The following is a 57,006-nucleotide window of genomic DNA, read 5'->3' on the forward strand; positions in this document are numbered from 1 at the left end:
GAGAAGTTCATATCTGAACTCATGATTTAAAAGCTGACTTACTTTTATAATGTTACCGCGATGACTCGCAGCAACAGCGTATGCACTCGTTGTTCAGTTTTCAAGGAGCAAGCTTGTCTTACTCGTCTCCCGCCACCTTTTCAGCGACAGGAATTTCAGTTTATCACGTTTCAACGAACCGCGCAACCTTTATTTTTTACCATATCGGTTCGCTTTATTCATGAGCTTCGTGATTGCCGTCGCTCAATCGCGGCCACAAGAATAGAGTTTACCACCCTGGAAGCCGATAATCAACAGGTAATAAATTACAGCGAGAATACGCCGTACCTCGGCAAAAACAACTGAGCCCTTCCCGCGCCGGGAAGGACTCCGTAATAGAGCAGCCTTACTCACGACTGCCGTCGAATATCTTCGGGACGAAGCGTCATCAGCTCCTGCTTCGAAGGGACGGTCGGATATTGGTGCAGCAGCCGGACCGACTGATTGCGAATCGCCTTATCCAGCATATTGCGCACAAATCTCGCATTGCTGAACGACCGCCAAAACACCGCCTTCTCCTCCATAAGCAGCTGCTTCATCTTCTGCGTTGTGCTCGGCAGCAGCACGTAATCCCGCTCCTTCGACATAAGCTCGCCGATCATTAAAAGCTCGTCAATGGTGTAGTCGCCAAAATCGATCTGAATCGGAAACCGCGAAGGAAGCCCGGGATTCAGCTCCAAAAACTGCTCCATTTCGTCCGAATAGCCGGCCAAAATGAGGACAAAATCTTCTCTGTGATCCTCCATCGCTTTCACTAAGGCATCGATCGCTTCTTTTCCGAAATCCTTCTCGCCCCCGCGGGCCAAGCTGTATGCTTCATCAATGAACAAAATGCCGCCTAGCGCCTTTTTGACCAATTCCCTTGTCTTCAATGCCGTATGTCCGATGTACTCGCCGACAAGGTCGGCGCGCTCCACCTCAATAAAATGCCCCTTGGTCAATACGCCCATACGATGAAACAGCTTTGCAATGATTCGGGCGACGGTCGTTTTTCCCGTTCCCGGGTTCCCTTTAAAAATCATATGGTATACGTGCGCTTTCGTTTGCAGTCCGGCATCGGCCCGATATTGGGAAACCTGCAGCAAGGCATAAATTTCGTAAACAAGCTCCTTCACGTTATCCAAACCGATCATGTTGTCAAGTTCTCGGAAAATATCGCCGAAGGGGCTTTGCAGCAACAATGTTTTCGGATGAACCGCAGGGGTGGGTTGCGGCGCATGGACAGGGGCCGTCTCTTGATTCCGGAGTACGACTTGAATTTTTCGGGAACGTTCGATATTGCTCGTTTCTTTCAAGCTTACGCGGTTCGTCATGGGCTCACCTCATTCAGTAAGGTGCTAGCATTATACGCAAAAGCCCAGAAATCTGTGAACGGTGTGGGCGTTTAACTATATAAATATGACGACCCCGCCCATTTTTATGTTGAACAAGGTAACAAAATAAATAGTTCAAACATTACAGGCAGCCCGGGTATTGCCGTCCCCTTACGAGCAAATGCGGATTTTTCGGCGAACCGCCGATTCCTTTCGATTTGGCGTCGGCATAGTGCAGGACGTACGCCCTCCGGTGCCGGTCGGACGTATGATTGTTGCCGGAACGGTGCAGCAGACGGCCCGGGAAAAAGACCGCATCCCCCTTCTTCAACTCGCAGGCGACCTCCGCTTTCCCCCGCGCGCTCATTACCTCTAAAAAATGAACTCTCTGCTTCGGATCGAGAGGCGTTTCATGCGGGTGAATCTCATCCTTCTGGCTGCCCGGTACGACATGCAGGCAGCCGTTCGCAATGTCGACATCGTCGCAAGCGATCCATACGGCTGTCAACGTATCCGGTTCCGTCTTCAAATAATACGAATCCTGATGGTAAGGTTGTCCCACCCCTAAATTCGCAGGCTTATCGATATACATGCTTTGAACGCATTTAATATCGGGACCGATCAAGTCGGTCAACGCATCCGCAATTTTGTCGTGCATCGCATAATAACGAAATACGAGATCGGTCTGATGCATGGAATGGCCGATTTTAAACAAATAGTCGGGGTTGGGCCGCTCCGGGGATACGTAACCTTTCTCCACCGCCTCGGGCTCGTACCAAATTCCGTTGCCGTCGGCCAAATTGACTTTTCCGAGCACGACATCTTCGGCTCTGACGATAATTTCGTCGCATTCTTCATCGCTCAGCAAATTTCTTACGATCAAATACCCATGTTCCTTATAAAAGTCGATGTCCGCTTTGGACAATTTCGGCGAGTTCATCGGCAGCCCTTCTTTCATAAATCGAATGTTCGGATATCGAAACTGTAATCATTCTTCGGCTTGTTTACAATAGAGGCAACAGGATGTTTCATAGACAAATTTGATAAAATGTTCCCGCAAAAAGAAAGACAGCCGTCCGCCAAAGGTTCACCGCTAATTCCAGCGCCCTCCGGTACACAACTGTCCGTGTGATCCGTTACTTTTCCGTTATCGTAACCTTCTCGATCTTCACATGCTCCAGCGGCACGTCTCCGTTCACCGGCGTGTTTCCGATCGCCAGCACCGTATCCATACCGTCCTTGATTTTTCCGAAAATCGTGTAATCGGGTTTGTCGTTCAGCGTTATACTCGCTTCGCCCGTGCAAACAAAAAACTGGCTGCCGTTCGTATTTGGACCGCTGTTCGCCATAGCGACAATGCCCGGTTCGTACTTGTGCGGGCTGTTCAGCTCGTCTTCAAATGCGTAGCCCGGTCCGCCGTAGCCCGTGCCAGTCGGGTCACCGGTTTGGATGACGAATTCCGGAACGATACGGTGGAATACGATTCCCTCAAAATAGCGGTGACGCGCAAGAAAAACAAAGTTGTTGACCGTAACCGGGGCATCCTCGGCAAACAGTTCGATCGTAAAATCGCCTTTGGTCGTTTCGATTTTAGCCTCATACGTTTTGTTCGTGTCGATTTCCATTTCGGGCGGCTTCTCAAAGCTCGTTTGCCGCTCCGGCTCCTTCTGCCCGCATGCCGCCGCAAGCAGCGCCACCAGCACCAAACATAAAGTTAACCGCAACAATCTCTCCATCATAACTCCCCTTTTTTTGTCTGTTTTGTCCACCATCCACCATTGTAATCGGCAACCGCCGATTTCACAACGAGCAAAAAAAAGTGCGGCCGGGCATTCGCCCAAGCCGCACCTATCCCCTTATAATCCGGCCGGCGCATCGATAATTTCATCGACGATCGTTCCATCGCCTTGCGCGCCGCCATTATCGGTACCGCCGGCATTCGGCGTTCCCGGTGTTTGACTGCCGGTACCGCCGGTACTGCCGCCCGTACTCGTGCCGCCGCCATTCGTTCCGGTACCGGAACCGCTGCCCGTTCCGTTCCCGTTCGTAGCGCCGCCGCCGGTGCCTCCGTTATTGGTGCCTTGGCCGCCGTTTGGCAGCCCGTTATCGCCCGTGCCGCCCGGAGTCGTCCCGCCGCTACCGGTGCCCGTATTCGGATCTTCCCCGCCAGGCAGCACATCGTCTAGATCAGGCAGATCCAGTCCGCCGTCGGTTCCTTCGCCTTCCGCAGGAACGGTGATTTCAACCGTGTTCGAAGGCGCGCTCTCCAGCTTTCCGTCCTCCGTAACGACTGTTACATAGTACTGGTACGTCTTCCCCGGCTCGAGCGAAATATCGACGACCTGCGTCGAATCCGTAGGCACAATCATCTGGAACGCTTCCTCCGAAGCTTCTTTGCGATACAGCTTGTATTCCGCATTTTTTTCCGTCGATGCGGTCCAAGAAAGCGCCGCTTCCAAGCGCTCCGCATCGTACATGCCCTGCAAATCCTGAATCGCCGCCGGCGGCTTCTTCGCATCTTCAATGCCTTCCGGACGCGTAAAGGATGTTTCCTTATGACCTTTCAGCGCTTCGCTCATGACCTTCGCAAACATTTGCGCCGCCACGCCGCTTCCGGACTTCACAAAGTGCTCCTTATCCGTCTCGTCGAAGCCCATCCAAACGGCCGCCGCATATTCCGGGGTGTAGCCGACAAACCAAATGTCCCGGTTGCCGCTCGAATCCTTCACCCCTTTAATGCCGAGCTGCGTCGTACCGGTTTTGCCCGCGAGCGGACGGCCGAAATTCGCTTTCACGCCTGTGCCGCCCTTTTGGACGACGGATTGAAGAAGAACGGTCGTGTAGTAAGCCGTTTGTTCGCTCATCACTTTCTTAGCGGACGGCTTATAGCTGAACAGCTCGACCCCCGCCGAATCCTCGACCTTCGTAATAATATGCGTTTCGGCAAGCTTGCCGCCGTTGGCGAAAGCGCCGTATGCGCGGGCCATTTCGAGCGGCGACGCGCCATGCGTCAAGCCGCCCAGCGCAATTGCCAAATTTCGGTCCTCAGGCGCAAGGTCGATTCCAAGGCTCTCTACAAATTTCATTCCCGTTTTGACGCCGATTTCGTTCAGCAGCCAAACGGCAGGCGAGTTGATCGATTTTTTTACCGCTTCGAGCATCGTCACTTCGCCGGCGTATTTGCCGTTCAAGTTTCTCGGCTTATAGCTGCCGTAATCCGTCTTCTCATCCTTGAGCATAGAATACGGCGTATATTTTCCCGTCTCCAATGCAGGAGCGTATACGGCAACCGGCTTGAAGGAAGAGCCGGGCTGGCGGTTCGCAAGCGCGCGGTTCAACCCTTTGGCCACATAATCGCGGCCGCCGTTCATCGCCGCGATGCCGCCCGTCTTCACGTCGACGATGACCATTGCCCCTTGAGCTTTCTGTTTCGGCCCGTCCTCGGGGAACAGCTCCGGATTCGCAAATGCGTTGTCCATCGCTCTCTGCGCCTGACTGTCGACCGTCGTATAAATTTTATATCCGCCGATCCTCAGCTCTTGCTCGGAAAGGCCGGTTACTTGTTCGGCCTGCGACAAAATATAATCTCTAACCGCCGAAGCGGATTTATTCGTCGTCGCCGACGGTTTCCCAAGCTCGCTGTTCAGCGCCTCGCGGCGTTCCTGCTCGGTGATGTAGCCTTGATCCTCCATCAGCTGAAGGACGATTGCGGCCCGCTCCTTTGCCTTGACCGGGTTGTTCGTCGGAGAATACGTCTCCGGCGCTTTCGGGATGCCGGCCAGCACCGCGATCTCAAGCAGGTTCAATTGTTCCAAGTCGGATTTGCCGAAATGGTATTTCGCCGCCGCTTTCACTCCGTACGTACCGTTGCCGAAGTAAATACGGTTCAAGTACATTTCCAATATTTGTTCCTTGGTGAAATTGTTCTCCAGAGCCAGCGCCATCGACATTTCCGTCGCTTTCCGGAAAAACGTCTTGTCGGCAGTCAAGAACATATTTTTCGCTACCTGCTGGGTGATGGTGCTGCCGCCCTCCACCAGATCCCGATGAAGAATATCTTTATAAATTGCGCGTCCGATCGACCATAGATCGATCCCGCTATGTTCGCCGAACCGCTGGTCCTCCGTCGCGACGACCGCTTCCTCCAGCTTATCCGGAATTTGATCCAGCGTGACGAGCTCGCGGTTTTCCACCAGCAGCTTCGTCATTTCTTTCCCGTTCTTGTCGTACACGATCGTCGCTTCGGCCATATCGAGCTTGCCGAGGTTTTCCATCAGCAGCTTCTGACCGTTCAAATAAATAACCGCATACCCTACGATAAACAGCAACAGCCCTAACGTGACGATCGACATAAACCCGAACAGCCATTTACGCTTTTTCACGTTTGACCACCCCTCATCCCATGTTGCACCTTTTTTTCTCTGTTGAAATAAAAGAACAACCCGAACGGGTTGCTCCGGTGCACTTATTTAGACGTAACAGCCTGCAAAAAGTTTCAACTAACCATTACCCTTCACTGCTTGTCTCGTATGCGAGCGAAACGTTGCGCTGAGGCTGGAACGTGGAGATCGCATGCTTATAGACCATCTGCTGGCGGCCTTCGCTGTCGATGACAATCGTGAAATTATCAAAGGCGCGGATAACGCCGCGGATTTGGAAGCCGTTCGTCAAATAAACGGTTACCGGGATATTCTCTTTGCGCAGCGTATTCAAAAACGTGTCCTGAATATTAATGGTCTTGTTCATTAGTGTATCCCCCTATGCCCTGGCGGCAAGTTGATTTCTACGGCAACTGATACGTTGCGGATATTATATCATTAATTTCGTCCATATGTGTACCAAAATTTGCATCCGTCACATCGATCCAATGGATTTGCGGCATCGTTCGGAACCATGACAGCTGCCGCTTTGCAAATCTTCTCGTATTTCGTTTCAAAAGGGTAACCGCCTCGTCCAAGGACATGTCGCCCTCCACATATGCGGCGATTTCTTTATAGCCGATCGCTTGCATGGATACGAGGTCCCTGCCGTACCCTTTGCCGAGCAGATTTCGAACCTCTTCCACCAAACCTTCTTCCACCATGGCATCCACGCGTTGTTCGATTCGCTCATACAGCAGCGCCCGGTCCATCGTCAGTCCGATCATGATCAGATCGTAAGGTGACTGCTTTTCCCGTTTGGCGGTCTGTTCGGCAAGCGGCCCTCCGGTAAGCTCTATAATCTCGAGCGCCCGAATGAGCCGCTTCCGGTCATTGGCGTGAATGCGGGAGGCGGAGACCGGGTCCCGCTCGGACAGAGCCGCGTGCAGCGCGGCCGTTCCGCGCTCGTCCGCGAGTGCGCTCCAACGCGCTCGAACCTCCTCGTCACCGGGGGCGTCGGTAAACTGATACCCGTACACAACGGACTCGACATAAAGCCCGGTGCCTCCGACCAGGAGCGGGGTACGGCCGCGGCCGTTTATTTCGGCGATGAGCTCCCTTGTGCGGTCTTGGAAATCCGATACCGCGAACGGCTCGTCGGGATTGAGGATGTCGATCATATGGTGCACGGCGGCGGATCGTTCCTCGGGCGTCGCCTTGGCGGAGCCGATATCCATGCCGCGGTACACTTGCACGGAGTCGCCGGATATGATTTCCGACGGCAGCAGCTTCGCGACGGCTAAGCTGTATTTGGTTTTTCCCACGGCTGTTGGGCCGACAATTGCAATCAGACGCTGCTTCAAGTCAAAATCACTCCGTATGCGATCTTCGATTGGCTGCGCGAGTCGACCGAGAACCCCAAACGCTCGAACTCCCCGGAATCCCGCAATTCTTTAAGGACGACGCATTTGCGGGCAACCCGGCAAGCTTCGCGCACCGCTTCATGCGAGAGCGTCCGTTCGTCGGCCAGCGCCCGAAGCGGCGAAATGCCGGAGGACGCATGGACCGGATCACGAAACATCGGGTCGAAGTAAACGATGTCGGCGCTTCGGTCCGGAAGAGCGGCCAAGTAGGCCAGATGATCCGCATGAACGGCGCGAATTCGCCGCATCGCCTCCGTAATCGGCTCAAGCTCCGCCGTATACGACCGCAAGCCTGCGGATACGACATAATAAAGCGGAAATCGGCTCTCGAGCGCCGTTACTTCCGAACGCCCGGCCCCGGCGTACGAAAACACGATCGAATCGGAAGCGAGTCCCGCCGTGCAATCGAGCACCGCATCTCCCGGCTCGAAGCGGCATGCCGCAAGCATCGCGTCCTTCTGTCCGTCCATCATCCGCTTGATGCGGACGACGCTTAGTCCCGGATGAAAGAAGAACGGCTTTCCGCCGGCGCCGCCGGTGTGCCATTGGATTCCTTCCTGGCCGACGACGACCAGATGCTCCGGGGCATACCGGCTTTCGAGCTTGGACAGCGACATTCCCCGTCTTGCGACCCATTGGCCGCCAAGCTCGGCAGCCGCCTTGCGGGACCGTTCGATCAGCTCCGGCGGCGGGTCATATGGCGTTGTAACAACGATTTGCTGCAATTACATCACTCGCTTGAACATTTTCTCCAAATCCCGCATCGAGAAGTGTACGACGATCGGACGGCCGTGCGGGCACGTAAACGGATTTCGGCACTCCGCCAAACGATCCAGCAGCGCCTCCATGGCGGCGATCGTCTGCGCTTGATTCGCTTTAATCGACGCCTTGCACGAGCACATGATCGCCGAAGCTTCCCTTATTTTGGCCACGTCGGGGCTTTTTTCCGAGAGCACCCATTGGGACATTTCTTCGATGAGCTCTGTTTCTTCCCCTTGCGGGAACCAATCGGGATGGGCGCGTACCTTAAAGGTATTCCCGCCGAACGGCTCCAAATAAACCCCGACCGACTCAAGCAACGGCAATCTGGAGCGAATCGTCTGCGATTCCGACGGCGTAAACTCCAGCACGTGCGACAGCATCGTCAGCTGGCTGGCGCCGGCGCCTTTGCCGAATTTCTCGAAATAGTATTCGTAATTGATTCGCTCATGCGCGGCGTGCTGGTCCACTAAATATACGCCTGTTTCGTTCTGCGCGACGATATACGTGCCGAGCGCTTGCCCGATCGGATGCAGCTTCGGAAACCGCACGGCGCCTTCGTCCGACTCCGCTGCTCCCGGCGCCGCTTCGCGGACCGCTTCCCGCATCGGCTCCTGACGGGCAGCCCGTTCGCCGGCGGCAGTTTGCTCAGGCGAGTCGGCGGCCGCCGACGGAACGGCAGGCGCTGCCGGAGCCATCGCTTGGAGCAAGCGCGTCGCTTCGGACGGCGTCAGCTTGCGCTCCGTCTCGGCGGCCCGCAGCTCCCGCGTCCTTGTTTCGCCGCCGTAGGAGGGGCGCGAGGCCGTCTGCGGCGGGGGCGAGAACGGAGCCGTGTTCGATAGCGGAGCCGATGGTGCCGAGGGTGCCGACGCGGGCTTCCAACCGCCGGAGCCGGCAGGCTTGTTCCACACCTGCCCGCCGTCTCCCGGCTTCTTCGCGGGCGCTCCGTACAGCTTCAACTCTTCCTGTACGACCTGCGCCGCAGCCGGCTTCCGCTCGCGCGGCGCGGACAGTCCGCTCGGAATCAGCGTCTCGCGGCTAAGCGCGCCGCGCACCGCGGACGTAATCGATTCCGACAGCTCGAGCTCCTTGCTGAAGCGTACCTCCAGCTTCGCCGGATGCACGTTCACGTCCACGAGGCCGGGCTCCATCCGAATATGGAGCACCGCAAGCGGAAACCGGTGAACGGGCAGCAGCGTGTGATACCCGGCGACGATCGCCTGCGCGGTGCCGTAATTGCGGACGACGCGGCCGTTGACGACGACCGTAATGCCGCTCCGGTTCGAGCGCGTGACGTCGGGCCTGGCTATGTATCCGTCGATGGTGTAATCCGGCGTATCGAGCCGGACGGGAACCATGCGCTTTGCCGTCGACGTTCCGTACACCGCGGCGATCGCGTTGAGCAGCTCGCCGCCGCCGAGCGTATCGAGCAGCTGCGTCCCGTTATGATGAAGCCGGAACGCCACGTCCGGCCGGGATAATGCAAGCCGGTACATAAAATCGGTAATGTGGCCGAGCTCGGTCTGTACGGTTTTCATATATTTGAGCCGGGCCGGCGTATTGAAGAACAGGTCGTTCACGCGAAAATCGGTGCCTTTCAGCCCGGCGCACGGCTCGAACGCTTGCTCGGCCCCGCCGTCGATCGCGATTCGATAGGCGAGTCCGCCTTCTCCCGTAGAGCTGATGCATTCCACCCGGGAGACGGCGGCGATGCTGGGCAGCGCCTCGCCTCGAAAGCCCAGGCTGCGAATCGCGAACAAATCTTTGCCGGTTCGGATTTTGCTCGTCGCGTGGCGCTGAAACGCCGCCCGCAAATCGTCGGGCTCCATTCCGGAGCCGTTGTCGACGACGCGAATGAGCTTGATCCCGCCGTCCTCCACCGTGACGTCCACCGTCGTGCTGCCGGCGTCCACCGCGTTCTCCACCAATTCTTTCACGACGGAGGAAGGGCGCTCCACCACTTCTCCGGCTGCTATTTGGTTGGCCAAATGCTCATCCAGCACACGAATGATACCCATCTGTAGCGTCGACTCCTATGCGGTCATTTTCACGGTTTGCGGCCCTCCGTCGTTATAGACGGCGCCGCCGTTTATTCTTGGGCCTTTTTCTTTAATTCAAACAGCAGCTGCATCGCTTCCAGCGGCGTCATGTTGAGCAAGTCCGCCCCGATTAGCGTATCGATCATTTCCTTCGCCTTCTCGCTGCGCTTCTCCGCCTCCGGATCGCGCCACGATTGGAACAGGTCCAGCTGTTCCACCGAGGATGCGGCGGCGGATTGACGGGCGGCGGCACGAACCGTATCGCGCGCGGCTCCCCGGCCTTCAAACTCGGAAAGCAGCGAGTAAGCCCGGTTAATAATCTCATCGGGCAGTCCCGCCAGCTGAGCGCAGTAAATGCCGTAGGAGGAATCCGCCGCCCCTTTGATCAGCTTTCTTAAGAACGTCACTTGATTGCCGCTTTCCTTCACGGCCATGCAGGCGTTGGAAAGATGCTTCAGCGTCTCCTCCAGATGTGCGAGCTCATGGTAATGCGTCGACACCAGCGTCTTGCAGTGAACCTTCTCGTGCAGATGCTCGATGACCGCTTGCGCGATCGCCATCCCTTCGCCCGTCGACGTGCCTCTGCCCAGTTCGTCGATAATCACGAGGCTTTTGGGCGTCGCCTTCGCGATCATCGCTTGAATATCCCGCATCTCCACCATGAAGGTGCTTTGCCCGCCGGCCAAATCGTCCGCGGCGCCGATTCGGGTAAATACCCGGTCGATGATCGGCAGCTCCGCTTTCTTGGCCGGCACGAAGCTTCCGATTTGAGCCATGATGGAGATCAATGCGACTTGGCGCATATAGGTGCTCTTGCCCGCCATATTCGGGCCGGTAATCAGAAGCGCTCTCGTTCCTTCCCGTTCGAAGGTCGTCTCGTTCGAGATAAAGGTGTTGCTCGCGAGCACCGATTCAACGACCGGGTGTCTGCCCTCTTCGACGTGCATGTCGTACCCGTCATGCAGGCGGGGGCGGGTATACCGGTTTTCCGCGGCAACCGTCGCCAAAGACTGAAGCGCATCGATCGCCGCGATTTGCTCCGAAAGGCGCTGCAGCCTTGGAATTTCCGCCGCTATCCGCTCTCTGACCTCGACGAACAAATGGTATTCGAGCTCGACCGTCTTTTCCTCGGCTTCGAGAATGAGCGCTTCCTTCTCCTTCAGCTCCGGAGTAATGAAGCGTTCCGCCGCAGCCAGCGTCTGCTTCCGTTCGTACCTGCCCTCCGGCACCATGCCGAGGTTCGAGCGCGTTACTTCGATGTAGTAGCCGAATACCTTGTTGTAACCGATCTTGAGCGACTTGATGCCCGTCGCTTCGCGCTCGGCCTGCTCCAGCTCCGCGAGCCAGCGCTTCCCGTTCCCGCTCGCCTCGCGCAGCCGGTCGAGCCGTTCATGATAGCCGTCCTTGATGATGCCGCCCTCCCGGACGGATACGCCCGGTTCTTCATGAATCGCCTCTTCGATCAGCCCTCGCACATCTCCGCAATCGTCGGCGCCGCCGACAATATCGCCCAGAGCTTCCGTGCCGGAGCCGGCGCACAGCTCGATCAGCTGCGGCACGACCGTAAGCGTCGACCTTAGCGAGTTCAAATCCCGCGCATTCGCGGTTCCGTAAGCGATTCGCCCCGCCAACCGTTCCAGATCGTACACCTGCTTCAGCGCCTCTCGGACCTCATCGCGAAGCAGCACGTTGCGGTGGAACGCCTCGACGGCGTCGAGCCGCCGGTTGATCGCATCGACGCTGAGCAGCGGTTTGTCCATCCAGCGCCTCAGCATCCGTGCGCCCATCGCCGTAACGGTGCGGTCGAGCAGCCAAAAGAGCGAGCCCTTCTTCGACCGGTCGCGGACCGTCTCCGTCAGCTCCAAATTTTTTCGCGTGAACGGATCGAGCGTCATGTACGCGTTCGTCTCGTAAGCACGAATCGATCCAATGTGGGTTAGCGATCTTTTTTGCGTCTCGTGCAAATAAGACAGCATGAGGGAAACCGCCAGCCGCTGAACGGGGTTCAGCGCGGCGATCTCCGCGGGTGGAAACTGCTTGAGCAGCAGCGACTCGTCACCCGCCCCCGCTTCGCGCGGCGTAAACACGGCCGGCCGGGACCGTTCCGCCATCGCGTCGGACAGCAGTCCCAGCAGCGCCGCTTCGCCGACGACCTCGCTCACGTTGTACACGCTCAGCTCGTCCGCCAGCTCGGCCGGAGATCCCCCCGTTGCGGAAGTGTACAGCTCGCCGGTCGTAAGATCGCAGACGGCAAGCGCCATGCCGCCGGCGCCTCTAGCCGCCGTGGCGATGTAATTGTTCGACTTCTCGGGAAGCGCTTTGCCGTCCATGACCGTTCCCGGCGTAATGACGCGCACGATTTCCCGGCGCACGACGCCTTTCGCTTCGGCCGGATTTTCGACCTGCTCGCAGATTGCTACTTTGTAGCCCTTCTCTATTAATCTCGTTATGTATGCTTCCGCCGAATGATAAGGAATGCCGCACATCGGCACCCGCTCGTCCGCCCCGGCGTCGCGGCCTGTCAGCGTAATTTCCAGCTCTCGAGAAGCAAGCACCGCGTCTTCAAAAAACATTTCATAGAAATCTCCCAGACGAAAGAACAAGAAAGCGTCCTGCGCCTGCGCCTTGACGGACAAGTACTGCTCCATCATCGGAGTATATTTGGGTGTCATGAATGGTCAACGTCCTTTAATGCATAGATTGCCCCTATTATACCATGAAACGCCAGTTTCCCGCAGGATTAAACACGGTAAGGAGGCAATTTCCATGCAAGCCGGACGTCGCTCTGCTCGTTCCACCTCTCGCCGTTCTCCAGCTTTCGTTTCAGCTTGTTCAAATATTTCCCGTACCGCGCATAGCCGTTCGTCCGCTCCAGCTCCCGCCAAAGCCGCAAAGCGGCTTCCTTCAGAAGCTCCCGATCGCCCCGGTAGTACGCTTCCTGCAAATCCGCACGCTCAAGCGGACGCTGCCCGAGCTCGCGGTAATGATCGCAGACGGTTCGCGCAAGGGCAAGCACGCCCATAGCAAGAACCGGCGTAACGATCCACGAGGGGAGCGTCCGGTATTCGAAGCCGCCGTGAAATTGGCGGCGAAAATCTCCAAGTGCGCCGTACCGCGGACGACGGCGCTTCGTCGTTACGTCCTCCAGCAGGACGAGAGGCAGCGCAACGTAGTTGTCCATCGCCCGGAGGAGATCGCTATGCAGCCATAACCCGCTTACGTGGATATGGCCGCCCAAAGCTAGCCCGCCTGAGGGCATGCCGCCGGCAAGCCACTCGATGGTTGCGTCATCGATTTTCTCAGCGGCCAGCTTCATCGCCGCATACAAATTGCGGAACAGCTCGCTCGGCTCCGCTGCGGGCGCAGGCCTAAGCTCGGCCAGCGGATAAATAAGACGGTCGCCGATTCGTATGCTGTCGCAGCCTGCGGATCCTTTCCGCTCCAAAAAATGCGACGCCATCACAATTTTTCCGTCCGCGCCTTTCCTCCGAAGCACAAACTCCGGATCCGTACCAAGCAGGATCGGCGCGCTTTGCTGCCGCTCCCGGGCAAGACCTTCCTGAAGACGTCCGATCGCCGCGGCGAACCGGTCGACAAACTCCTCTTCGCTTGGAGGGTACGGGTTCACATCCGCTACGGCGGCAGCCCCCGTTTCGTCCGAAACGATCGTGACGATGCCGTAATCGAGTCCGAGCGAATAGACGGCTTTTATCGCTTCGCGTTCAGCCCGTGAACCGGATAAGGAACGGGACGTCTGTCCGCCGTTCCATTCGGAAAGCTCAGGATCCGACGCCGAGTGCAGTCGTTTGATCGCGCCAAGCGGGCCGCCTTGCGAGAACACTCCGAGCGACTCCAGCTGAAACACGGGAACAACGAACTGCCGCCGGATTCCGGATGAGCCTTGGACAGGTCGGAACAGGTTGACTCCGTTGCGCTTCAAGGCGGCTTCCCTGGCTTTCCTGTCGGAGGCCAATCGAACGGCCGATGCCGGCTGAAGCACGCGAACGCCATTCCAGGAAGGAGTTCCCCCCTCTTCCTCTTCCGCCGCCCCGGAGCCCTCCAGCCACCGGAGCACGTAAAGCGTCCGGCCGTCGCGCGCGCCCGGCGGCCGTCTTCCGTTCGCCACGCCGACCCGATCGAGCAGCCTGCGGACTCCCGGCTGACCCGCATGCAGCAAAAATACGTCCATTCCCGACCACTCCTACAATTCAAAAACAAAGAGGGCTACCGCCCTCTCACGATTCACCCGGCCGACATATCATGTGATAGAACCACCGGAGAACATCCGAAGGCATCCATCGTTAGGGGATCAGGGGTACCGCAGCGGTCCGTCACCTGATCTCCGTCAGTAAGTACGGAAAACTCCATGAATGCGGGTAGCGGTACCCTCTATTCAGTTTAAGTCCTCGTCGTCGAGATCGTCTTCCAGCAAATCGGCGTCAAGGTCGTCGAACTCGTCGTCTCCACCGACGAAATCGATCGATTTTTCGCCGAAGTCGTCGCAGCCGCCTGCGCATACGACCACGCATACCTTCGTCTCCGCAACCATCTCCACCTCGAACTCGCGCTCGACGCGGATCACAACGCTCTGCCCGGAGGAGGAAATATTCGCTTCCACACAGTTCGGCTCTTGCGTCGATTCGGCATACACTTCTTCCGTAGATACGCGATGCTTCGGATCCACATTGGAAAGCGGCACGAGCTCCACGTAGGAAACCGTTTCTTTGGCCACGTCCGTCTTGCGGTTGCGGTCATACGAATACCAGATGTCGATATCGTAGGAACCAACAACCTCAACGCCGTCGCCGGACCGAACCGCTTCGTACTGGTGGTTGATAATCCACGCCCCCAGGATGCTCGTAGGATGGTTTGGCGGAGTTACGGTATGAGTCACTTGAGAGAATTTACGACCTTTGCCGCAGACGGCTTTCGTAATAATCTCTCGGCATTGCAAATCTTTATCTTCTGCAATCATAATTGCAACCTCCTCCATACAATCATTCATTTCAATTGTATGCAGGACATTCGTCTATTGTGATACTTTCTTTTTCATGATTCGCTTCTTTTTCTTCCGAGCTTTCGCCGGACAAGCTTGAATACCGCCGAAACGCCAAAAACCGCCGAAGCTGTTCGGCGGCTATAGCTGCGAATCTCATTATAGATTATAGATGGTCTTGCATTTTTGCTCCAAATATTTCGTTAAATAGGAAGGATCCAACTCTTCGCCCGCTACGTTGCGGATTACCTCGGACGGCGTGAGCACCTTGCCGTGGCGGTAAATTTTGTCCGTCAGCCATTCCTTGATCGGCGAGAAATTGCCTTGCGCCACGTATTCGTCGAAAGCCGGCAGCGCGCGCTTCATCGCGTCCATCATCTGCGCGGCGTACATATTGCCCAGCGCATATGAAGGGAAGTAGCCGAAGCTGCCGCCTGCCCAATGAACGTCCTGCAGCACGCCGAGCGAATCGTTCGGCGGCGTAATGCCCAAATATTCCTTATACTTCTCGTTCCAGACGCTCGGCAAATCCTTCACTTCAAGCTCGCCGTTGATCAGCTGCTTTTCAAGCTCGTAACGAACCATAATATGCAGGTTATATGTAACTTCGTCGGCTTCGGTGCGAATCAGCGAAGGCTTCACTTCATTCACGGCGCGGTAGAAATCGTCAAGTGCGACATCCGCAAACTCGGGAACGATTGTTTGAAGCTCGCCGTATTGACGCTGCCAAAACTCATAGCTGCGGCCGATCATATTTTCCCACAAACGCGATTGAGATTCGTGGATGCCCATCGACGTTCCCGTGCACAGGTTCGTTCCGAGCAGCTCTTCGGAAATATTTTGTTCATAAAGCGCGTGCCCGCCTTCATGAATCGAGGAGAACAGCGAATTTTTCAAATCGTGCTCGTCGTAGCGCGTCGTTACCCGCACGTCGCCCGGATTAAGCCCCGTTGCGAACGGATGAGCCGTGGCGTCCAGCCGGCCCGCTTCGAAGTCGTAGCCCATTTGCTTCAAAATGTATTCGCTGAACTTTCGCTGCTTCTCAACCGGTACAAACCGGCTCATGAACGAGGTATCCGGCTGCTTCGCTTGCGCGACCGCCGCTACGAGCGGCACCATCCGGGTGCGCAGCTCCCCGAACACATCATTCAGCTTCTCCACCGTCATTCCCGGCTCGTACATATCCAGCAGCGTATTGTACTTGTCGCCCTCATAGCCCCAATAATCGATAAATTGCTTGGTAATCTCTACAACCCGCTCCAAATAAGGGCGGAACATCGCATAATCGTTCTTCGGCTTCGCTTCCTCCCAGACGGATTCCGCTTGCGACGTCAGTACGACATATTCTTGATAAAGCTGTGCGGGCAGCTTCTTGGAGCGCTCGTAATCCTTCTTGCTCTCTATGACGCTACGCTGATGCACTCTGGAAAGTCCGGCGAATGCCGACGGTTCGGACAGCGATTGGAGCAGGTCGCCCATCTCTTCCGACGTTCCCAGCCTGAAGAGCTCGGCGGACAACACGCCGATCGCTTCCGAACGCGACGCAGCGCCCTTCCGCGGCGCGCCCGTCCGCAGGTCCCAATACAAGACCCCAAGCGCCTCCTCGTAGCTTTTCATCTTCTTCATTAATTCCAAATACGATTTCAGCTTCGCTTCTACCGCTGCCATAATAGCACGTCACTCTCCTGTGTCAATGTGAATGAACCTACACTTTAAGTTGCTATTGACCCGGAAACTTCGGTTCCGGAGGTGAAAATCGGGAAAGTATCGTTATAATAAAAATGATACACCACAACTAAACGTTCAGCAACGAAAAAGGAGATGCGTTTGATGTTCATAGAACTAACCGATTCCGCTGTCAACCAATTGAAGCGACATATTCAACAGCCGACAGACCGCATCAAGCTTGTATACGACTCGGAAGGGTGCGGCTGCGCCGTCTCCGGTGTAGCTGCCGTCTGGATCACGGATCAGGAAGACGGCGACGACGTTCGGGCCGAGACGAATGCCGCCGGCCTTCCGCTTTATTATTTGGGCAGGCAGGAAGTTTTTTTCGAGGATAAGCTCCGCCTTGACTACCGGGAGGACCGGCGCGCATTCGCGCTGTCCAGCGACAACCAAATCTACGGCACGAACGTGCAGGCGGTTAACCGCCGAGCCTCGTCTCAAGCGCCTTCCTCCGCTTCTCGATAACGTCCGACCGGTCGCGCAGCATATGGCGGTGGATGAGCTCGCGGCGCTGCATATCGCTCGGGCTTCCCCAGTGGAGCCCGAGCTCGTCCGCGCGACTCCGGCATCGTTCGAAGAGAGCCTCTTCCTGTAGCGGAATATCCAAATCTTCATATAATACGCACGAATCGGTAAGCAGCAAGGCACGGCGCTCCGCGAGACGCTTCAGCCAATCGTCCGCATCGATCCCAAGCTCGCGAAGCAAAGCCGGATCGCTGTTGCGGATGCTGCCGGCAAAGCTTTTGACGGCGCCGCGGAAGTTTCCTCTCCGCTGGTGATATAAGCCGACAGCCGCTTGAATGAGCCCGACCCAAACTTGCCGGAACGGACATTCGGGATGCTCCTTCCAATAGTCCTCCAGCAGTTCGTGGCATTCAAAAAAATCCCGATCGCCGTGAAAACGGACGAGAAAATCGATATAGGCTTGGGGGTAGCGCGAGGTCAACGCATTGCCCTCCTTTTTTTGCCCATTGTACCACCTTAGGATAGAATCGGAAACCGGAGCCTACATTATTCGTATATAGTATTTGTACAAAAAAAGGAGGACATCGCAGATGTGGAAAAAGATTTTGGCGGCAATCGCAGCAATCGGCTTACTGTTCTCGGCAGCGGCTCCTTTGCTCGATACTGTCGATGCGAAGCCCAGATACAGATCGCCTTCGCGTTCTTACACGCCGGCAACCCCTAAGAAAGACGTAACGACTCCGGCCCCGAAGCGATCGGATCAGGTCAACAACGGGACAACGGCGGGCCGTCCGGGAGCAACGCCGGGAACCGCCCGCCCTTCGTTCGGAGGCAGCCTGATGCGCGGCTTAATGATCGGCGGTTTGGCAGGATTGCTGTTCGGCGGCTTATTCGCAGGTATGGGGGCGCTCGGGAGCCTTTTGGGACTTGCCGTCAACTTGTTTGCGATTTATATCTTGTTCGTGCTGGTGCGCAAAGTAATTATGTACTTTGTGGACCGTAACCGAACGAATAAAAGGCGGTATCAGTAATGGTTTTGTCGGAAGCGGAGCTTGTGAACGCCATATGCCTTCATATTGCGGAACGCAAAAGCATCCGCCCGGAAGACGTCGGCGTGGAGCTCGTGTACGACGACGAGGCGGGCTATTCCGCCGAAATCGTAGCAGCCGGAAGAGAGCAAGTGCTGATTGAAGCCAACCTGGCGGAAGCCGTAAGCCGATATATGTGGAAGGAATACGGAAAGCGGGTATACCGGGAGTCCATTTCCTTCCGGTTAGAGGATGAAATTATAACGGAAGTGGCGGTATAACGGCGCCCTGTCCGGGCCCACAGCAATGTGCGGCTTCGGCGGGGCGTTTTTCCGTTAAATGGACATAATTATTAGCGCAACAATTTCATCGTTTCCCTCGTACTAGATTGATAGAAACGAATCTATCAATACATAGGAGGGAAATCAGATTTTGTTCTCATGGAAAAGCGCGGCCAGACTGACGCTCGTCCTGTCCTTGCTTGCCGGCGCGGTAACGCCCGGCGCGGCCTCCGCCGCCGAAGATAGAACCTCGAAATATAGGGTCTATCAAAAGGATCAGACGCTGAAAGAGTTTTCCGACCGCAATCAAGCGATCGGTTACGCGAAAGCTTTCGATTATTCTTATGTGGAAGCGATCGATAACCGCGGCGTCATTTGGGACAATATGCCGAAGTTTAAAGTGTACCAGAAAGATTTCAGCAAGCCGGAATGGGAATTCGCCACGCTGAAGGAGGCTGTTTCCGAAGCAAAGAAGTGGGGCAACGCCAGCGTTCGTGAGCTGTCCTCAGGCGGATGGGTATGGGACAATTACGACAGAAACCCCGGGTTTGACCTGTATCAAGGCGAAAAAACGCTTCCGCAGTGGCATTTCGCCACATTGGACAAAGCGAAAGCCGAAGCGAAAAAATGGGGCAACGCGCACATCATCGATCGATCGAACAACCGTTGGGTGTGGGATAACATTCCGGCCGAGCAGAAGCAAGACATACGGCAAAACGGCGCGAAGCGCTACCGGGTGTACCAAGGAGCAAACACGAAGGACGATTGGACTTTCGCGTTGCTGCAGGATGCGGTGAACGAATCGCTCAAGTGGGCGGACTCCTACATCGTCAATACGGAACGGAACGACGCCGTCGTATTCCGCAACGAGCTTCGCTATGTCGTGTATCAAGGGGACCAGAAGAAGAGTTCCTTTGCAGCCCTTCCATCCGCATTGAATTATGCCGGAAAACTGGAAAACGCCCGTATCTTATGGGACGGCCGCGCAATCTGGACCAACGCCCCGTACTATCGGGTCGAACGGGACGGCGCGATGCTGAAAGAGTTTCATTCGTTCCGTCAAGCCGCCGCTTACGGCCGTTATGCGAAGAACAGCTATATCGTCACGCTGGACGGCATGCGGCTATGGGACAATTTGCGCGAGCTGATCTATTTGGGCTGGAACGGCTCGGTGAAAGCTTCGGCCATATCCGGGCAAGTGTCTCAAACGCAAGGACTCGATATCGACTCCCCTTCCTGGTTTTCGCTCGCGGACGCAACCGGGAAGCTGAAGGACGACTCCGATCCGGCCGCCTTACAGTGGCTTAAGTCGCAAGGAATCGAAGTCCACCCGCTGGTGGACAACCAGTTTAATTCGAAGCTCACGACCGCGTTTCTGTCGGACGAGGCGGCGCAGAAACGGTTTATCGACGCGCTGGTCGGACGATCGGTCGAGCTGGGGGTCGAGGGCATCAACATCGACTTCGAATCGATGGCGGCCTCCGACCGAGACAAGTTCACCGCGTTCGTCGCGGCTCTCGCCAAGGCGGCGCACGCACAAGGCTTGACGGTTTCGATCGACCTGCTGCGCGGCAGCGTATTGTGGAATCATAAGACGGCTTACGATCATGCCAAGCTGCACGAGCATGTCGATTACGTGATCATCATGGCTTACGACCAGTTCTGGAAAGGCAGCGAATCCCCGGGGCCGGTAGCGGGACTCGACTGGGTCGAAGGCGGAATTGAGGAGTATTTGTCCTACGGCATTCCGCGCTCGAAAATGATGCTCGGCATTCCGTTCTATATCCGAGTGTGGGAGCTCGACGCCGCCGGCAAGCTGGTTTCGAATCAAGCCGTTTTTATGAAGGATATCCAATCGTTCCTTGCGGACGGAACCTACACGGCCGCAATGGATCAGCAATACGGATTAATGAAGTTCGACTTGAAGAAGAACGGCAAACGGTACGTCTTCTGGATGGAAGATATCGAAACGATCGGCAAACGAATCGACCTTGCCAAGAAATACGACCTCGCAGGTGTCGCCGCATGGCGCCTCGGGTACGAACCGGCCGAGCTATGGACGGAAATGCTGCGGGCGAAGTAATAAAACAAGAGCAGCCGGTACGCCAGGGTATCCCCCTTGCGTCCGCTGCTCTTTTTCTTTGCCCGCAGAACCATACGTCCGGCGAATCGGTGTCCGCTTACGACTCCGCCGCTTCGTCGAGACGTTCCCGCAACGCCTCCATGCCGTTAACCGGCGATTGGCATGCGTAATTCTCGCATACATAAACAGTCGCTTGCCCGTTCTTCATCGTCTTGTCAAGGATCGGCGGCAGTACGTCGGCGGCATCCTCCTCTTGCGTATGCAGCGCCACGACCGCATTCGGAAGGAAGCGGCGATGCACCTCGCGGATGAGCTCCGCCGTATCGTTCGCCGCTTTCTCCCCGGCGATCACGATCTCCATCGGCCGGCCGTAGGCGAACGACAACGCTGTCAGCATCAGCGCGTGGCCCGACGGATACCGCTGAACGGCGCCCGCGAACGCCCGGAACGTCCGATCGGCGTAATCGGCGAACGACGTGTCTCCCGTCAGGCGGGAAAGCCGAAGCAGGTTGTACGCCATCGCGGAGTTGCCGGAAGGCAGCGCCCCGTCGTACACCTCTTTCAAGCGCGTGAACAATTGCTCGGCGTCTTCGCCTGCGAAGAAGAAGCCTCCCTCCGCATCGTCCCAGAACAGGCGGATGGTTTCGCGGGTATGCTCCAACGCTTCCTTCATGTGTTCGATCTCGAATGAAGCCTCATACAGCTCGATCAAGCCCCAGATGAGGAACGCATAATCGTCGATATACCCGAGATACGCCGCCTCGCCGTCCCGATAACGCGCGAGCAGCCGCCCTTCCCCGGTGCGCAGCTCGCGCAGCGCGAATGCGGCCGCCCGGCGGGCCGCATCGGCATATTCCGGCCGCCCGAGCGCGGCCGACGCCTTCGCCAGCGCCGCAATCATAAGCCCGTTCCAGGACGTGAGGATCTTATCGTCCTTGCCAGGGCGTATGCGGCGCTCCCGATGCGCGAACAGCTTCTCGCGCATCGTCTCTACCCGGCCCGCGAGCTCCGCCGGGTCGCCCATGCCGCGCTTCGCTCTCGCATCGAGCGCGCCTTGCAGCAGATTGGGGATGCTGTGCCCCTCGAAATTGCCTTCCTCCGTGATGTCGAACAGCTCGCAGAACAGGTCTCCGTCTTCCTCGCCGAGCACTTCGGCAACCTCCTGCGGAGTCCATACGTAGAACTTTCCCTCCACTCCTTCGGAATCCGCATCCTCCGCGGAGTAGAAGCCGCCCTGCGAGTCGGTCATGTCTCTGAGCACGTATTTGACGATTTGCTCCGCCACTTCCGCATAGCGTTTCTTGCCCGTCACTTGATATGCTTCGGTATAGGCCATGATCAGCAGCGCGTTGTCATAGAGCATTTTTTCAAAGTGAGGCACCAGCCACGCTTCGTCGGTGGAATAACGCGCAAACCCGAAGCCGATATGGTCGTAAATGCCGCCGCGGTGCATGACGTCCAGCGTCTTCTCCACCATATCGAGCGCCTGATCTTCCCCGGTTAACGCATAGTAACGCAGCAGAAACAACAAATTATGAGGCGTCGGAAATTTAGGCGCATCCCCGAAGCCGCCGTGTTCCGCGTCGAACAGCTGCGTATACATGACGTACGCCTCGTCGAGCGTCATTTCCGACACTTCGCCTTTGAGCCGGGTAATGGACCGCTGGGCGGTATGCTCCGCCACCGTTTCGCCGGCTTGAAGCACTTCTTCGCGGGAGCCGCGCCACTTTTGTGCGAGCTGAGCCAATATTTCCATTAAGCCGTGACGACCGAATTTCCGCGTCTTCGGAAAATAAGTGCCCGCAAAAAAAGGCTTCTTCTCCGGCGTCATGACGATCGTGAGCGGCCACCCGCCGTGCCCCGTCATCGCCTGACACACCGCCATATATAAATTGTCGACGTCAGGGCGCTCCTCCCGGTCGACTTTGATCGCTACATAGTCTCGATTCAAAAGCTCGGCGACCTCGTCATCCTCGAACGATTCCCGCTCCATGACGTGGCACCAATGGCAGGTGGAATAGCCGATCGATAAAAAAACCGGTTTATTTTCAAGCTTCGCTTTATCAAAAGCTTCGTCAGACCAAGGAAACCAATCCACCGGATTATAGGCGTGCTGCAGCAAGTATGGCGATTTTTCTTTGGCTAAGCGGTTAGGCTTCTTGCTCGTTGACATAGGTCACCAACCCTTTGCTTTGGGTATTTTTGGTTATATTCACTTATCATAACCCACAACATAAAGAAAAACCCATGGGAAAAGCATGAGTTCATTAATACCTTCACTTCTCTTGACATGTAAAAAGGAGCCCCGCGTTCATCGCCATTACCGTAAACCGATTCGTTCGGCCGCGCGGCTAATATCAGGGTTCTATTCCTACACATTCAGGCGGTATCCGACTCCCCAAATCGTTTCGATATATTGCGGCTTGGCGGGATTCGGTTCAATTTTCTCCCGCAGTTTACTAACATGCACCGTGACAGTAGCGATGTCTCCCAAGGAATCCATACCCCATATTTTTTCGAATAGCTCGTCTTTGCTGAACACATGATTGGGATTGTGCGCCAAAAAGAGAAGCAGATCGTATTCCTTGGAAGTCAGCTGCGCTTCGGATTCGTTGACGAATACTTTTCGGGAGCGCTTGTCGATATGAATGGCCCCGATTCGGAGCTCATCTTTTTTAAACGCGGCGGTTTGCGTCAACCGTTCATATCGGGCGAGATGCGCCTTAACTCTTGCGACCAATTCTCCCATTTGAAACGGCTTGGTCACGTAATCGTCCGCGCCGAGACCGAGAGCGCGGATTTTATCGATCTCCTCTTTCTTGGAGGAGACGACGAGGATCGGTATGTTTTTGCTTCGGCGAACGTGCCGGCAAATTTCAAAGCCGTTCGTCTTGGGAAGCAATAAATCGAGAACGATCAGGTCGTAATCTTCCGTAGACGCTTTTTGCAGGCCGATGTCTCCGCTTTGCGCGATATCGACCCGAAATCCGCTCGCTTCCAAATAATCTTTTTCCACTTCCGCAATGACGTCTTCGTCTTCAATGATTAAAATCCGTTTCATGACCGACCACCTTCCGCCCCGAACTTTTTGCGTAATGTAAAGGAAACGGTTGTTCCCTCCCCGACTATGCTTTTCGCCCGAATCGTTCCGCCATGCTCCTCCACGATTTGTTTTACGATAGCAAGTCCTAAACCGCTGCCCCCGGTCAATGTGTTTCTCGACGGCTCCACCCGGTAAAATCGATCAAAGATGTAAGGAAGAACCTTCTCGTCAATTCCAATCCCATTGTCTTGCACGTTGACCGTCACTTCTTCCTCTTCCCGATCCAGCAGCTCGATTCGAATGACTTTGGGATCTCTGACCGTATATTTAAAGCTGTTATCTACAAGGTTGATCAACACTCTGCGCAGCTTCTCCTTATCGGCCATCACATAAACCGGACGGTCTTCGTCGCTGCGGAAGTCTATCCTTATCCCCTGATTTTGAGGGACTAGCCGAAGCTCCTCCACAAAGTCGCGCAAATAGGCCGAGAGATCGATGCTAACAAAATGAAACGGCAAACGCTTCAAATCAAGCTTGGAAAATAAAAATAACTCATCGATTAAATAGTCCATTTCCGTTGCTTTTTTGTAAATCATCTTCAAATATTTATCGCGCTTTTCGGCAGTGTCGGCAATTCCGTCAAAAATGCCCTCGATACACGCCTTTATTCCGGTTATCGGCGTTTTTAAATCATGAGAAATACTCGAGATCAGCTCTTTTCGGTTTTCTTCGTACTGAAGCTGAATTTGAAGGGATTGTTTCAACCGCCGCCTCATTTCTTCGAAAGCAGCGCCGAGTTGTCCGATTTCATCATTTTTTCGCACTTTCAATCGATGATCGAGGTCTCCCTCTTGAATATGTTCGGCCGCTTGCTTCAGTGCAAATAAGGGTCTGATGATGCTTCGGGAAACAAGGTAAGTTAACAGGCCGTTCGTCAGTCCGATGGCGAGAAGCAGAGAAACAATAACGGCGGGGAAAAATTTCGTTATAAATCCGATAAACTGCGTAACGTCTGTGAGAACATAGACGGTTCCGGAAGTGCGGTTGCCGAGCGTGAAATCAATCCGTTCCACTGAATATCGGTCGTTGCCGTTGTCGCCCCAGCGGCTCGTATCCAACTGCTTAAGCCGGGCATATAGATCATCGCGATCCGCTAAAGAAGACGCGAATGTTATGCGATCGTTCGTCACGACGATAAGCCCCGTCTGCAGCGGCTTCAGCTGTTCGTCGGTTTTTGTTAAAAATGTATCGTCCGCCAATAGATCGGGGTCATATTGAGCAATAAATCGGATTCCGGCAAGCAATTCATTTTTTTTGTCAAATGATTCTATAACGGATTGAAACCATTCTTTACCGATATTTTCGTTATTCACATCCCCAAGTGCTTTGATATCCTTGAAAAACACTGCAGCGAGCAAAGCGGCGAAGAGAGAAAAAATAACGATAGGGACTAAAATCATCGCAAAGTAAGAAACCAATAGCTTGAACCGGATGGACATAAGAAAATCCCCTTACGTTAAGGTTCGTATCGAGGGTTACAAACCATTCTCCGCTAAGATTCATTCAGCATATCTCGTTACATTTTATACTTTTTTTAGACTTTATTTAAGGACAATTTGAAAACGGAAATTAAGATAAAGGTCGGAAGTGATATTCTCGACTAAAACGAAGAGGTGATTGGAATGAAAGATTTGAAGTATAACCTGATTTTTCGCCGCGTTGCGGCAATATTCCTGATCGTCGGCAGCGCTGCCGTGCTCGTATTTCGCGGTTTGCATGGAGACCTTCCGGCAGGAGATGCTCATGCCGCCATGCAATTCATCGTTTCGCATCCGTTTTATAAGGGAGTCCACCTTGGAGCCGTGGTCGGCGTCATGCTCTCGGTCATCGGATTCGTTGCGTTCTCTTTCACCCTTACCGACAAGTACGCCGCGACGGTTAGCTGGCTTGCAACGGCCATTATGCTTGTAGGGGCGGCCGTGCACATCGTCGAGCACACCATCGACGGGCATGCCGGACAGACGCTCGCCGGGTTGTGGCATGCTTCCTCTCATGCGGAGCAGGCGAATATCGAACACTCCGCCGGTACGGTGTTCGTAGCTCTTCACGGCCCCGCGCTTGTATCGGTCAGTATGCTATGGGGCTTTTCCGTTCTTCTGTTTGCGCGGGCGGCGAAGCTTGAAAACTATCCCTCGTGGTTCTATTGGTCGGGATTGGCCGCAGGAAGTATAACCTTCATCAGTGCCCTTTCACAATACCTTCACCCGGATCTGATTCCCGGATTTCTTATTTTCGGCATGCTTGTGTTCCTCGTACAGCTCTGGACCATCTTGCTCGGTTTCATCTTGCTACGGCAGGGAAAGTTGGATTCGTGATGGCGTATATGGAGACGGCCGCTCGGCTTGAAAGCCGGCGGCCGTTATAGGTTTTCACTGGTTTTTCATTATGCTCTGTATTTCTTAATCAAATCAACGAACGCATTGACGAACGTTTGAAGGAATGTAACGGTTCCCTCGTCTTGAATCTTACCGTTATCGTCCAACAGTTCGGCAACGTTCCCGATATAAGCCTCCGGTTGTTGGAGGACGGGCATATTCAAAAATACCAGAGGTTGGCGCAAATGATGGTTTGCACCGAATGCACTCAGCTTACCCGGCGAGTTGCTAATAATTGCCGCAGGTTTGCCATCCCACACACTTGCACCATAAGGACGGGAGCCTACATCCAGCGCGTTCTTCAATACTGCCGGTACTGAGCGGTTGTATTCGGGGGTTACAAACAATACAGCGTCGATTTCCTTCATTTTATTTCGGAAAGCGGTATATTCTGCTGGAACCCGATTTTCATCATCAAAGTCTTGATTATACAGAGGCATCTCAATATTAATCACCTCCGTTGTAAATCCTTCGGGGAATAATGCTGTAACATTCGCTGCAAGTTTTTTCGAAAAGGATTCTTTCCGCAAACTACCAACCAATACGCTAATACGCCGACCCTTGTCATTAAGCCTTCCTCCAGTAATCGTGAAAGTGAAGTCTACAAGCAATTACCGGAATAGCCTTCCCTCCATACTGGAAATCATGCTTTCGAAAAAACAAACCGTATTCCGTGCTGCAAAAAAAGAGAAACTCATGCCTGTTAGACATGAGTTTCTCTTCGTTCTTTCAAAGGCTCGCTCCGCTTCATGATTTAAAATGCGCTCGTTTTTCCTGTATTGCTGTCCAATACGTCCGGATCCGTAACGTTGGAAATCGGCAAGCTCAGAGGCGACAAATCGCCGTTTAATTCCGATACCGCCTGATTCCGTTTATAAGAAACCACTTTGTCGATAATTTGAACCGCTCCTGCATTGATGAGCGATCCATTATCGACGGTATTGATTTTAAATGCAAAAACATTGACCGCTGTCGGAGTAAAGAAAATCATCCTCATCCCTCCAATGGATAATCATACAATGCTGTTCTTAATCGTATTGGCATCGATAAGATCGGTATCCGAAACCCATGAAAGGGACATCGTAATCGGCGACAAATCTCCGTTGTTTTCACCGATTCCCTGATTACGCTTATAGGACACGAATATATCGATGTGCTGGCTCGGACCCATAGTTACAACAGCCGAGTTATCGATGGTATTGATTTTAAAGCCAAGCATATTTACGTCCATCGGAGCAAAGGTCATTGGGGCAATCCTCCCGTAACCGATCGCAGCTAACGATCATTTTTTACCGTGAACTTATCCATAACGTCTTCATCCAGTGTCATATGAATCGTGCCGACGCGAATGGCCCTATCCGCATGCTGTTGGCCGAAGCCCTGCGTTTTTTTTGCGTACACGTTTCGATTGATCTTTTGATTTTGTCCGATCGAAACGTTGCTTAACTGGTCCACGTTGTTCAGTTTCATGATGCCGATATTCACACTCGTCTGCTCGAACATGCGACATATCCCTTTCTCCTTAAGGTAATGGCGTCCGCCCCGCATCGAAGGTCGATATCGAGTCGAATTGGTCCCGGTCGTCCACAAAGCTTCTCGTGGCGCAAAAAGCGCTGTCGTCTCCCATATTTTGTCCCCAGCCCATTGTCTTTTTGTCCGAATTATGCCATTCCGCCAATAAATTTTGACCGACATTGATCGCCGACGCATTTTCAAAGGAATTAACTTTGATGATATGAATATTGATCACGATTCGGGGGGAAGGATCCGTCATTGCCGTTAGCCTCCTTCGCTGACGAATAAAAATCGGCCCGTATGTTAATAGGTATTCCAAGTCGAAGGAGTCGATTACTGTTTGCCGATTTTCTCTTACCGGAACATGTAAATCCTATTTTCATAATAAAATTGTGTATGCGATGCTTTTATGTTTAGCCTCATGTATATCATTGTCGATCGTCCCGAACCGAAGTTGGAGGTTAAGACATATGGATTTCAATAAGATGAACAAATGGATGGAGCTTGCGAAAAAGTTTCAACAAGGTTCGTTTTGGGACGATGTGCTCGAGAACGTCTCTACCAAGGAATTGATGGAGCAATTATCGAATTCGCCCGGCAATAAGCCTTCCAAAATCGAGTTTCCTTCTGTCGACATATACAAGAGAAATCAGGATTTGATCGTAGTGATCGACCTTCCCGGCGTCCGAAAGGAGGACATTGAAATATCGGTCGCGGACTATACGCTGCATGTGAAAGGCGTATCGAACCGCAATCACTGCAATTTGGCCCATATTCATAAAGAAAGGTTCAGCGGGGAATTTGAACGTACGGTTACATTGCCTGAGGCGGTTCGGCCGGGTGCGAAAATATCGGCGAAGTACGAGTACGGCACAGTTGAAATCATCATACCGTGCACTCCGACAACCATCGGAAAAATCGTAATCGAGTGAATGGTCAAAAGGAAGGGAGACACCCACGGTGTCCCCCTGAATACTTGAAAGATATGCTGGCGCATGATATCGTTTATGAAGGAGTTGTTTTCCAGACCGTGCCTTTGCGACAGGTGCGGTCTATTTTTTCGTTAATGCCCCGATATAAGACAATTGATTTGTCTCTATGCCGTCCGTTCCTCCGTCCAGTATTCGCCTCACATTATCCATTGTCTCCTGAAGCGGCAGCCATTCTCCTGTTTTCTTCGTATACGGTTCAGCCGTATAGAAAGGCTGCGTTAGGTAAGCCTCAAGTCTTTCTCCCCGATGATACGTTTGAATGTCCGTCTCCGGCAATTTTTCCAACCCTTGTTTATCGACGATGAAACGCAATTCCCGGTAGCGCCGAAGCATCTTTCGGGCACGCTGCTGGATCATGAGATGCGCCGCTTCAAGCTGAGCCCCTTCCAATACCGTCGATGCGGATGCCACCGGATCTACCGCCGGGAAAAGCCCTCGCGACGCCAAATCAACATCGAAGCGAAGAAGGGTGTCAAGCGGCCCATACGGCACTTCTTCATCCGGAGCTTCGAAGCGAGTGTCGACCAGCACTACGGTCGGCTGGCGCAAGCCTGCTTCCCGCAGCTTTTCCCGCAAAGTCATCAGCTCTCCGGAAATGACGACGGACCGATCGGCGCCGAGAATCACATCGCGCTCCTGCTTGTGCGATACGATCTGCCGATACGCTTCGTCAAGCGAATCGCAAATAGAATCGGCCTGGGGCAGAACATCTTCCATACCTTTAACGTCCGGATCTTCGGGCTTCCACAATATCGAAGCGAATCCGCGTTTCTTAAGCCGATGAAACAGTTCGGCAAGCATGACCAGCTGCCCCATTCCGTGTCGAGCCACCAGACCTACGCTGCCCCCTCGTACGACGGGTGCAAATAAATCCAACACTTTAATGCCGGTTTCGATCATCTTTACACCGCTCCCTCGAATAATCAATTCATCGAGACTGCAATTCGCAAGAGTTGCGAGAATGGCCAGCGTCCGCACCTCCGCTCTTCCCACCGGAATTTTACCGGTACACAGATTGGACACCGTTGCAGCCCTTAATCCTGCTGCGCGGGCTGCAGCCGTTAGATTCGGAACACGCCGCCGCAGCAACGAAACATTAAGCTGTAAATCTTCGTTCATCTTAATCACCTCCTTTACTCTGAATAGTAATTTAAATTCCGTTTAAACGCAATCATTATTTTGGCGGAATTTTCCTTGGCGAGAACGCAAAGCAACGCAGCCATTGGGGGCTGCGTTGCTTTATAGAATGAGGAAAGAAGGATTCTAAATGATTTCTAAAAAAGTATATATTCGGAAACGTAAAAGAGACACACCGCGAGGCGTGTCTAAATATCGTAATGTCTATGTTTCTTCATGCCTACAACCGACCTTGCGCAAACGATGTTCTCCAACTCGGATAAAGCGGCTTCCATCCGTACTCGCTTCGCGCTTTCGCATTCGATGCGCCGCGTTCGCCCCGGTTGCGTCCAGGTTGAATATCCGGAATCGGCGCGCCGATCATTCCGGCATATGCCGGAAGCCATTCCTTCCCCGCAGCGGGTTCGTCGTCGACGATATTGACCGGTCCGGTCGGCCACTTTAACGCAAGCATTGCGGCATTCGCCGCATCCTCCACGTGCAGGAAGGAAGTTACCCCATCCGTTGCCGGCACTTGCTTGCGGCGCACTCTGTCAGCCATTGCGCCGTTCGTATCATACCATGTGCCCGGACCGTAAAGCATTCCGTATCGCAGAATGACGTACTCCGGCATTTCCGCCACGGCGCGCTCCAATGCAATAATACCGTCAATCGTCGTTTTGCGCGGCATCGGAGCATCCGCATCCAATCGATCGGTTTCAACGGCAGGCGAGATCCCGGGTTCGTATGCCCACGAAATGCTCTGCGCAATCATACGCTTTACACCGCCAGCCTGTGCGGCATCCACCAAATTTCGAGTACCCCTGATCCGAATGTCGGCATTGTCCTTCAAGTTCCAGCTGCTGAGCGAGGTTAGCTGATGGATCATCGTATCCGGCTGTGCGTCCGCAACCGCCCGCACGACCGCCTCCCGGTCAAACGCATCGACAACGATCCCTTGTGCGCCCACGGATTGAATCCAGGCGATATTGTCCTTGTTATGGGTCATCCCGATCACCTCATGACCCGCCTCTACCAGCTTCGGCAGCAGTAGTCGTCCGACGACGCCCGTCGAGCCTGCTACAAATATTTTCATCGTCAAACCACCCCTAATCATCCTTTTCGTTTTGCATTTCCGGTTTGAAATTAACGGTTATTGTATGAATCTCCGCCGGCATTGTCAACAAAAAAAGTAGTTGTAAATTCGGTATATAACTTATATATTAAATACAATAACAACTTACCAAAATTTACCCCGCAGACGAAATCGAAGGAGTAATGAATCATGAGCGACACGAAGCGCACATACTCCTCGCCGCTTCGCCAAGAAAGAAAGCATAACACGATCCGCTCCATTGTTGAGAATACGTACCGCATGCATTCCATAGGGGTCACCGACATCAAATCCATTGCCGAGGCATCCAACATTTCCGTCGCCACGATCCGAAAATACTTTCCGACGAATGAGGATTTGTTTCAAGGCTGTGCCGCTCATTTTTTAGAAGTAAACAAACTGCCTGAAATCCACAAATATTTGCACATCGCTGATTTCGCGCAAAAGGTCCGCGCCATCGTTACTGACTTTTACAACTTCTACGAAAATACGATGGAATTGCTTTGGCTTTCCATTCGGCTTGCCGATCAATCGACCGTCATGAGAAATTCCGCATTGCAAGCTGAGGCCATTGTTAAAGCGGCCGTTCAGGTCATGCTCCAGGACCAGGAATGGATCGAAGAGAGCCGGAAAGCGGAAATATTCGGCTACACCCAAAGCCTGCTGCACCCGTTATTTTATAGAACGTTAAAAACATTCGGTCATCTTTCCGGGCAACAATGCGCGGACCATACGATCCGCGCCATTATAAATTTGCGAGAGGAGCATTTGTAAATGAAAAACACGAATCTGAATCGGCTGCCGCTTCTGGACTTATGGTATGAGAGTTCTTCGGACAAAAAGTGGAAGGTCAATCTTCCGTTCAACCCTAAGTTCCCGCTTTGGTCGGGAATAAAGTCGGAACAATCCAATGTTATCGCTTTTGAACTGGACCCGGGCTGCTCATTGGGGGAGCACAAGGAAGATGTGGAGGAAATTCTTTACGTTATTGGCGGCAAGGCCGAAATCACGGTTGGCGGTGAAATACGGGAAGTGACCGAAGGGGAGCTGGTCGTCATCCCTGAAGGCATTGTTCACGCAATAAAAAATATCGGGGAAGCCCCCGCAAAGTTTCTGGGATTTTTCCCTTCTACGAACCATATCTCCACCTTCACGGAAGTTGTGTCTCCAATAGGATTGAAGGCTCTCTAGGATCGCCCCTGAGAGGTGCAGTCGGCAAAACGGGCTAGAGAAATCGTTTGTTCTCTAGCCCTGCTCCGCTTATTCTTTAACGAACTTTTCCACGCAGTGTCGACAGATGCATGCTTTCCCTCTCAGCTCTTCCGGTATTTGTTTTCGCAGCTCCATCGGCACCTTTATATGAAAGCACCAGCAATTGCCGCTTCCGGCATTGCAATCGTTTCCTTCATTACACAAAGGACACCGCTGATCCGCTGATACGGTTTCATCGCGGTTCAAACAAATTCACTCCCCATTGGATATCTGTGCTTTTTCATATTTAATGCGCTACCGTAACGACTACATTCCCTTTTTTGCGGCCGGTTTCCACATACCTGTGAGCCTCGGGGATTTGTTCCAGCAAATATTGCCGGTCGATGACCGGCTTCAGGCTTCCCGCTTCAATCAGTTCTTTGAGATGCGTTAAATCTTCCGCTCGAACTTTCGCGATTCCTTGCCCGTCCACCGTCACAAAATTTCCTTTCGCGGTAAGCGCGCTCTTGCATTCCTGCTTCGAGAGCTTCCCGACGGCGTCAAAAATAAGATCATAACGTTCTCCGTTATTTGTAAATTTTTCTTTCGTATAATCGATCGCCCGATCGGCTCCCAACGCCTTTACCAATTCGAAATTGGCGCCGCTGCACACGGCGGTTACTTCCGCCCCGTAAAATTTCGCAAGCTGCACCGTGGAAACGCCTACCGCTCCCGAAGCTCCATAGATCAGAACTTTTTGTCCGTGTCGAATACCGCCTTTTCGAAGAAAATACAATGCCGTGGTTCCCCCCATCGGAACGGCAGCGGCTTCCTCATACGATAGATTGGCAGGTTTTAAAGCTATTACCGCATCTTCTGGCAGGCAGGTATACTCGGCGTATCCCCCGAATCTCATTCCCGTTAAAGCGAAAATCCGGTCGCCCTTCTTGAATCGCGTTACATTTTTCCCGATCTCTTCGACTTCACCGGCTATTTCTACCCCAAGTACTGGCTTTCTAGGTCTTCTAATTCCCAAAACGATTCGCATAGGAATCCACAGCAAGAGCGGGCTATTGAAGCTTCGAACCCGTATATCCCCGGACGCTACGGTAGTCGCATGAATTTTTACAAGCATTTCGTTAGGTTTCGGGACAGGCTTCTCCATCTCCGCCGGCTTTAAAACATCCGGTGAACCGTAATTCGTGCACACGATCGCTCTCATGAGTTTCCTCCATGCTTCAAGATGCGACAAGTATATCCCGCGTACGGTATTGTTATATAGATACTAAAGTATTGTTTTGGCTACAAAAGTCCCAGCTCGCGGGCGCGCGCCACCGCCTCGGTACGTCTCGCAACCTGCAATTTGTCGAAAATGACGCGGTTATGCCCTTTCACGGTACTGAGCGCGAGAAAAAGCCGTTCGCTTATTTCATGATTCGAAAGTCCTCCTGCGATCAGGTTCAGCACTTCCAACTCCCGATCGCTTAGAGGATCGATCAACGGCTCGGCAGGTTGGGCCTCTCGCCGGCCGAGTTTGCGCTCCCTCTTTTCCGCTTCGGCTTCAAATGCCGACAACAAACGAACCGCATATTCCGGCGTAGCATTACCGGCAGCCGCCTTGCGCAGCAGCCTCTCCATCGCGATCCCCTCGTCGACAAAGATGCGCGTGAAGCCGCCGGGCTCAGCCATCGTTAATGCTTCCGACAAGGTTCGTTCCGCCTTGCGCGTTTCGCCTTGGACATGCAAAGCCAACGATTGCAGAACCGTTGCTGTAAGCAATTCATCCGCCCAGCCCTTCGCCTCCGCATTTCGTCTTAACGGAGCAAGCACCGCAAGCGCTGCGGATGCATCTCCTTGTGCCATCCGCACTCTTGCCAGACTAGGCTGAAGCTCGTGCTTCTGCGCCAGCTCGGCGGCTGCCGGCACATTGCCTTGGCGAAGCAGCACCTGCACTTGTAAGGCTGCAATCTGAGGGAGCTGATTGACGAAATGATGCAGGCGAGCGAAATGCTCGGCTTCAGCCAAAGCGGCTGAAGCGCCGCTCGCTTCTCCCCGAGCAAGCTTCAGCCGTGCGAGAAACACCTCGCCGGCAACGGCCCGATCCGTTTGCTCCAATTGCCGAGCCAGCTGAACGGCCAGCTTCCCGTGCCTCTCTGCGGCGTTCAGGTCGTTCCATTCATAATGGATTCGGGCGAGGCCCAGATGCGTTTCGCACGCTGCCGGTAGCGGAGGCTCTCCCGCCATTGCCAGAACGCGCTTATACGTTTCAGACGCCGCAAAAAGCAAGTTATCCGCCTCTTGAATAAGCCCTAAACCGACAGATGACATGACGGCGATCATGACGTGTCCGATCTTATGGCTGATCGACAATGCTTCATCATAAGCCTTGCCGGCGGCGGCGCGGTCTCCCTTGAGCTGATAAGCGTATCCTAGCGTCCATGTAGTGGCCGTGCGAACCGGAAGATTGCCCGGGTGTAAATATGCCAAGGCGCGGCGGGATTCGGTCAAGACAGTCTCCGCATCGTGCTTGCTGACAGCCAGCGTGGCGCGTATGGAAGCCATATGTCCGATCATGTCTCGGATTTTGTCGGTTTCCTCGGCGCCTCGTATGGCTGCTTCAGCCGCTTGCAGCTTCGATTCGATCCCGGTTATTTGCCCTGCCATCAGCAGCGCGGAAGCATAAATGACCCACAGCGAGGGGTTTGCATTCAATTCCTTCTCCGGCATCGAAGCCAGCCATTGTAATACAGGGTTCACCGCTCCTTTAAAAATCAAAGGCATTCCCCCGCCCTCAACCAATCGTCCGGCGCGCTCGACATCATGGGCGGCAACGGCATGTTGAAATGCCTCCAGCTCAAATCCCTGTTCTTCATACCATTCGCTTGCACGCGTGTGCAGCTCCGCAGCGGCCCCTCGCTCCAATCTCTGCCGCAGCAGATCGGCAAAGAGATGGTGATAGCGGAACCAGCGCCGCCCGTTGTCTAAAGGAACGATAAAAAGATTGGCTCGTTCCAAATATTCCAATATATGTTGTCCGCAGGAGGAAGGAGCGGTCGACTCTCCGCCATTCCTGCGAAGCACGGCATCGCAAAGCGGACCGCACATCCGGTTAAGAACGGACGTGCGCAGCAAAAAATGTTGAATGGCTGCGTCTTGCTGTTGAAGCACTTCTTCAACCAGATAATCGAGCACGTGATAATGGCTTCCGGTAAAAGAGCGGACGAAGCCGGCGGCATCCTCATGTCCTTGTAAAGAAAGTGCGGCTAAATGCAGACCTGCAATCCAGCCTTCCGTTCGATATTCAAGCAAAGAAATGTTTTCTTGAGAAAGGTTCAGACCCATCGCTTGATTAAGAAACGTTTCCGTTTCGGCGGAAGTAAACCGCAGGTCAGCGGCGCGCACTTCGGTCAATTGGTCCCGAGCACGCAGCCGGGCCAGAGGAAGGCGAGGATCCTCCCGGGTAGTCATGACCAAATGCATTTGTGCCGGCATGCGCTCGATCAGGAGGCCGACGATATCTTCAATCGGTTTGGAATGAACCGCATGATAATCGTCAAGGACAAGAATGAACGGGCGAGACAGCGTAACGAGTTCGTTGATCAACGCCGCTACGATCAATTCGGATGAAGGCGGATGAGACGATTGGAGCAGCCCGAACACCCCTTCTCCGATGCTCGCGTCTGTCTGACGCAGAGCGGATAAGAGGTATGACAAAAACCGGGAACGTTCGTTATCCCCTTCGTCTAATGACAGCCAGGCGGCTGGCTGCCCACAGGCGGCGAGCCATTCGGTGACTAGCGTCGTTTTGCCGCTCCCGGCTGATGCGCAGACGACGGTCAGCTTCCGCTTGCGCTGTAGCCCTTCGTTCAGCCGCTCGATCAGGCGGGGGCGGGGTACCATGTTCGTCCGAGACGGAGGAATATATAGTTTAGTGGTTATAATTGGTATCGTCATAGAGGAATTATAATGACCGCCGCCACGCACCGTCAATGCCGATCAATACAGTCTCGCTAATAACAAAACTCCCGAACGTCGGGGAACAGGCAAACGAAACAAGCCCTTGTTACTCGCTATACTCCTCTATCGCTTGCTGCAGCGTCCCTCTCGTTTCCACTTTGTCTTGCAGCGCAATCCCTAACTCAACCATCGTATTGGTAATTTCGGGCCGAATGCCGGTGATGACCGCTTTGCAGCCTTGTATGCCGATCCCGTTCACGATTTTAAACAAATGCGAGACGATCGCCGTATCCATGTAAGCGACCGCGGATAAATCGATAATGATCCTCTTGATTTTCAATCGAAATATTTGCTCCAGCACGCTTTCCTGTATTTTTTTCGCGCGAAGCGTATCCATCGTGCCGACGATCGGAAGAATGGCGATATGGTCGGACAAAGGAATGACAGGTACGGATAATTCCTCAATCACTTCCCGCTGCGCTTGAAGAAGCTCGTTCTTATACTCGGAGAAGCTGGAAGAAAAGTGTTTCAAGTACGTGTCCAGATTGGAATTGACCTTCCTCTCGATTTCGAAAAACTGTTTCTGCTCAAGCTCGATATTCGAATAATAGTTATAAAGAAAATCCCAATACAGCTTACGCAGCGTTTGAATCCATTCGAGCTTTAAAATTAAGTCCAAATTGTTTTTGGCCCAGTTTCTTCCGTGCTCCTTAGCGTGAATAATAAGCCCGTGCTCATTGCTCTCATTCAGTAAAAGAACCACTTGCCGTGCGGACTGAAGAACGAAATCCATACTTCCCGCCGACGAATCTTTCACCGACTCAAAGGTCTCCTTCCAGCGGTGCTTCAGTATTTCATCAAATTTATCCTGATTGTCCGTAAAATAGTGCGAAAATTCCTGTTGCTCGGTAAACATCAAATTCAATGTAACCACTCCCGGCTGGTCGATTTGTTGTAACGGAAATTTGATCTTGAACTCCGTCCCTGCTCCCACTTTGCTCTTTACATTAATTTTCCCGGCATGCTCGTAGATGGTCGCAAAAACTTGAGTCAGCCCCATTCCGGTTCCTTCTGTTTTAGAGGTGTAAAATGGAGTTCCCAGCAGATTGATTTTTTCCGGCGGGATGCCGACTCCCGTGTCTGAAATCGCAATAACCAATTTCCCGTTTGAAATATAATGCCTGATCGTGATCGTACCCTGATCCGAGATGGCCTCGAATGCATTTTTTAACAGGTTAAAGAACGCCTTTTTTAATTGATTTCGTTTTCCGTAAATGTTTACTTTCGTATTCGAAAACTGTTTTATTATCGTTACGTGATACGATTTCTCTTGAAACAAGTACAGTATGGACTCCAGTTCCGCACAAAGATTGATGGAATCGAACGGCTCGTCCTCTAAATCGGGCTTGGAAACATGCAATAAATTTTGTAAGGTGGAAAGCGCGTTTTCCAGCTCGGTATAGGCGAAATCAAGATATCGGTGCGACGATTCAGCCTTTAACAGTTGAAGAAAACCTTTCACCGCGGTTAAAGGGTTTTTCACCTCATGGGCAATGCCTGCCGCGATTTGGCCGATTGATGCTAAACGGTCTAAGGTCAAATCGGCTTCATTTACCCTAGCCATATCTCTTCCACTTGCTACAGACAATTGATGTACCTTCTTTCGATGTTGTGATCCGAAACTCGTCCATCATCCGCTTTGCGCCTGCCAATCCCAAACCTAGCCCGGTAAACGATGCAGGCCTCTCCCCGTTTAATATGCGTTCGACATCAACGATCCCCCCTCCGTTATCTTGAAACGTCATTCGCACGCCTAGATTGTCTACCGGCTCACAAGCGAAGCTTCCGTCAGCCCCGGCATGATCCAATATATTGCGGGTCAATTCCGAGACGGTTACTATCACTTTTTGTTTATCCATTTCGGAGAATCCAAGCTGATTCATTAGCAATCGAACCTTATGCAAGGCTAAAAAAATATCGTTCTCGGTACTTATCTTCATGCTGCTGCTTGACATGACACCTCATTTCCTCCGGTTGCCAAAACATTATGGCATTAATTAAAAAAAGCCTAAATAAAAGCTGCTCTCACAACTTTTACTTAGGCTTATGTCCAGCGATCGTTCTGGCTCATTACTGCCACAAAAAAAATGTCGAATGCGATTGTGTTATGAGATATCCGTCTAGCTTAAGGTTTCCCGTTAGCAATTATCTGCACAAAAGGTAAAAACGTCCTCACTTTTACCCTTGATTAGTTTATATGAATTTTCATAAAGAAAACAAGTTTTTCTTTATTTTTGTTTACGATTCGACCGGTCCGCTAGAACCGTCCGGAGCGGAAGATGGCATAAATTAGCCAAAAAAACATAAATACCGCAATGGCTAACCCGATCTCGATAACCGGAATGCGCCACAGAACGGATTGGGTATGGCTCAATGCCGCTCCGACAATAAGTCCGACCATGACAATGCTTAAAGAAAGCAGCACGATGCTGAACGATAACCGGTTGCTGATGCGGTCCATTTTTTTCATCAGCTCGTCCAGCTGCGGAACCGCAACCTCCACTTGCACTTTCCCTTTGCGCATCAGCGAAGTCAAATGCTTGAGTCCCGAAGGAAATTCGCGGAGCACCTCCAAATAATCGGGCACGTCGTCCATCCACGATTTCAGCATCTGAACCGGGCTTAGACGCTCCAAAAACAGCTTCTTCCCGAACGGTTCGGCCACGTCAAAGACGCTGAACGTCGGATCGAGCGCGGTAACGACTCCTTCCATCGTCAAAAGCGCCTTCCCAAGCAAAGTCAATTCCGTCGGGATTCGGATGCGGTGGCGGAGCGCCACGTCAAATAAATCTTTGACCGCTCCTCCCAAGCTTACCCGGTCCAGCGGCACTTTGTAATATTTATCGCGCATTTCGTCTACATCCGCATACAGCCGGTCCTCGTTCACATCCTCCGGAACGATGCCCATATCGGAAATGGCGCGAACGACTCCTTTGGAGCTTTGATTACGCAATGCGATGACGAACGAGACGAAATGCTTTTTCATCCCGGGAGTCAGCCTGCCCGCCATGCCGAAATCGAGCAGCATAAGGCTGCCGTCCCTAAGCGCAAGCACGTTGCCGGGATGGGGGTCGCCGTGAAAAAATCCCTCAACCAATACCTGATGCAATATGGTTTTGGCAAACCGCTCCGCGAGCCTTCTCCGGCCCAGTCCCGCCCGATCAAGCTTTTCTTGGTCGGATAGCTTAATTCCTTCTACATATTCCATTGTCAATACCCGGCTTGTGCAGTAATCCCAATATACTGCCGGCACATGGACTTGATCCCATTTGCCGCTTTGATTCGCGAACTTTTCGGCATTTCGCGCTTCCGACGTATAATCGAGCTCGGCGCGCAGCGCCTTTCTCAATTCGTCGACTATGTCGCGGAGTCGGTAGTTTCTGGCCCACCCCAGGCGGGCTTCGGCCAATCTCGCCCATGCGGTCAATATGTCCAAATCGGTTTCGATCACCGGCTGAATGTCCGGACGCTGCACTTTGACGGCGACGGGGGTGCCGTCCTTTAATACGGCGCGATATACTTGACCGATGGACGCGGCCGCAACCGGGGTCTCGGAAAATTGCATAAACAGCTGCTCCACGGCCCCGCCCAGCTCCTGCTCGATTATGTAGGACGCTTCCTGATACGAGAAAGCGGGTACATCGTCCTGCAGACGCTCCAGCTCCGACAAGATCGGCGCAGGAATCAGATCGGGCCGCGTGCTTGCAATTTGGCCAAGCTTGACGAATGTCGGCCCCAAATCCTCCAGCAGCAGACGAATGCGCTCCCCGACGCTCTTGCCGCGAATTCCTTGTCGTTCCTTGCCGCCGCTGAACGGAACCCATTCGGTCAAACCCATCTCTTGAAATATATAACCGAAGCCGTTGCGCGCAAAAGCCGAAGCGATCGTCCGGTACCGGCGCAGCCGGCGAATCCGTTTCCCAGCGTTCATTCGCCTCCTCCTGTCAGCTCTCGGGATTGATGCTTCGGCTTCGTTCCGACGCCTCAAGCCGCCGTTCGAGCCGTTCAATGTCCTCTTTCGTGGCGAAATGCAAACCGCTCAGAACGGCTTGTACCCGCTCGCCGGCAATATCCTCGATTTGCTTCCTTGTTTCATCTCCCTTCTTGATGAGCTCTTCGGCGAACGCTTTGGATTCCGTGCGGGAAACCTCGCCTTTTTTCACGAGCTCCTCCACCGTTTTCTCAACCTGTTCTTTGCCCGCCATAACGATTCCCAATCCGAGCGAAACGGCTTTTGTAATCGTGTCTTTCATGTTTCACGGCTCCCTCTTTTGCCAATTTGTTTCCTCCTATATAATGATGAAGCAAATGTTGGTTTTTCATCCGCTTTTCGCATGTTATAACTATATAGGTACGATCTTTCATCCCTGTTCTTACAGTGCGAAATAAAAACCGGCAAGCAAGGAACATTATAAACATTTCACTTATCATTCGAAGGGAAGATTTATTTGAACGCCGTTGTGTTCGACTTGGAATTGGTCAAGCGGTTTAAGAAGGGACAGCTTAGCGAGATCGTTGAAATCGGGGCATGTAAGGTGGATTTGCTTGAGAGGAAAATTATCGATCATATACAAATCTACATTTGTCCGAAAAGAGGATACATATCGAAAAGCACCCGCAAATTTATCAACATGGCTGAAGAAGATTTGGACAAAGCGGTTCCGTTCGAAGAAGGAATCGAGCGGTTCAAAGATTGGCTCGGAGAAGATTATTATTTATGCTCTTGGGGCAAAGACGACAAAGTGCACCTAGTGAACGAATGCGTCCGTAATCACTTAAAGCTCGACTGGATCAAAAATTATAACGATATTCAACATTCGATCGGAAAGCTGTTGTCGTCGAATACGAAAAACCAGCTGGGGCTCAAAAACGCTCTAAAGCTGGCGGGCTTTGAATTTAGCGGTATCGCGCACAGAGGGATCGACGACGCGGTGAATACGGCCATGCTGTTGATTGCATATGCCGATCGAATTAAGCTCAGCAGAAATCAAATCGCGCAAGATGCTGCCGCGCAGAAGAAGACGCATCGCTCCAAGCGCCGTCCGCGCACTGTAACCCGTTGACATTCACTACCCGAGTTCTCCAATCACACAGACGACGGGCACAGGGTTCTGATCGCCGAGCACGATCGGTCTGACTTCGAAGCCGGCGTTAAGCAGGTTTTGTTTTGTTTTTTCCGCAATTGCATTCACTTGCTCGGGCTTGGGCGGTTGATTGAACAAGTACACCGCGCCGCCCGGCAGCAGCAGTTTGCGGATCATAGCAAGCTCGCGGTCTGCCTTCATCCAGAACAAATTGACGTTGACGGCAAATATTTTGTCAAACCTGGATTGATTCAGAGCTGCCTCGTGAAACGGTGCAGCAAGAAAGCTTGCTTTCCCTTCCGAAACGAATTCGGCGTTCGTCTTCTTCGCGATTTCGATCATTGTTTCGGAACGGTCGATAGCAGTTATCGCACCATTGTCCAACCTCTTGCAAATATATGAAATCAAAGCTCCGTTTCCGCAGCCGAGTTCAAGCAGACGATCGGAAGGATTTACAGCCAACGTTTCTAAGGCCCATAAAAGCCGCTCTGCGATCGGCTTTGTTGTCATCGCGCCAGAGCCTCCTACCTTCAAGTTTTTGTTTACCTGATGATGAAAATTGCTTCGCTCAACCTATTGAATCAATATGCCGGCTCAGCACCTCGACGATTCGTTCGCGGTCCAATCTCTTAGGCTCTAGCATCGCATGCAGTGCCAGCCCATCAATCATTGCATACAACCGTTCGGCCTCGACTTCTTTGTCCAATCGTTTGTCGAACAAGCGCTCTTGATCCAAAAATTCGATGATATTTCTCATTCCCTCAAAAATTCCATCATGCCGTGCGTCAAACGAAACTTCCGCATATTTGCTGTGAAAGGTAAAGGCAAACCATACTTCCATTTCAGCCATCTTGTTATCGTCTACAGGCACAAGCTCGAGCAATATTGAAAGAACTTTTTCCTTCGGCGGCATGTCGCGCCGGATCATGTCATTGATTCGACTGTTGACCCGCTCCTTGACGAGATCCATAGCGAAAGCAAGCAGTTCTTGCTGGGTTGTGAAGTAATGGCGCAGCGCTCCAAGCGATAACCCTGCTTCTTCCGCAATCTTTCTTACTGTCGCCCCCTTCATTCCCTGATTCAAGATAACGCGCCATGTAGCCTCAGCGATCTGAACCTTTCTTTCCGTACGATCCACTATTTTCGGCATGTCCTAATCTTATCAAAGGGCAAATGCAAACACAATTAAATAATACAGTTGTATTATTTAGGGTGTGACGATATACTTACTTGTGTTATTTAATACATCTGTATTTTTAATAGAGGAGCATGATCATGGGGTTTGTGGCGTGGGCAATTATCGCTTGTGAAATATTGTTTTGGGCCGTTATTTTGTCGGGACTTATTGCACGTTATGTGTTCAAACGGCAAAAGCCGGGTTTCATATTGCTGGCATTAACGCCGGTTATTGACTTTTTATTATTAGTAACGACGAGCATTGACCTGATGCAAGGGGCGGCAGCCACGACGGCTCATGCGATTGCGGCGGTGTATATCGGAGTTTCGCTTATTTTCGGGAAAGGCATGATCGAATGGGCGGACGAACGGTTTCGCTATTACGTTGCGAAGCAAGGGCCGAAACCGATGAAGCGTTACGGTATCGATTATGCGAAGCATCAATTCAAGGGATGGATTAAGCACGTATTTGCCTTTTTGATCGGAGCTGCGCTTTTGATCGGGCTAATGCTCGTCATTAACGACTCGGCTCGTACTCAAGCTCTATCCGGAGTGTTGAAAATCTGGATGCTTGTACTTGGGATAGACTTTATAATCACCATGACTTACTGGATCTGGCCGAGGCAAGCGAAGCAGCCTTAAGCTTATTTTATAGGAGGCTTGCCTATGTTACCGAAAGCCTTATTATTGGATCTCGACGATACGATTATTTCATTTGATCATGGCGTTGATCTCGATCGTTGCTGGAAAGAGGCTTGCAGCAAGCATCTGCATGTGCAAGATGCAAATATTGAACATGTCGTATCCCTCATCAAATCGCAGGCAACATGGTTCTGGAGCGACCCCGAGAGGCATCGGATCGGACGGATGGATCTTGACCGGGCAAGAATAAGCATTGTCGCAAAAGCACTGGAAGATGCCAAACTTGACCATAGAGCTGCAGCCGAACGCATAGCGACCGAATATGGAATGATGCGTGACGAGGCTGTCTCCTTATATCCCGGCGCGGTCGAAGCGCTGCATTACTTCCGTGATGCCGGCATGAAGCTTGCGCTCATAACGAATGGAAGCTCACGCGCGCAAAGAAAGAAGATTGAGCGCTTCGGATTGGCTCCATTGTTCGATTGCATCATTATCGAAGAGGAATTCGGGGCCGGCAAGCCTGCTCCTGAAGTGTATATTCATGCTTTGGAACAACTCGGTGTCCGCGCGGATGAAGCTTGGATGATCGGGGATCGTTATGAATGGGAGGTTGCCGCACCTCAGAAATTAGGCATTAAGGGCGTCTGGGTAAATCCGAAAGGCACGGAGTGTCCGTCACCTATGCTCCCCTTTAGAACGATTGACACTCTAAGCGAAGTAATAAGTTTCTTTACGTCTTAAGACTCAAAAAAAGAGGTTGCCTGTCGACGGCAGCCTCTTTAATGTTTTGGTCCGCTGCCGGATTGCAGCTCGCTCAAATATTGATCCAGACGGTCAAGCCTCTCTTCCCAAATGGCGCGAAACGATTGAAGCCATTCGTCCATCTCTTGAAGCGGCTCGGCGCGAAGTTTATAAAATCGGCGATTGGCTTCCGGACGGACCTCCACGATCTCAGCCTCATTGAGCACCTTCAAATGCTTTGAAACCTGAGGCTGCCTCAATTGAAGCTTCTCCGCAATCTCATTCACGGTAAGCGGTCCGTCGCGAAGCAGTTCGACCATATGCAGCCGGTTCGGTTCAGCAAGTGCGCTTAATGTTTCCGTCCTCATGTCCATCCCCCTGCTGTATGATAATGAAAAATGAACTTTTGCTATGAGCCTGCCCGACACAACATTATAATACATTATATATCCACAAGAGAAGGGTTCGTGAAAACGGTGCTCCGATTAAACGCGATACGAGTGGTTTTTTTGCTAGGCGTTTCACTTATTGCTGCCGGCATCATTTATTTCTTTGCCGCGAACTGGGGCGGGTTGCCCCGATTACAAAAAATATCGCTTGCAGCAGGATTGATTGTAATATTTTACGGGGCGTCGTATTTGTTCTCGCGGCTAAAGACGCTTCCCGGCCATCATGCCTTTCTGTCCGACATATTGCTGGTCGCAAGCTGCATATCGTTCGGAGCGGCCGTCGCTCTGCTCGGTCAAATTTATAATTGGCACGCCGACAGTTATACGTTGTTTCTCGCCTGGTCCGTTCCTGCGTTATTGTTCGCCCGAATCGGGCGGTACGGCCCGTTCTATGTTCTTTCGTACGTACTGCTGCATGCAGCGCTATGGTTTTATTTCTACCCTTCATCCTTAGGAACAACTTACACTGAAATCGAACGCCTTGCAATCGGCGGATTGTTTGCATCGATCAATTTCATCGCATTCCTTCTTGCCGAGTACAAACGACTTCCGTCAGCGGCCGTAAAAACGTTGAGTTTTCTCGTTTTTTACCTTTTCCTGCTGCTGATGACGAATTCATTCGAATATGAAACGTATGGCGTATGGATAAACCTGCTTTATATCGTTGCGGCTATATTTTGTTTCTATTATTTTATCCGCATCCGTAGAAATAAGACGTTTCTTACATTGAATGCGCTGGCCGTGTCCGTTTTCGCCGTTTTTAAGTTTATCGAGTTGGCTTCCAGATTCGGTTCAACCGGCTTTTACGTGCTCGGGCTTTGCTTTGTCGCATTGCTCCTTACGGGGAACGTGCTGTTCTTTCGCTATGTCAACCGGTTAGATGATGAGTCTTCTCCCAGCTTACACATGGACGACTTCGAAGAGCGGCCGGAGCGGGAAACGAGCCGCAACGGGCGAATGCTTCGCGAAGTCGTATCAACGATCGTAACGATTGTCGGCGTATTGATCGGGAGCATTTCTTTAATCGGGCTCGTAATGTTTGCCGCGGGCAGCTCTGAGCCGCAATACGCGTTATTTATCATTGCTCTGGTGCTCATCGCCCCGATGCTTGCGCTCAACGAATGGAACGAAGCCGTCCGCTATACGCTGCTGACCGTCGGCTTTATCGCGGGAATCGTCTCAACCGTCTGGATCCATATGGCCGTCTTGTCTGTAGTTATGCTCCTTTTGTCCATAGCGGGATGGCTCGCATTAAAAGGACGCATCCAACGATTACTTACCTATGCCGTTACAAATTTGAATATCGGCATTGTGCTGGTTCAGCTGTTCGAATGGGCCGATCCGCAATTTGCATATTTTATTCTTACGCTTGCTGTTATTAACTCGGCTATATTCGTACCGCTTCATAGGAAGGCGGATCGGCCGTTCAGCCGGCATCTCAGGGAAAGCAGCTTGTTTTTTACTTTGCTGTACTTATTCTGGCTTACGTTTTTAGACGGCATTTTTCCATATTCCTATGAAATTTTTAATGCAGTCAACTTCATCGTCGTAACCTCGCTGATCTTCGTCTTTCTGCGGATGAAGAAATCGTCGGACGCAGGAGTCGCTTTTGTATTTTGGTTTGTGTATGTCGCATTCAAATATTACGATATGTTGTGGCCGCTGCTCCACAAATCGGTAACATTAATCGTTGCAGGAGTGCTTTTGTTCTCCGCTGTCTATATCATCGCACGAAAAGCCGGGTCCGGCGACGAGGAGCGACCCGGTTTGGCCATCGTCCGTAAGAGCTCGCTGGCGATATTCGCAGTCATCGTGCTGCAGCTCGCTTATTTGGGAGTTCAAGCCGTTAATAGCGAGATCCTTCTTACAAACGGAGTGTCCGTGAAGCTAGAGCTTCAACCGGTCGATCCGAGATCGCTGCTGCAAGGAGATTACGTTTCTCTCAACTACGATATTTCGGTCTTGCCCCACTCCGTTTCCGACTCTCCAAACCCTTATAGTCTAGCTCGGAGCGTAAAAGTGGTGCTGGCTCCTGACCAAAGCGGCGTATACCGTTTCGACCGCATGCTTGCACCGGGTGAATCGATCGCGGAAAAAGAGGTCGTCATAAACGGCAAGCTGCTGGGAGGACAAAGGGTATACTATGGAATAGAAACGTACTTCGTCCCCGAAGGTGCCGGGCTAGAGGTGGAACGGTCCGCTCGCTTCGCCTACATTCGGGTCGGCGCAAGCGGCGACGCATTGTTGGAACGGCTTGCCGAAAACTAGGCATTAGTTTAAGGAGGAAACGGCATGGAACTAGGATTACAAGGGAAAACGGCCGTCATTACAGGAGGAAGCAAAGGCATCGGTCTTGCAACCGCGCTTGCTTTAGCTGCAGAAGGCGCACAAGTGACAATCGTTGCGCGGGGCGTAGATGCGTTACAAACAGCGGCGGAGCAAATCCGCAACAAGACCGGTGCGGAACCTTTGACCGTTGCTGCGGACGTAGCCAACCAACAAGACGTATTGCGCGCGGTGGAACAGACCGTAGAACGGTTCGGCGGAATCGATATTTTGGTGAACAATGCCGGTACGGCGGCGGCGAATGCTTTTGAGGCTGTAACGGACGGCATGTGGGAAGCGGATTTGGATTTGAAGCTGTTCGGAGCGGTACACTTTAGCCGCGCGGTCATCCCCCATATGCGTAATCGAGGCGGCGGCGCCATAGTCAACGTGACCGCCGTCGGGGGCAAGGCACCTCCTGCCGGTTCCCTGCCGACCTCGGTTAGCCGCGCCGCAGGATTGGCGCTGACAAAGGCGATGAGCAAAGATTTGGCCCGCGACAACATCCGGGTAAACGCCGTATGCATCGGGTTGATCCGAAGCGATCAGATCGAGCGAACGTGGCAGGCGACAGCCCCGGAGCTTACATGGGAGCAGTACGCGGCGGATCCGCGCCATCAAATTCCGCTTGGAAGAATCGGCAACACCGAAGAGGCAGCCAACGTAATCGCCTTCCTGGTGTCGGAAGCTGCTTCATACGTTACCGGAAGCTCGGTCAACATCGACGGCGGCAAGTCTCCCGTATTGTAAAGATATAAATTCAAGAAAGACGGCCTTTACGGTCGTCTTTCTTTGTGATTCTTAAATAAAATTTGTCGAAAACTTTATTTATTTAGTTATTTTCACAAAGTATTTACATGGATTAATGTTATTTTATAGAATCTCATTAATGATAAAAAGCGGGTGACGATATGGATCATACGGATATGAAAATATTGAACGCGTTGCACGAAAACAGCAGGATGACGATTTCGGAGATCGGCAAAAGAGTCAATCTCTCCATTCCGTCCGTAACCGAGCGAATCCGAAAAATGGATGAGGCCGGCATTATCGAGTGTTATACGATCAAAATCAATCGTGCGAAAACGAACTATAAGCTTCTCGCTTATGTGCTGGTGACACTCGACCGCACCGAGCATATTGAAGGCTTCCGAAACGCAATGCTCGAATGCGCCTCCGTGCTGGAATGCCATCATATCGCCGGCGAATACGACTATTTATTGAAGGTCTTAGTGGAAGATCCTATGCAGCTTGAGCGCTTTTTGTCCGAAACGTTAAAAAAAATTCCCGGCGTGCAAAAAAGCAACACTATGATCACGCTATCCACTGTAAAGGAAAATCTCAATATTCTTTAGGAGGGGCGAATGATGCTGCTCAAGGGCTTTAAATTAGGAATGCTTTTGCAGCTGGCGGTAGGTCCGATTTGTATATTTATTTTTCAAATTGCGACTGTCCATGGCTTTCTTGCGGCTGCTGCGGGTGCTCTAGGAGTTGCGGCGGTCGACGGTCTTTATATTGCTGCAGCCATTCTCGGAATTGCTTCGATGATGGAGCGCCGAAGCACGCAGCTCGGATTAAAGCTATTCGGAGCTGCGGTTCTATTTGTCTTTGGGGTAGTCATGATCATAGATGCATTCCGTCACGGCACGCTTCCTTCATTCAACGTACGGAGTATTTCGGGCGCTGACCATGTATTTTTAATTGCAATGCTGCTAACCGCATCAAATCCGCTGACTATCTTATTTTGGGCGGGCATTTTTTCGGCGAAATTAACGGAGGAGCGAATGGCGCGTCATGAGCTTTATACGTTCGGGCTCGGCGCTTTGGGAGCTACGGTTATTTTCTTGACCGTCGTTGCGCTTGCCGGCAGTGTAACCCGCGATTTCATCACCCCGTTCCTGGCACAGTTGCTTAATGTCTCGGTCGGCAGTCTGTTTGTTTTATTTTCATTCAAAATGCTGCGGAAGAAGCAGCGTACTTTGCCGGAACAAAAGAAAATGGTATAATGTGGGACATGCAGGTTTGAAACGTAATTTATTTAAGGAGTGAACCGAATGGCTGTAGAAGTATATTTGAATTTTAACGGGAACTGCCGCGAGGCTGTGGAGTATTACGCGAAGGTGTTCGGTAATGAAAATCCGCAAATTATGACCTTCGGCCAAATGCCGCAGGATTCGAATCATCCGCTCCCGGAGGAAGCGAAAAACCTGGTCTTGCACGCCAGGCTGAACATTAGCGGAAGCAATGTTATGTTCTCCGATACGTTCCCCGGCATGCCGTTCACAGTAGGAAATAATGTGAACCTAACCCTTAACAGCACAAACTTGGACGAGGTCAAATCGGCGTTCGATCAGCTTAAAGAAGGCGGCAAAGTCAACATGGAGCTTCAAGAGACGTTCTGGAGCAAATGCTACGGTTCGTTAACCGACAAGTTCGGCATTGAATGGCAATTTAACTACGACAGCGGCGAAATGTAACAAAACGGAAGGATGTAGGGCTTCTCGAGTGTCGGAGGAGTCCTCTATCCTTCTTTTTTTGGGGTGTCGCTTCAGTGACTGTGCCCTCTGGCTGAGGTTAACGGAACCGGGTGTCCGCTAAATCGGTAAATCCGCAGATTTCCACTGATTTTTGGCGAGTTAGCGGATATGTCTTCCCGTTAATTCGTCATTTTCCCTCATTTCGCCTCATTCAGCGGACAAACGGTTCCGTTAACGGGGGTTCGCTCTAATACGCTTCCCCTATGAAGATCTGGTTTCTCTGAAAAAAGTCGGCCGACTCCTCGTACGTTATTGAAGATAAAACTTGAGCCAGCTTCACGAACTTGATATTGCCGATTTCTTCGTCTTTAGGCTTTAAATCGGTGCGATCGCCGGAATAGCGTACAAGGAACATCGTAGTTTTCTGGCTCTCGAACCCTATTTTTCTTCTAACATGCTCGCTGAAAGGAAAACAAATCGGATCCTCGAACCGCTGCAAAATTTGATACGCGGTCGATCCCGTCTCTTCCGACAGTTCCCTTGCCAATGCGTCCTGATGATCCGCATCGGTCGGTTCTACTCCGCCTTTCGGAAAGTCCCAGGTTGCTTCTACTTTTTCGCCGGCACCCATTATTTTTTGCACCAGCATGCATTCGTCGCCTTGAATGACGATTGCGCCGACAGCTTCCCGTACGGAACGATAATGCGATGTATCCCCGTATATTTTTACTTCCGCAACCCCGTCTTCAATTTCTACCTTACAAAGAGCCGTCGAATGAAGAAGAGGAGGGTCCCATAGCTTTTGAAGCGGCCTCCGTTCGAAATATGACATCATTGTTTTTAACACGGCGGCGTGCGTAACGATCAAGACGGTGTCCCCGGCATGCTGCTCTATAATGCTATGTAAATAAGGGATCACCCGCCTCTCGAGTTCGTAGAAGGATTCGCCGCCATAGACCGGCTCATATACATGCGGCGTATTCCAGAACGAAAAATAATTATCCTTGAACTCAGTTTCAAGCTCTGACCCGATCCTGCCCTCCCAGCTTCCCATGTTTATTTCTCGTAGTTCATCGGAGGGCACGATCCGAATAGACCGCCGGCCTGCTATGAGACCCGCGGTTTCCATAGCTCGGTTGCTTGAGCTGGAGTATACGGCTCCAAACTCCACATGTTCTAACGCTTCGCCCAGCCAACGCGCCTGCCACCGTCCAAGATTTGTAAGAGGCGAATCTTTATGCCCTTGCAGTCTTTTTTCGCGGTTCCATACCGTTTCTCCGTGCCTCGTCAAATATACTGTGGTTTTCAACGACAACCCCCCTCTTACAACATAGAAATTTCTACCAATCTATTTCATTGTACACAATCATCCCCCGCGACACCTACATAAATAATAGAACCACTACAAGTGCAAGTATGCCCGTAATCATTCGATGCGCCTGAAATTCAGGCATAAAATTCAAACCCTTGCCGTGTAACGACTTATTGCAGGTGGGTCTCATGCTCATTTGGCGGTAAATGGGGGCAATAGCGCGGTGAAACCTCACTAATTCGCTGAAATACGCGCTGCGAGGTAACATAGTGAGGTCAAACTTTCTTATTTCGGCGGATCCATGTTCATTAGGCGGTGTGCGGGGGAAATAGCGCAGTAAAACCTCACTATTTCACTAAAATACGCGCTGCAAGGTAACATAGTGAGGTCAAACTTTCTTATTTCGGCGGATCCGTGCACATTAGGCGGTGTACGAGGGCAATCAGCGTGACTTCCAATAATGTAACACTACAGGTTGCTATTCAGCCCAAATCAGCGAACGAAAAATTTTTAGCAACACTTGGAGTTGCTATTTCCCGATTTTCATCTTTGGAACCTAGTTTTTGGGACCAACAGCAACTTGTAGTGTGGCTATGTTCCCAAACAAAGCGAAAAACAGGCCGATAGCAACTCCCCGTGTTGCTATTTCATATGAAAATGATAAGCGGGCAGCAAACGGTCCTTCAGCAGCCCCATCAGCAGACCGGACGTAATTTCCGCAACCGTCAAGCCCGATTCGATCGCCCAAGGCCCCCAGCCCCTATCTGCGGGAGAACCGAATACTTCCCGCAGCTCGACGTCGAACGCCCGTGCCCAAGCGCCGTCGATCGCCTTGTTGCCGCTCATGATTTGAGCGGACATGTTCATCGGCCGCTCAGCACGTTAACGCCGTTCTCGTCAAGAACGACGATATGCGTGCCGAGCTCTTTATTGTAAGCGAGCAAGTGCTCCTGCAGCGCCTGATTGTTCAGCAGGAGCACTAAGTAACCGCCTTTATTCGTCTTTACCGGTGTCGAAGGGACAATCAGCGCCAAATGCGGCGAAGCTTGCACCTCATGCGAAAAAAACTGCAAAAACGGCGACTGCTGCTCCTTTACCTTATCGAGCATCTTTACGTCTTCGAACATGCCGAAGGGGGTGATCCCTGTTTGCGAATCGAACACCTGCTGCGTTTGCAGATTGATTAAGTAAACCCTTTCAATGAACGGCTCGGTTGAAAGGAAATTGGTAATCGTGCTCAAAACCTCCATGTCCGCCAGCGGATCAAACTTTTCGGTCTGCAGCCATTCCTGAATGTTCTGGTCCTCGTACATATTAAGGCCGTACGCTTTCAGCTTGTTTAGGATATACTCCGTTTGGCTGGCAGTATGAGCGATTTGTCCTGATTGAACAAGTCCATTTGCGAGTAAGCGTATTTGGAAAATTGGTTGGACAGAAATAAAGAAAAAGGAACGACGATAATCGTCAGCACGATTCCGATCCAAAGGAAGAGACGTATGAAATTTCGTGATGGCAGTTCCCTCATGATCCGCCCTCCGTTTGCTGTTGTTTGCATATGTATACGACGCAAGGGTATTCTCGTCCTTCAAGCCGTACCTTCCTTTTCACGGAGCATCGTACCATGGAACGAACGGACCCGCCTAGTTTTCATTCGGCGAATCCGGTTCTGGAACGGAGAACGAACCGCATCGGACAATAAAGAACCGCCAGTCGGTCAGGAAGCGGTTGCCGCTGCACCACGAACAAACGGGCAGCCCCAAAAATGGGTGCGGCCCGTTTTCTATTACGGTTGAGGCTTGGAGGTTACTTCCATTATATCAGATTGTCCTACTTCCGCTTCCGAAATATCGATAATTCAAATAAAGTCAGCATTGTTTGGTTCCGTAAGAAACTCTCATCGTGCCGGCGAATATCGAGTGGTATTGCAATCCGTTCTGCGAGAACTCGGTATGCAGCAGCAGTTCCGCCTCGAATTGGCTTCTCGCCTCCTCCTCCGACAATCCGCGCTTTATGAGATTGCCGACAAACTTCTCCTCGCTCGGCGGCGGTGCCGAAAAGCCCTCGTCGCAAATCGTTCGATACAGCTTTTCTTTATCGTCCGCATCCGGGTGCAAAAAGTTAACTCGGTCGCTGATTCGGCTGCCGATGTTTGTTAACCCAAGCTCTCTCATATATATAGGAATTTTTATGCCGATGTTGCCGTCTTTTCCCGTCCGCTTGAAATCCAGCTCGTACAGCTTCTGAAGAATGCCCAGATTCACAATTTTCGATTGCTCGATCTCGTGCACATAGAAGTTAGCCATGGCGGAGTTCCAGTGAGGCTCGATGCAGATCAGGCGGCCGCCCCGTTTGACGCTTCGCATCATTTTTCCCATAATTTCTTTAGGATTGGGCAGATGCATAAGCAGCGCCTGACAAATGGCGATATCATACGCGCTTTCTTCTACCTGCAGCTTGTTCACGTCACTGACAATAAACTCCGCCACGAAAGGAAGACCGCTAAAAATTTCCCTGGCTCTCTCAATCAACTTATTTCCTCGATCGACTCCGGTGTAAGTGGACCCTTCGGGCAAATAAGGGAGCAGCTTGTAACCCAAATAACCGATTCCGCAGCCGAAATCGATCATGTTAACAGGCTCCGTAATGCTCCACACGCGTTTTACTAAAAATTCCAGATAATCGTCGTTGAAGAACATATAACGGCTGTTCAACAAATATTCCGCTTGATCGTCCCACTCGAATGTTTCCATTACACCGCCTCCTCCGCCAGTGCCCTTTTCCACTCCGAGTAAAAATGGTTTACCGACGCATACCGCTCTTCTTTAATCGGCGAAACGGCTTTGATCGCAACATGAAGCAGACTATCCGAAGCTCTCCATTGGTCTGCCGACCTAACGCCGTTTCCAAGAAACATAAAAGCTAAAGCGCCCATCGTAAACACGTTGGTCCGATGATCGATCACGCTCCCTTTGCAAAACTCTTCCGGCGCCATCAAGCTTCTCGATCCCGGCAGCCTCTCCTGCTCCAGTATAAAAGGGCCGCTCGCATAATGGTCAAAGTCGCAGCAATGAACTTCATCCGTATCAAAATCGTAAATCATACTTCCCGCATAAAAATCTACAGCCACATAGCCTTTACTTTCGATCTCGGAATGAAGAGAATAGACGGCATTCAACGCTTGGATGATCTTATGCGGAGGAAGCTGACGGAAACGGAAGTGCGGGGATAACGGATTGTTTTTCCCTTCGGGTCCCGGGAAATCGGGCGAGCTAAGCACTTCTCCGTTAACCCAGTCGAATACGAGGGCGTATCCGTCCTTCGTACGCAAGGAATTACGCAATGCCGGCATAACCTCGCTGCTTACTGCCCGGTTAAAAGCTTCGGCGTTTTTCAGCCGCTCGATCGCCTCCTTGCGCCCGGAGTACTTCACGAACAGCTTCGTACCTTCCACCGCCACTCCGTACGAGATACAGCCCGAATCCTGTTTGTCGAACACTTTAAAAATATCGCCGATCCGTTTCAAAAACGTTTCAATGTCCTCCGATACATCGTTTACCGACAGCAGTTCGTTCTTTGGATACATTTTTAGCGCCTCCTTTTGCGTACGGTCGATCTATTTCAAAACTGCCGCAAAAGAAATATATCCAAAAAACGCCAAAAAATATAGACTTATAATAATCTGTAAGCTATACTACTATTATAGAAGCCAAGGACTGCTATGCTTATGTTTCATATTGTCTGCGAACGAACACGACACGCCGGTGTCGTTTTTTTATTGCATGGCTCGGCGGGAGGAAAGAAAGGAAAAGCCTTGATGAAACGATTAGCGATTATTACAGTCGGTAAAACCCATAGCGGAAAAACCACATTTGCCAGAGCTTTAGAACAACGTCTGCGCAATTCGGTAGTGATCGATCAGGATAACCATGCTGAATTTATCAATACATATACTACAAAACCTTACGGCCCGAACAAGGACCCAATACCATAAAGCATGCCATCACGAATACGATCGTTGATTATGCTGTTCATCATACCGATTTTCATCTCATCCTTTGCAACTCCAATCGCGTGCGTAAAGGCCGTTTGGAGCTTCTCGAACATTTTCGTAATAAAGGTTTTATCTCTGTTCTTGTTCATTTTGATATTCCGGATCATATTCTTCAGCAGCGCGTCGCCGCAAGTCAGCGCAGTAAACAAGTATTTCGAAGCGCATCTTCTTTTGAGGAAGTGCTTATTCGGCAGCAGGCTGAGACGAATAAAGGCGACGTGATCCCACCGGAAGAAGGCGAAGCGGACCATTTCTTTGTGATTAAAGACTCGAATGAAGTTCAGCCGACTATAAAAAAAATGATCGATATTGCGACAAGTTTATGATTGATGCTATCGGCTTGACATTAGGAAAGGCCGCCGATCGCTCGGCAGCCCCTTTATCCCCCCACTAAAACAAACACGTTATTGTCCGGCGCTTGCATGACCGCCGCATGCCCGCCCAATGGGTTAGGAAAGGGTGTGCGGATCCAGCGAACCTCCGGATTCGATTGTAAAAACCGGTAAGTTTCTCTAACGTCCTCAACGACAATCTCAGTTTCAACAAATGCAAGATTCGGATTCGTCTTCAGCACTAGCTCCGAATTGCCTTCAGGATACTTCAAACCAACCAGCTTCCACTGCTTCCCTTCATCCTGAAAAGCTTCCCAGGACTTCGTTAAGCCTAACGATTGATAAAACTCCAACGATTTTTCCAAATGTTCCGTGTAAATAGCGACACATTCGATTTTCTTCCACATATCGTCCCGCTCCCCCGCAGCAGCTTCATTCGATCCGATCCGTTCGATCGATCAAACCAAGGATACTACATTGCCCTACGGGCAAGGTCAAGACCTAGCTGAACCGTCTACGCGAAAGCATAAATAATGTCCTCCAAATGCAATGCCCTCGATCCTTTGACCAGAACGACATCGCCAGCTTCGATAAAAGCTACATGCCCCTGCGGGAACTTCTCTTGCGCGGCTTCCGCAATTTGCAGTCCCAGCTACGGTTAATCACGGGACGCCACCTCTTTTCCAATAAACTGCCTTACAACCTCCGAATCGTCGAAATGATGCTTCACTCCCATTACTTCCTGATAATTCTCATGGCCTTTGCCCGCGATAACGACGACATCCTCCGGTTTTGCCAAGGCGAGCGCACGATGAATCGCAGCTTTACGATCCTCGATCGTTTCATAACGGCAGCCGGTTTCCGCCAATCCGGCCTCTATATCCTCCATGATCATGACCGGGTCTTCCGTTCTCGGATTGTCGGAAGTAATGATGCAAACATCCGAGTGCGTTCCGGCAATGCTTCCCATGATCGGGCGTTTCGTTCGATCCCTGTCGCCTCCGCATCCGAATACGGTAATGATTTGTCCTTTCGCAAACCCTTTCACGGTTGACAGAACATTATCCAGCGCATCCGGGGTATGGGCGTAATCGACGATCACCGAATATCCCCGGCTTGCAGCGATCGTTTGAAATCTGCCTTCCACTCCTTCAACGGACGCCAGACCGCACGCAATTTGCTCAAGCGAAAGCCCCAGCTCAAGGCAAACGGCAATGGCGGCCAGTGCGTTGTAAACGCTGAAGATGCCGGGGATGCGCAGTTTCATCCGCACCGCTTCGCCGCCGGCTGCGACGGTAAATGCTACCTCTTCGCTCGAAAGCGATACGTCCGAGGCTTTCAAATCGGCGTCATTCGTCACTCCATAGGTCGTTATTTCGCAGCTTCCTTCTCGGCGAATCACTTCGGCGGTCGGATCATCCGCGTTAACGATTCCTCTCTTGCACATTCGAAACAGCTTGAGCTTTGCATTCATGTAATTTTCCATCGTTTTATGGTCGTCCAGATGGTCTTGCGTTAAGTTCGTAAAGACGCCGATATCGATATCCGTATGATCGAGCCGATGCAGCTCCAACGCCATGGATGTCGCTTCCATGACGACATCGCCTGCGCCTTCGTCAAGCATCCGCTTGAACAACGCATGAAGATCCAGTGCCTCGGGCGTCGTATAGGTCGTCTTTTCCATCTTAAGCACTTGATCGCCGATGCGGTTATGAATCGTTCCGATGACGCCTGTTTTTCTTCCGGCGGACTCAAGAATCGCTGCAATTATCGTCGAAACCGACGTTTTTCCGTTCGTTCCCGTGATTGCTACGGTGTTTAGTCTCTTTGAAGGTTCCCCGTAAAATCGGTGAGCAAGCAGCGGTACTAGTTTGCGGGTATCGGCCGCTTTGACCGCGCATATTCCAGGCGGCAGGTCGTCGATGTCACGTTGAATGAGTACGACAGCAGCTCCTTTACGCGCCGCTTCACGAATGTAATCATGCCCGTCAAGCTTGAAGCCTTGAATGCAAACAAACATCGAGCGCTCCCGCACCTTGCGCGAATCATACGTTATATGTCCGACCTCGGTCTGCTCCGTGCCTTGAATAACGGTATAATCAATCCCGGCCAACAGGTCCGCCAGCTTCAAAATATCCCCTCCTGCTTATTATCCAACAGCCATTTCACGCCTTCCAACACGTTGTCCGCGATAAAATCGGGCTCCGCCTCTGCCCATTGGCTGCGATATTTGCCCAGCGATTGCTCGCCCCACCCGGTTTTCACCAATATTTTGACCGCTCCGACCCGCTCGGCCGCCAGCATATCCGTCGAACCGACGTCCCCGATCACTACACACTTCGTCAGGTCCAATCGGTGCTCCTCGGCTGCGCGGAGAAGCATCCCCGGCGAAGGCTTCCGGCAATCGCAGCCTGCATCGGAGGAATGAGGGCAAATATAGGCTTGATCGAATCCGAACGAAGCGAACTGCTCGACAAACTG

At 52.2% G+C, this 57,006-nt stretch carries 58 protein-coding genes and 1 pseudogene (1 of these 59 only partly in view); 17 read left to right on the forward strand and 42 right to left on the reverse strand.

Annotation, left to right across the window (positions count from 1 at the left end; genetic code table 11):
- Positions 1–389: 389 nt before the first annotated feature.
- The 12 genes from PT964_RS20705 to PT964_RS20760 all read right to left on the reverse strand — a co-directional run bounded on the left by PT964_RS20705 (position 390) and on the right by PT964_RS20760 (position 16,596).
- Entirely contained in the window at positions 390–1,352 is a 963-nt protein-coding gene (locus tag PT964_RS20705; RefSeq protein ID WP_274365258.1) for an AAA family ATPase, read from the reverse strand.
- 142 nt (positions 1,353–1,494) lie between these two features.
- Entirely contained in the window at positions 1,495–2,292 is a 798-nt protein-coding gene (locus tag PT964_RS20710; RefSeq protein WP_274365259.1) for a phytanoyl-CoA dioxygenase family protein, read from the reverse strand.
- A 196-nt stretch (positions 2,293–2,488) separates the two neighbouring features.
- A complete protein-coding gene (locus tag PT964_RS20715) occupies positions 2,489–3,091 on the reverse strand; it encodes a peptidylprolyl isomerase (RefSeq protein ID WP_274365260.1) in 603 nt (200 codons plus the stop codon).
- A gap of 117 nt (positions 3,092–3,208) precedes the next feature.
- A complete protein-coding gene (locus tag PT964_RS20720) occupies positions 3,209–5,734 on the reverse strand; it encodes a transglycosylase domain-containing protein (RefSeq protein ID WP_274365261.1) in 2,526 nt (841 codons plus the stop codon).
- A gap of 124 nt (positions 5,735–5,858) precedes the next feature.
- Positions 5,859–6,098: an RNA chaperone Hfq gene (gene hfq, locus PT964_RS20725; protein WP_274365262.1), complete on the reverse strand. Its 240-nt coding sequence runs from the start codon at positions 6,096–6,098 to the stop codon at positions 5,859–5,861.
- 37 nt (positions 6,099–6,135) lie between these two features.
- Positions 6,136–7,074 carry a tRNA (adenosine(37)-N6)-dimethylallyltransferase MiaA gene (miaA, locus tag PT964_RS20730; protein WP_274365263.1) on the reverse strand — a complete coding sequence of 313 codons (939 nt, stop codon included), beginning with the start codon at positions 7,072–7,074 and terminating at the stop codon, positions 6,136–6,138.
- The gene (locus tag PT964_RS20735) at positions 7,071–7,859 is read right to left on the reverse strand and encodes a class I SAM-dependent methyltransferase (protein WP_337995054.1); all 789 of its coding nucleotides are present in this window, start codon (positions 7,857–7,859) and stop codon (positions 7,071–7,073) included. The genes miaA and PT964_RS20735 overlap by 4 nt, the downstream gene beginning before the upstream one ends.
- Positions 7,860–9,911 carry a DNA mismatch repair endonuclease MutL gene (mutL, locus tag PT964_RS20740; protein WP_274365264.1) on the reverse strand — a complete coding sequence of 684 codons (2,052 nt, stop codon included), beginning with the start codon at positions 9,909–9,911 and terminating at the stop codon, positions 7,860–7,862. It lies immediately after the preceding gene.
- Positions 9,912–9,982: 71 nt separating this feature from the next.
- Positions 9,983–12,604 carry a DNA mismatch repair protein MutS gene (mutS, locus tag PT964_RS20745; protein WP_274365265.1) on the reverse strand — a complete coding sequence of 874 codons (2,622 nt, stop codon included), beginning with the start codon at positions 12,602–12,604 and terminating at the stop codon, positions 9,983–9,985.
- Between the two features lie 68 nt (positions 12,605–12,672).
- Positions 12,673–14,121, reverse strand: coding sequence for a putative amidoligase domain-containing protein (locus PT964_RS20750; protein ID WP_274365266.1), 1,449 nt, complete (start codon positions 14,119–14,121; stop codon positions 12,673–12,675).
- Between the two features lie 204 nt (positions 14,122–14,325).
- Entirely contained in the window at positions 14,326–14,907 is a 582-nt protein-coding gene (locus tag PT964_RS20755) for an outer spore coat protein CotE (protein WP_274365267.1), read from the reverse strand.
- Between the two features lie 180 nt (positions 14,908–15,087).
- Positions 15,088–16,596, reverse strand: coding sequence for a carboxypeptidase M32 (locus PT964_RS20760; RefSeq protein ID WP_274365268.1), 1,509 nt, complete (start codon positions 16,594–16,596; stop codon positions 15,088–15,090).
- A 162-nt stretch (positions 16,597–16,758) separates the two neighbouring features.
- On the opposite strand from PT964_RS20760, the gene PT964_RS20765 reads away from it, so the two are divergent.
- Complete coding sequence (locus PT964_RS20765; protein ID WP_274365269.1) at positions 16,759–17,121, forward strand: iron-sulfur cluster biosynthesis family protein; 363 nt, start codon at positions 16,759–16,761, stop codon at positions 17,119–17,121.
- Here the strand turns inward: PT964_RS20765 and PT964_RS20770 are convergent.
- A complete protein-coding gene (locus PT964_RS20770) occupies positions 17,075–17,602 on the reverse strand; it encodes a DUF309 domain-containing protein (protein WP_274365270.1) in 528 nt (175 codons plus the stop codon). The two genes, PT964_RS20765 and PT964_RS20770, sit on opposite strands and share 47 nt — an antisense overlap.
- Positions 17,603–17,711: 109 nt before the next feature.
- Here PT964_RS20770 and PT964_RS20775 point away from each other — a divergent pair, with 109 nt between their 5' ends.
- The 3 genes from PT964_RS20775 (at position 17,712) to PT964_RS20785 (ending at position 20,513) form a co-directional block, all read left to right on the forward strand.
- Positions 17,712–18,152, forward strand: a complete 441-nt coding sequence (locus PT964_RS20775; RefSeq protein ID WP_274365271.1) for a hypothetical protein — start codon at positions 17,712–17,714, stop codon at positions 18,150–18,152.
- Positions 18,152–18,430: a DUF2653 family protein gene (locus PT964_RS20780; protein WP_274365272.1), complete on the forward strand. Its 279-nt coding sequence runs from the start codon at positions 18,152–18,154 to the stop codon at positions 18,428–18,430. The genes PT964_RS20775 and PT964_RS20780 overlap by 1 nt, the downstream gene beginning before the upstream one ends.
- Before the next feature lie 151 nt (positions 18,431–18,581).
- Positions 18,582–20,513 (forward strand): glycosyl hydrolase family 18 protein, encoded by a 1,932-nt coding sequence (locus PT964_RS20785; protein ID WP_274365273.1) that lies wholly within the window; start codon positions 18,582–18,584, stop codon positions 20,511–20,513.
- Between the two features lie 97 nt (positions 20,514–20,610).
- On the opposite strand, the gene PT964_RS20790 is transcribed toward PT964_RS20785, so the two are convergent.
- From PT964_RS20790 to PT964_RS20800, 3 genes are all read right to left on the reverse strand, one after another.
- The gene (locus PT964_RS20790) at positions 20,611–22,686 is read right to left on the reverse strand and encodes a thioredoxin domain-containing protein (RefSeq protein ID WP_274365274.1); all 2,076 of its coding nucleotides are present in this window, start codon (positions 22,684–22,686) and stop codon (positions 20,611–20,613) included.
- 198 nt (positions 22,687–22,884) lie between these two features.
- On the reverse strand, positions 22,885–23,574 hold the full coding sequence (locus tag PT964_RS20795; RefSeq protein WP_274365275.1) for a response regulator transcription factor: 690 nt from the start codon (positions 23,572–23,574) through the stop codon (positions 22,885–22,887).
- Positions 23,571–25,055 carry a sensor histidine kinase gene (locus tag PT964_RS20800; RefSeq protein ID WP_274365276.1) on the reverse strand — a complete coding sequence of 495 codons (1,485 nt, stop codon included), beginning with the start codon at positions 25,053–25,055 and terminating at the stop codon, positions 23,571–23,573. Before PT964_RS20800 ends, PT964_RS20795 begins: the two co-directional genes overlap by 4 nt.
- A gap of 183 nt (positions 25,056–25,238) precedes the next feature.
- Between PT964_RS20800 and PT964_RS20805 the strand changes: the two genes are divergently transcribed.
- Entirely contained in the window at positions 25,239–25,931 is a 693-nt protein-coding gene (locus PT964_RS20805) for a hypothetical protein (protein WP_274365277.1), read from the forward strand.
- Between the two features lie 68 nt (positions 25,932–25,999).
- On the opposite strand, the gene PT964_RS20810 is transcribed toward PT964_RS20805, so the two are convergent.
- From PT964_RS20810 to PT964_RS20830, 5 genes are all read right to left on the reverse strand, one after another.
- The gene (locus tag PT964_RS20810) at positions 26,000–26,542 is read right to left on the reverse strand and encodes an NADPH-dependent FMN reductase (RefSeq protein WP_425262774.1); all 543 of its coding nucleotides are present in this window, start codon (positions 26,540–26,542) and stop codon (positions 26,000–26,002) included.
- 203 nt (positions 26,543–26,745) lie between these two features.
- Positions 26,746–26,982, reverse strand: coding sequence for a hypothetical protein (locus PT964_RS20815; RefSeq protein WP_425262773.1), 237 nt, complete (start codon positions 26,980–26,982; stop codon positions 26,746–26,748).
- Between the two features lie 21 nt (positions 26,983–27,003).
- Positions 27,004–27,237 carry a hypothetical protein gene (locus tag PT964_RS20820; protein ID WP_274365279.1) on the reverse strand — a complete coding sequence of 78 codons (234 nt, stop codon included), beginning with the start codon at positions 27,235–27,237 and terminating at the stop codon, positions 27,004–27,006.
- A gap of 29 nt (positions 27,238–27,266) precedes the next feature.
- A complete protein-coding gene (locus PT964_RS20825; RefSeq protein ID WP_274365280.1) occupies positions 27,267–27,494 on the reverse strand; it encodes a hypothetical protein in 228 nt (75 codons plus the stop codon).
- A gap of 19 nt (positions 27,495–27,513) precedes the next feature.
- Positions 27,514–27,765, reverse strand: coding sequence for a hypothetical protein (locus PT964_RS20830; RefSeq protein ID WP_274365281.1), 252 nt, complete (start codon positions 27,763–27,765; stop codon positions 27,514–27,516).
- Positions 27,766–27,976: 211 nt separating this feature from the next.
- Here PT964_RS20830 and PT964_RS20835 point away from each other — a divergent pair, with 211 nt between their 5' ends.
- Positions 27,977–28,438: an Hsp20/alpha crystallin family protein gene (locus PT964_RS20835; RefSeq protein WP_274365282.1), complete on the forward strand. Its 462-nt coding sequence runs from the start codon at positions 27,977–27,979 to the stop codon at positions 28,436–28,438.
- 120 nt (positions 28,439–28,558) lie between these two features.
- On the opposite strand, the gene PT964_RS20840 is transcribed toward PT964_RS20835, so the two are convergent.
- Positions 28,559–29,617: a P-loop NTPase family protein gene (locus PT964_RS20840; RefSeq protein WP_274365283.1), complete on the reverse strand. Its 1,059-nt coding sequence runs from the start codon at positions 29,615–29,617 to the stop codon at positions 28,559–28,561.
- Positions 29,618–29,855: 238 nt separating this feature from the next.
- Positions 29,856–30,710 (reverse strand): NAD-dependent epimerase/dehydratase family protein, encoded by an 855-nt coding sequence (locus tag PT964_RS20845; RefSeq protein ID WP_274365284.1) that lies wholly within the window; start codon positions 30,708–30,710, stop codon positions 29,856–29,858.
- A gap of 189 nt (positions 30,711–30,899) precedes the next feature.
- Between PT964_RS20845 and PT964_RS20850 the strand changes: the two genes are divergently transcribed.
- Together PT964_RS20850 and PT964_RS20855 are read left to right on the forward strand one after the other, a co-directional pair.
- Positions 30,900–31,502 carry a TetR/AcrR family transcriptional regulator gene (locus PT964_RS20850; RefSeq protein WP_274365285.1) on the forward strand — a complete coding sequence of 201 codons (603 nt, stop codon included), beginning with the start codon at positions 30,900–30,902 and terminating at the stop codon, positions 31,500–31,502.
- Positions 31,503–31,919, forward strand: coding sequence for a cupin domain-containing protein (locus PT964_RS20855; protein ID WP_274365286.1), 417 nt, complete (start codon positions 31,503–31,505; stop codon positions 31,917–31,919).
- 69 nt (positions 31,920–31,988) lie between these two features.
- On the opposite strand, the gene PT964_RS20860 is transcribed toward PT964_RS20855, so the two are convergent.
- The 7 genes from PT964_RS20860 to PT964_RS20890 all read right to left on the reverse strand — a co-directional run bounded on the left by PT964_RS20860 (position 31,989) and on the right by PT964_RS20890 (position 40,189).
- Positions 31,989–32,186: a cysteine-rich CWC family protein gene (locus PT964_RS20860; protein WP_337995055.1), complete on the reverse strand. Its 198-nt coding sequence runs from the start codon at positions 32,184–32,186 to the stop codon at positions 31,989–31,991.
- Between the two features lie 40 nt (positions 32,187–32,226).
- On the reverse strand, positions 32,227–33,141 hold the full coding sequence (locus tag PT964_RS20865) for an NAD(P)-dependent alcohol dehydrogenase (RefSeq protein WP_274365287.1): 915 nt from the start codon (positions 33,139–33,141) through the stop codon (positions 32,227–32,229).
- Between the two features lie 80 nt (positions 33,142–33,221).
- Positions 33,222–35,819 (reverse strand): winged helix-turn-helix domain-containing protein, encoded by a 2,598-nt coding sequence (locus tag PT964_RS20870; RefSeq protein WP_482194170.1) that lies wholly within the window; start codon positions 35,817–35,819, stop codon positions 33,222–33,224.
- A 163-nt stretch (positions 35,820–35,982) separates the two neighbouring features.
- On the reverse strand, positions 35,983–37,500 hold the full coding sequence (locus tag PT964_RS20875) for an ATP-binding protein (protein ID WP_274365289.1): 1,518 nt from the start codon (positions 37,498–37,500) through the stop codon (positions 35,983–35,985).
- On the reverse strand, positions 37,493–37,891 hold the full coding sequence (locus PT964_RS20880) for an ATP-binding protein (RefSeq protein ID WP_274365290.1): 399 nt from the start codon (positions 37,889–37,891) through the stop codon (positions 37,493–37,495). Before PT964_RS20880 ends, PT964_RS20875 begins: the two co-directional genes overlap by 8 nt.
- 302 nt (positions 37,892–38,193) lie before the next feature.
- Positions 38,194–39,867 carry an ABC1 kinase family protein gene (locus PT964_RS20885; RefSeq protein ID WP_274365291.1) on the reverse strand — a complete coding sequence of 558 codons (1,674 nt, stop codon included), beginning with the start codon at positions 39,865–39,867 and terminating at the stop codon, positions 38,194–38,196.
- A gap of 13 nt (positions 39,868–39,880) precedes the next feature.
- On the reverse strand, positions 39,881–40,189 hold the full coding sequence (locus PT964_RS20890; protein WP_274365292.1) for a phasin family protein: 309 nt from the start codon (positions 40,187–40,189) through the stop codon (positions 39,881–39,883).
- Between the two features lie 195 nt (positions 40,190–40,384).
- Between PT964_RS20890 and PT964_RS20895 the strand changes: the two genes are divergently transcribed.
- Positions 40,385–40,999 carry a 3'-5' exonuclease gene (locus PT964_RS20895; RefSeq protein WP_274365293.1) on the forward strand — a complete coding sequence of 205 codons (615 nt, stop codon included), beginning with the start codon at positions 40,385–40,387 and terminating at the stop codon, positions 40,997–40,999.
- A gap of 6 nt (positions 41,000–41,005) precedes the next feature.
- On the opposite strand, the gene PT964_RS20900 is transcribed toward PT964_RS20895, so the two are convergent.
- Both PT964_RS20900 and PT964_RS20905 read right to left on the reverse strand, forming a co-directional pair.
- On the reverse strand, positions 41,006–41,530 hold the full coding sequence (locus tag PT964_RS20900; RefSeq protein WP_274365294.1) for a class I SAM-dependent methyltransferase: 525 nt from the start codon (positions 41,528–41,530) through the stop codon (positions 41,006–41,008).
- Positions 41,531–41,588: 58 nt separating this feature from the next.
- The gene (locus tag PT964_RS20905) at positions 41,589–42,170 is read right to left on the reverse strand and encodes a TetR/AcrR family transcriptional regulator (protein ID WP_274365295.1); all 582 of its coding nucleotides are present in this window, start codon (positions 42,168–42,170) and stop codon (positions 41,589–41,591) included.
- A 125-nt stretch (positions 42,171–42,295) separates the two neighbouring features.
- Here PT964_RS20905 and PT964_RS20910 point away from each other — a divergent pair, with 125 nt between their 5' ends.
- Together PT964_RS20910 and PT964_RS20915 are read left to right on the forward strand one after the other, a co-directional pair.
- A complete protein-coding gene (locus PT964_RS20910) occupies positions 42,296–42,838 on the forward strand; it encodes a hypothetical protein (protein WP_274365296.1) in 543 nt (180 codons plus the stop codon).
- A gap of 24 nt (positions 42,839–42,862) precedes the next feature.
- Positions 42,863–43,579 carry an HAD family hydrolase gene (locus PT964_RS20915; RefSeq protein ID WP_274365297.1) on the forward strand — a complete coding sequence of 239 codons (717 nt, stop codon included), beginning with the start codon at positions 42,863–42,865 and terminating at the stop codon, positions 43,577–43,579.
- A gap of 38 nt (positions 43,580–43,617) precedes the next feature.
- On the opposite strand, the gene PT964_RS20920 is transcribed toward PT964_RS20915, so the two are convergent.
- Positions 43,618–43,947, reverse strand: coding sequence for an ArsR/SmtB family transcription factor (locus PT964_RS20920; protein WP_274365298.1), 330 nt, complete (start codon positions 43,945–43,947; stop codon positions 43,618–43,620).
- Between the two features lie 99 nt (positions 43,948–44,046).
- On the opposite strand from PT964_RS20920, the gene PT964_RS20925 reads away from it, so the two are divergent.
- From PT964_RS20925 to PT964_RS20945, 5 genes are all read left to right on the forward strand, one after another.
- The gene (locus PT964_RS20925; RefSeq protein ID WP_274365299.1) at positions 44,047–46,296 is read left to right on the forward strand and encodes a GDYXXLXY domain-containing protein; all 2,250 of its coding nucleotides are present in this window, start codon (positions 44,047–44,049) and stop codon (positions 46,294–46,296) included.
- A 24-nt stretch (positions 46,297–46,320) separates the two neighbouring features.
- Complete coding sequence (locus PT964_RS20930; RefSeq protein WP_274365300.1) at positions 46,321–47,103, forward strand: SDR family oxidoreductase; 783 nt, start codon at positions 46,321–46,323, stop codon at positions 47,101–47,103.
- 161 nt (positions 47,104–47,264) lie between these two features.
- The gene (locus tag PT964_RS20935; RefSeq protein WP_274365301.1) at positions 47,265–47,708 is read left to right on the forward strand and encodes an Lrp/AsnC family transcriptional regulator; all 444 of its coding nucleotides are present in this window, start codon (positions 47,265–47,267) and stop codon (positions 47,706–47,708) included.
- Positions 47,709–47,717: 9 nt separating this feature from the next.
- A complete protein-coding gene (locus PT964_RS20940; protein ID WP_274365302.1) occupies positions 47,718–48,359 on the forward strand; it encodes a LysE family translocator in 642 nt (213 codons plus the stop codon).
- 48 nt (positions 48,360–48,407) lie between these two features.
- Positions 48,408–48,830, forward strand: coding sequence for a VOC family protein (locus PT964_RS20945; RefSeq protein WP_274365303.1), 423 nt, complete (start codon positions 48,408–48,410; stop codon positions 48,828–48,830).
- 247 nt (positions 48,831–49,077) lie between these two features.
- Here the strand turns inward: PT964_RS20945 and PT964_RS20950 are convergent, their stop codons facing one another.
- The 6 genes from PT964_RS20950 to PT964_RS20975 form a co-directional block, all read right to left on the reverse strand.
- A complete protein-coding gene (locus PT964_RS20950; protein WP_274365304.1) occupies positions 49,078–50,139 on the reverse strand; it encodes a histidine phosphatase family protein in 1,062 nt (353 codons plus the stop codon).
- A 645-nt stretch (positions 50,140–50,784) separates the two neighbouring features.
- On the reverse strand, positions 50,785–51,003 hold the full coding sequence (locus PT964_RS20955) for a hypothetical protein (protein ID WP_274365305.1): 219 nt from the start codon (positions 51,001–51,003) through the stop codon (positions 50,785–50,787).
- Positions 51,004–51,005: 2 nt separating this feature from the next.
- On the reverse strand, positions 51,006–51,455 hold the full coding sequence (locus PT964_RS20960) for a cache domain-containing protein (protein ID WP_274365306.1): 450 nt from the start codon (positions 51,453–51,455) through the stop codon (positions 51,006–51,008).
- A 26-nt stretch (positions 51,456–51,481) separates the two neighbouring features.
- Positions 51,482–51,667 carry a hypothetical protein gene (locus PT964_RS20965; protein WP_274365307.1) on the reverse strand — a complete coding sequence of 62 codons (186 nt, stop codon included), beginning with the start codon at positions 51,665–51,667 and terminating at the stop codon, positions 51,482–51,484.
- A 340-nt stretch (positions 51,668–52,007) separates the two neighbouring features.
- Entirely contained in the window at positions 52,008–52,892 is an 885-nt protein-coding gene (locus PT964_RS20970; RefSeq protein WP_274365308.1) for a class I SAM-dependent methyltransferase, read from the reverse strand.
- Positions 52,892–53,725: a serine/threonine protein kinase gene (locus tag PT964_RS20975; protein WP_274365309.1), complete on the reverse strand. Its 834-nt coding sequence runs from the start codon at positions 53,723–53,725 to the stop codon at positions 52,892–52,894. Before PT964_RS20975 ends, PT964_RS20970 begins: the two co-directional genes overlap by 1 nt.
- Positions 53,726–53,956: 231 nt before the next feature.
- Here PT964_RS20975 and PT964_RS20980 point away from each other — a divergent pair.
- A pseudogene (locus PT964_RS20980) lies at positions 53,957–54,519 on the forward strand (ATP-binding protein).
- Positions 54,520–54,572: 53 nt separating this feature from the next.
- Here PT964_RS20980 and PT964_RS20985 read toward each other — a convergent pair.
- From PT964_RS20985 to PT964_RS20995, 3 genes are all read right to left on the reverse strand, one after another.
- A complete protein-coding gene (locus PT964_RS20985) occupies positions 54,573–54,932 on the reverse strand; it encodes a VOC family protein (protein WP_274365310.1) in 360 nt (119 codons plus the stop codon).
- Positions 54,933–55,183: 251 nt separating this feature from the next.
- Positions 55,184–56,656: a UDP-N-acetylmuramoyl-L-alanyl-D-glutamate--2,6-diaminopimelate ligase gene (locus PT964_RS20990; RefSeq protein ID WP_274365311.1), complete on the reverse strand. Its 1,473-nt coding sequence runs from the start codon at positions 56,654–56,656 to the stop codon at positions 55,184–55,186.
- Positions 56,653–57,006: the 3' portion of an HAD-IIIA family hydrolase gene (locus tag PT964_RS20995; protein ID WP_274365312.1), read on the reverse strand. The gene runs 198 nt beyond the window's last position; the window shows 354 of its 552 coding nt (coding positions 199–552); its start codon lies off the right edge, out of view — the gene reads right to left on this strand; its stop codon occupies positions 56,653–56,655. Before PT964_RS20995 ends, PT964_RS20990 begins: the two co-directional genes overlap by 4 nt.

The sequence above is a fragment of the Paenibacillus thermotolerans genome, assembly GCF_028745515.1.
GTDB lineage: Bacteria > Bacillota > Bacilli > Paenibacillales > YIM-B00363 > Paenibacillus_AE > Paenibacillus_AE thermotolerans.

Bases quoted from the DNA above. Each gene is read 5' to 3' on its own strand.
- PT964_RS20705 (WP_274365258.1), bottom strand. From the start codon at position 1,352: ATGACGAACCGCGTAAGCTTGAAAGAAACGAGCAATATCGAACGTTCC.
- PT964_RS20710 (WP_274365259.1), bottom strand. From the start codon at position 2,292: ATGAACTCGCCGAAATTGTCCAAAGCGGACATCGACTTTTATAAGGAA.
- PT964_RS20715 (WP_274365260.1), bottom strand. From the start codon at position 3,091: ATGATGGAGAGATTGTTGCGGTTAACTTTATGTTTGGTGCTGGTGGCG.
- hfq (WP_274365262.1), bottom strand. From the start codon at position 6,098: ATGAACAAGACCATTAATATTCAGGACACGTTTTTGAATACGCTGCGC.
- mutL (WP_274365264.1), bottom strand. From the start codon at position 9,911: ATGGGTATCATTCGTGTGCTGGATGAGCATTTGGCCAACCAAATAGCA.
- mutS (WP_274365265.1), bottom strand. From the start codon at position 12,604: ATGACACCCAAATATACTCCGATGATGGAGCAGTACTTGTCCGTCAAG.
- PT964_RS20750 (WP_274365266.1), bottom strand. From the start codon at position 14,121: ATGGACGTATTTTTGCTGCATGCGGGTCAGCCGGGAGTCCGCAGGCTG.
- PT964_RS20755 (WP_274365267.1), bottom strand. From the start codon at position 14,907: ATGATTGCAGAAGATAAAGATTTGCAATGCCGAGAGATTATTACGAAA.
- PT964_RS20760 (WP_274365268.1), bottom strand. From the start codon at position 16,596: ATGGCAGCGGTAGAAGCGAAGCTGAAATCGTATTTGGAATTAATGAAG.
- PT964_RS20765 (WP_274365269.1), top strand. From the start codon at position 16,759: ATGTTCATAGAACTAACCGATTCCGCTGTCAACCAATTGAAGCGACAT.
- PT964_RS20775 (WP_274365271.1), top strand. From the start codon at position 17,712: ATGTGGAAAAAGATTTTGGCGGCAATCGCAGCAATCGGCTTACTGTTC.
- PT964_RS20780 (WP_274365272.1), top strand. From the start codon at position 18,152: ATGGTTTTGTCGGAAGCGGAGCTTGTGAACGCCATATGCCTTCATATT.
- PT964_RS20790 (WP_274365274.1), bottom strand. From the start codon at position 22,686: ATGTCAACGAGCAAGAAGCCTAACCGCTTAGCCAAAGAAAAATCGCCA.
- PT964_RS20795 (WP_274365275.1), bottom strand. From the start codon at position 23,574: ATGAAACGGATTTTAATCATTGAAGACGAAGACGTCATTGCGGAAGTG.
- PT964_RS20800 (WP_274365276.1), bottom strand. From the start codon at position 25,055: ATGTCCATCCGGTTCAAGCTATTGGTTTCTTACTTTGCGATGATTTTA.
- PT964_RS20805 (WP_274365277.1), top strand. From the start codon at position 25,239: ATGAAAGATTTGAAGTATAACCTGATTTTTCGCCGCGTTGCGGCAATA.
- PT964_RS20815 (WP_425262773.1), bottom strand. From the start codon at position 26,982: ATGATTTTCTTTACTCCGACAGCGGTCAATGTTTTTGCATTTAAAATC.
- PT964_RS20820 (WP_274365279.1), bottom strand. From the start codon at position 27,237: ATGACCTTTGCTCCGATGGACGTAAATATGCTTGGCTTTAAAATCAAT.
- PT964_RS20825 (WP_274365280.1), bottom strand. From the start codon at position 27,494: ATGTTCGAGCAGACGAGTGTGAATATCGGCATCATGAAACTGAACAAC.
- PT964_RS20830 (WP_274365281.1), bottom strand. From the start codon at position 27,765: ATGACGGATCCTTCCCCCCGAATCGTGATCAATATTCATATCATCAAA.
- PT964_RS20835 (WP_274365282.1), top strand. From the start codon at position 27,977: ATGGATTTCAATAAGATGAACAAATGGATGGAGCTTGCGAAAAAGTTT.
- PT964_RS20840 (WP_274365283.1), bottom strand. From the start codon at position 29,617: ATGAACGAAGATTTACAGCTTAATGTTTCGTTGCTGCGGCGGCGTGTT.
- PT964_RS20845 (WP_274365284.1), bottom strand. From the start codon at position 30,710: ATGAAAATATTTGTAGCAGGCTCGACGGGCGTCGTCGGACGACTACTG.
- PT964_RS20850 (WP_274365285.1), top strand. From the start codon at position 30,900: ATGAGCGACACGAAGCGCACATACTCCTCGCCGCTTCGCCAAGAAAGA.
- PT964_RS20855 (WP_274365286.1), top strand. From the start codon at position 31,503: ATGAAAAACACGAATCTGAATCGGCTGCCGCTTCTGGACTTATGGTAT.
- PT964_RS20865 (WP_274365287.1), bottom strand. From the start codon at position 33,141: ATGAGAGCGATCGTGTGCACGAATTACGGTTCACCGGATGTTTTAAAG.
- PT964_RS20870 (WP_482194170.1), bottom strand. From the start codon at position 35,819: ATGGTACCCCGCCCCCGCCTGATCGAGCGGCTGAACGAAGGGCTACAG.
- PT964_RS20875 (WP_274365289.1), bottom strand. From the start codon at position 37,500: ATGGCTAGGGTAAATGAAGCCGATTTGACCTTAGACCGTTTAGCATCA.
- PT964_RS20880 (WP_274365290.1), bottom strand. From the start codon at position 37,891: ATGTCAAGCAGCAGCATGAAGATAAGTACCGAGAACGATATTTTTTTA.
- PT964_RS20885 (WP_274365291.1), bottom strand. From the start codon at position 39,867: ATGAACGCTGGGAAACGGATTCGCCGGCTGCGCCGGTACCGGACGATC.
- PT964_RS20890 (WP_274365292.1), bottom strand. From the start codon at position 40,189: ATGAAAGACACGATTACAAAAGCCGTTTCGCTCGGATTGGGAATCGTT.
- PT964_RS20900 (WP_274365294.1), bottom strand. From the start codon at position 41,530: ATGACAACAAAGCCGATCGCAGAGCGGCTTTTATGGGCCTTAGAAACG.
- PT964_RS20905 (WP_274365295.1), bottom strand. From the start codon at position 42,170: ATGCCGAAAATAGTGGATCGTACGGAAAGAAAGGTTCAGATCGCTGAG.
- PT964_RS20910 (WP_274365296.1), top strand. From the start codon at position 42,296: ATGGGGTTTGTGGCGTGGGCAATTATCGCTTGTGAAATATTGTTTTGG.
- PT964_RS20915 (WP_274365297.1), top strand. From the start codon at position 42,863: ATGTTACCGAAAGCCTTATTATTGGATCTCGACGATACGATTATTTCA.
- PT964_RS20920 (WP_274365298.1), bottom strand. From the start codon at position 43,947: ATGAGGACGGAAACATTAAGCGCACTTGCTGAACCGAACCGGCTGCAT.
- PT964_RS20930 (WP_274365300.1), top strand. From the start codon at position 46,321: ATGGAACTAGGATTACAAGGGAAAACGGCCGTCATTACAGGAGGAAGC.
- PT964_RS20935 (WP_274365301.1), top strand. From the start codon at position 47,265: ATGGATCATACGGATATGAAAATATTGAACGCGTTGCACGAAAACAGC.
- PT964_RS20940 (WP_274365302.1), top strand. From the start codon at position 47,718: ATGATGCTGCTCAAGGGCTTTAAATTAGGAATGCTTTTGCAGCTGGCG.
- PT964_RS20945 (WP_274365303.1), top strand. From the start codon at position 48,408: ATGGCTGTAGAAGTATATTTGAATTTTAACGGGAACTGCCGCGAGGCT.
- PT964_RS20955 (WP_274365305.1), bottom strand. From the start codon at position 51,003: ATGTCCGCTCAAATCATGAGCGGCAACAAGGCGATCGACGGCGCTTGG.
- PT964_RS20960 (WP_274365306.1), bottom strand. From the start codon at position 51,455: ATGTACGAGGACCAGAACATTCAGGAATGGCTGCAGACCGAAAAGTTT.
- PT964_RS20965 (WP_274365307.1), bottom strand. From the start codon at position 51,667: ATGAGGGAACTGCCATCACGAAATTTCATACGTCTCTTCCTTTGGATC.
- PT964_RS20970 (WP_274365308.1), bottom strand. From the start codon at position 52,892: ATGGAAACATTCGAGTGGGACGATCAAGCGGAATATTTGTTGAACAGC.
- PT964_RS20975 (WP_274365309.1), bottom strand. From the start codon at position 53,725: ATGTATCCAAAGAACGAACTGCTGTCGGTAAACGATGTATCGGAGGAC.
- PT964_RS20985 (WP_274365310.1), bottom strand. From the start codon at position 54,932: ATGTGGAAGAAAATCGAATGTGTCGCTATTTACACGGAACATTTGGAA.